The sequence below is a fragment of the Cupriavidus neocaledonicus genome (assembly GCF_000372525.1).
In the GTDB taxonomy this organism is placed as follows: Bacteria; Pseudomonadota; Gammaproteobacteria; order Burkholderiales; family Burkholderiaceae; genus Cupriavidus; species Cupriavidus neocaledonicus.
Genome location: NZ_AQUR01000106.1, coordinates 454140 through 501318, shown reverse-complemented (window position 1 = coordinate 501318; position 47179 = coordinate 454140). Strand labels below are relative to the sequence as shown.

Genomic DNA, 47179 nt, shown 5'->3' with positions numbered 1-47179 from the left:
CTCGGCGTCAACGGCTTCATCGGCCACCACCTGACGCGCCGCATCCTGGAAACCACGCCGTGGCAGGTCTACGGCATGGACATGAACACGGACCGCCTGGGCGACCTCGTCGACCANCCGCGCATGCACTTCTTCGAGGGCGACATCACCATCAACAAGGAGTGGATCGAGTACAACATCCGCAAGTGCGACGTGGTGCTGCCGCTGGTCGCCATCGCCACCCCGGCCACCTACGTGCGCCAGCCGCTGCGCGTGTTCGAGCTGGACTTCGAGGCCAACCTGCCGATCGTGCGCGCCGCGGTCAAGTACGGCAAGCACCTGGTGTTCCCGTCGACCTCCGAGGTCTACGGCATGTGCGGCGACGAGGAATTCGACCCCGACGCCTCGCCGCTGGTCTACGGCCCGATCAACAAGCCGCGCTGGATCTACGCCTGCTCCAAGCAGCTGATGGATCGCGTGATCCACGCCTACGGCATGGAGCAAGGGCTCAACTACACGCTGTTCCGCCCCTTCAACTGGATCGGCGCCGGGCTGGACTCGATCTTCGAATCGAAGGAAGGCTCGTCGCGCGTGGTGACGCAGTTCCTGGGCCATATCGTGCGCGGCGAACCGATCAAGCTGGTCGACGGCGGCGCGCAGCAGCGCGCCTTCGCCGACATCGCCGACGGCATCAGCGCGCTGATGCGCATCATCGAGAATCCCGGCGGCGTGGCCAGCGGCAAGATCTACAACATCGGCAACCCCGGCAATATCCACTCGGTGCGCGAGCTCGCCGAGATGATGCTGAAGATGGCCGCCGACTACCCGGAATACGCGCAGCAAGCGCGCCATACGCAGATCGTCGAGACCTCGTCGGGCGACTTCTACGGCAAGGGCTACCAGGATGTGCAGCACCGCGTGCCTAAGATCGACAACACCATCGAAGAGCTGGGCTGGCGCCCCGAGATCGGCATGGAAGCGGCGCTGCGGCGCATCTTCGAGGCCTACCGGGGCAAGGTGGTCGAGGCCCGCACGCTGGTCGATTCCGGCAACTGAGCGCGCACCCACATGGCACGGATCGCCCTGAAGGTCGATGTCGACACACTGCGCGGCACACGCGAAGGCGTGCCCCGGCTGCTGTCGCTGCTGGCGGCCGCGCACGCCCAGGCCACCTTCCTGTTCAGCCTGGGCCCGGACCACACCGGCTGGGCGCTGCGGCGCGTGTTCCGCCCCGGCTTCCTGCGCAAGGTGTCGCGCACCTCGGTGGTGTCGAACTACGGCCTGCGCACGCTGATGTACGGCGTGCTGCTGCCCGGCCCGGATATCGGCCGCAAGGGCGCCGCCGAAATGCGCGCGGCGCGCGCCGCCGGGCATGAATGCGGCATCCACACCTGGGACCACGTCTACTGGCAGGACAATGTGCGCGAGCGCGATGCCGCCTGGACCCGCGACCAGATGCAGCGCGCCTTCGCACGCTTTCGCGAGATCTTCGGCGAGCCCCCGGCCACGCACGGCGCGGCCGGCTGGCAGATGAACGAGGCCGCGTTCCGCCAGATCGACATCTGGGACATGGCCTACGCGTCCGACGGCCGCGGCAGCGCGCCCTATATCCCCACGATCGCCGGCGTGCCCTGCCGCCACGTGCAGTTGCCGACTACGCTGCCGACGCTGGACGAGCTGATCGGCACCGACGGCCTGACCGAGGACAACGTCCACACCGCCCTGCTGAAGCTGACCGAAGGCACGCGCGACCATGTGTTCACGCTGCATGCCGAACTCGAAGGCGGCAAGCTCGCGCCCGTGTTCGAACGGCTGCTGGCGGGCTGGCGTGCGCAGGGGCACGAACTGGTGTCGATGGGCACGTGGTATCGCGAGCTGGATTGCGCGACGCTGCCGCGCCTGCCGGTGACGTGGGGCGAGATTCCGGGGCGGAGCGGGGAGTTGATCGTGCAGCCGCAGTTGGGCTGACGCATCGCCCCGAATACCGATTGTGTGCTCCCTCTCCCGCTTGCGGGAGAGGGTTGGGGTGAGGGCCGGGCGTACCCACGAAGTTGAGACCTGTGGTATGCCAGTGCCTGCCCTCACCCCCTGCCCCTCTCCCGCAAGGGGGAGAGGGGAGCAAATAGAGCGGGTTTTTATGACTCGGTAGCCTTCCCCCCGCGCCGCGCCCCAACCCGCAGCCCATTGAACACCACCAGCAAGCTCGCCCCCATGTCGGCGAACACTGCCATCCACATCGTCCCCATCCCCAGCACCGTCAGCACCAGGAACACGGCCTTGATGCCCAGCGCCAGCGCGATGTTCTGCCTGAGGATGGTGGCGGTGCGGCGCGACAGCCGCACGAACGCCGGGATCTTGCGCAGGTCGTCGTCCATCAGCGCCACGTCGGCGGTTTCGATGGCGGTGTCGGTGCCGGCGGCGCCCATGGCGAAGCCGACGTCGGCACGCGCCAGCGCCGGGGCATCGTTGATGCCGTCGCCAACCATGCCGATGCGGCCGCCGCGTGCATGGGCCGCGTCGGCCAGCGCGGCGATGGCATCGGCCTTGTCCTGCGGCAGCTGATTGCCACGCGCTTCGTCGATGCCGACCTGCGCCGCGATCGCCTGCGCCGTGTGCGGGTTATCGCCGGACAGCATCAGCGTCTTGACGCCCAGCGCATGCAGCTCGGCGATCGCCTCGCGGCTGGTGTCGCGCACGGTGTCGGCCACCGCGAATAGCGCCAGCGCGGTGGCGGCGCCCTGGTCATTGACCCGCGCCAGCAGCACCACCGTCTTGCCCTCGCGCTCCAGCGCTTCCAGCCGCGCCTCCAGCGCCGGCGAGCACGCGCCCATGTCATGCACCAGGCGGTGGTTGCCGAGCCGGTATTCCACGCCCCGCACCGTGCCGCGCGTGCCGCGCCCCGCCAGCGCCTCGAACGTTTCCACCGGCAGCGTGGCGATGCCGTCGGCCCGCGCCGCTGCGGCCACCGCCCGCGAGACCGGATGGTCGGAGCGCGCCGCCAGGCTGGCGGCGATGGCGCGCGCATGCGGGACCTCGTCGGCCAGCAGCGCGTGGTCGGTCTGCGCAGGCTTGCCGTGCGTGATGGTGCCGGTCTTGTCCAGCGCCACCCAGGCCAGCTCGCGCCCCTGCTCCAGATAGACTCCGCCCTTGACCAGGATGCCGCGCCGCGCGGCCGCGGCCAGCCCGCTGACGATGGTGACCGGGGTGGAGATCACCAGCGCGCACGGGCACGCGATCACCAGCAGCACCAGCGCCTTGTAGATCCAGTCCACCCAGGCGCCGCCCGCCAGCAGCGGCGGCACCACCGCCACCGCCAGCGCGATCGCGAACACCGTGGGTGTGTAGATGCGCGCGAACTGGTCGACAAAGCGCTGCGTGGGTGCGCGGCTGCCCTGCGCGGCCTCCACCGCGTGGATGATGCGCGCCAGCGTCGAGTCGCTGGCGGGCGCGGTCACGGTGTATTCGAGTTCGCCGGACTGGTTGATCGAGCCGGCGTAGAGGGCATCGCCTTCGGCCTTGTCGACCGGCACGCTTTCGCCGGTGATGGGCGCCTGGTCCAGCGCCGACTGCCCGCGCACGACCTTGCCGTCGAGCGCCACGCGCTCGCCCGGGCGCAGCCGCACCAGCGTGCCGACGGCCACGCCGGCGGCCGGCACGGTGTCCCAGCTGCCATCGGCGCGGCGCACCGTGGCAAGCTCCGGCGCCATCGCCATCAGGCCGCGGATGGCATGGCGGGCGCGGTCCAGCGACGCCGCCTCGATGCGCTCGGCCAGCGCGAACAGCACCATGACCATCGCCGCTTCCGGCCACTGGCGCAGCAACAGCGCGCCAGTCACGGCGATGCTCATCAGCGCGTTGATGTTCAGGTTGCCGTTGCGCAGCGCGATCCAGCCCTTGCGGTAGGTAGTAAGCCCGCCCAGCGCGACCGCGGCGACTGCCAGCACCGCCGGCAGCCACGGCAGACCCAGGCCCAGCCACTCCGTGGCCTCGGCCCCCAGCGCGGCGACACCGGCCAGCGCCAGTGGCCACCACGGCTTGCGCGCTGCGGTTTCGGGCAGCACTTGCTGCGCGGCCGCGGCGCTGAGCGGCACCGGCCGCATGCCCAGGCTTTCGATGGCGCGGGCCACCGGCTCCGCCGACGGCAGCGTGTGGTGCACCGTCAGCACCCGCTGGATCAGGTTGAATTCGAGCGCGGCGATGCCGGCCATGCCGCCCAGCTTGTTGCGGATCAGCGTTTCCTCGGTCGGGCAATCCATGGCGTCGATGCGCCAGGTAGCGGTGCGGGCGCCGGCCGGTACCGCGACCGGTGCCGGCGGCATCAGCGCGACGGTCGACGCGCACCCGCCGCCGCAACACGCGGCCGGCGCCGGTGTATGGTCGTGAGCGTGGTCGTGGTCGTGAGCGTGGCCGTGGTGATCGTGATCATGCGCATGGCAGGCGCCATGCGCCCCATCGTGCTGGACGGCGTGATCGTGCGGAAGGGCGTCTTCAGGTGACGTGCGAGCCATGTCTTGTTGTTCGCGCTGGTTTGACCTGATGACATTGAAGACCCTGTAGTGGCTACAGAGTCAAGCGGCATGGCGTTCGTGATGCCGGCCATGCCGCACGGGCTGCTAGTGCTCGCAGTTGACCATCCACGACATGCCGAAGCGGTCCACCAGCATGCCGAAGCCTTCGGCCCAGAAAGTCTTCTGGTACGGCACCACCACCTGGCCGCCTTCGCTCAGGCCCTCGAAGATGCGCCGGCCTTCGTCGCGGCCGACCCCGCCCACCGACAGGCTGAAGCCGCTGAACGCCGGGCGCTCGCCGGGACGGCCGTCGGAGGCCATCACCTGGTTCTCGCCGATCTGCAGATTGGCGTGCATCACCTTGTCTTTCCAGTCGTCGGGCACCGCCATGCCCTGGTCCTGCGGCGCTTCTCTATAGCGCATCGCGAACGTGACCTGCGCACCCAGCACCTTGCCGTAAAAGGCCACCGCCTCGTCGAAGCGGCCGCCGAAATCCAGATAGGGTTGCACCTGCATGTTGCTCTCCTGGTTGTCCATCGGGTTGCATGACATGGGCTGCCGGACGCTCCGCAGCGGCGGCGGCCGGCACGCGCGCCATTATCCGCGCGCGCGGGGCGAGTGCAAGGGCGGCCTCAGGATACGGCGGCGGGTGCGGAAGGCAACGGCAGCGGCACCGGCTCGGCCGGGAACTGTAGCGTGAACACGGTCAGGCCGTCGACGCTGCGCACCGTCACGCTGCCGCCGTGCAGCCGCATGATGGTGTCGACGATGGCCAGGCCCAGCCCGGTCGATGCCGCCGAGTTGCGCCGCGACGGATCGGCGCGGTAGAAGCGGCCGAAGATATGCGGCAGCGTCTCCGGCGGGATCGCCGGCCCCGGGTTGCTGACGCGGATGCTGGTGCCCGTGCCGCTGCCCGTGGCGGTCGGGGCGCGCGCAACGTCGACCCGCACCGTGCTGCCCGCCGGCGCATGGCGCAGCGCGTTGTCGAGCAGGTTGGTCACCGCGCGCCGCAGCAGCGTCTGGTCGGCCTCAACCGGGGCCGAGCCGGAAACCGTCAGCATGACCTCGCGGTCCGCCGCCACGGCTTCGAAGTACTCGGCCATCTTGTCGAGTTCTTCGCGCGCGTCCAGCGTACGCACGTCCAGCGCCACCTGCGCATGGTCGGCGCGCGCCAGGAACAGCATGTTCTCGATCATGCGCGCCAGGCGCTCGTACTCCTCCAGGTTGGACTCGAGCAGCGCCTCATACTCGGCGGTCGTGCGGCTCTGCGCCAGCGTGACCTGGGTCTGGCCGATCAGGTTGCTGATCGGCGTGCGGAAATCATGAGCCAGGTCGGCGGAAAACTCGGACAGCCGCGAGAAGCTGTCCTGCAGCCGCGCCAGCATGTCGTTGAGCGCGGCCGCCAGCTCGCGCAGCTCCGCCGGCGCGCTGCCCACGTCCAGGCGCGTGGCCAGGCGGCTGGTGGTCACCGCGGCGGCATCGGCGGCCATGCGCCGCAGCGGCCGCAGCGCGCGCCGCGCCAGCGCAAAGCCCAGTCCGGCCGCCACCGCGGCGCCGCACAGCGTGGCCCACAGCAGCTGGTGGCGATATTCGCGGATCAGCGCCACGCGATAGCCGGCATCGCGCAGCACCACGATCTCCACGGCCTTGTCCGAGTCGCCCAGCTGGCCGAGCGCGGCAATGCCGCGCGAGGGCACGCCGTTCTTGGGCCGCCAGGTCTGCAGCATGCTTTTCTCGGGCTGCGTGGTGGCCGGCAGCACGCGCAGCGGCGGCACGGTCTCGTTGCGCGGGTTCAGCGTCACCAGCGGCTCGCCCTGGCGCGTGCGCACCACCAGGATCAGGCCCTCGTGGCCCATCGCGATATCGGCAAAGCGGTGGGTATCGGCACGGATCTCGGCCTCGCTGCGTACTTCGCGCAGCAGGTGCCGCACCAGCAGCACCTCGCCCACCAGCTCGCTTTCATCGCGCCCTTCGAGCTGGGCCGACAGCGCGCTCGACAGGTACGCCGCCACGCTGGCCAGGATCGCCGCGGTGGCGAGCCCGTAGGCCAGCGCCAGCCGCGTGGTAAGCGAAGACGGCAGCCGCATCATGCGTCTTGCACCCGCTCATCGCCATCGTCCAGCACGTAGCCCATGCCGCGGCGCGTATGGATCAGCTTGCGCGGGAACGGGTCGTCGACCTTGGCGCGCAGGCGCCGGATCGACACGTCGACTACATTGGTGTTGCTGTCGAAATTGACATCCCACACCTGCGAGGCGATCAGCGAGCGCGACAGCACCTCGCCGCGCCGGCGCGCCAGCAGGTACAAGAGCGCGAACTCCTTCGAGGTCAGGTCGATCTTCTGGCCGGCGCGCACCACGCGGCGGCGGATGGCGTCGATCTGCAGGTCGGCCACTTCGATGAACTCGCTCTCGCGCAGCGGACCGCGGCGCAGGATGGTGCGGATGCGCAGCACCAGCTCGGCAAAGGCAAAGGGCTTGACCATGTAGTCGTCGGCGCCCAGCTCCAGGCCCTTGAGGCGGTCCGACAACTCGTCGCGCGCGGTCAGGAACAGCACCGGCGTGTCGCGCTCGCGGCGCAGTTCGCGCAGTACCTCCCACCCGTCCAGGCCGGGCAGCATCACGTCCAGCACGATCAGGTCATAAGGATGCTCGCGCGCGTGGGCCAGGCCGTCCGCGCCGTCGCGCGCCAGGTCCACCACGAAGCCGGATTCGGTCAGCCCCTTGTGCAGGTAGTCGCCTGCCTTGGGTTCGTCCTCGACAATCAGGATACGCATGATTCAGTCACTTTCGGGCGGCCCAGTGCCGCCATGGCGTAACGCTAGCCGAGGATGGCGGCAAATGGGTAAAGATTGCAGAAATGTCATCGCCATGCCCACGCATTGCCACGGCATGGCCGCGCAAAACACCGGTAGAATGCGCGCTCACCGCCATCGCGCGCGGCTTGCCCGCGCGCATCGTCCCCCATTCTGCCGCTTTCCCTGCGATGAAACGCCTGCCTAGCTCCTGGTTGCTGTCTCTTGCCCTGCTTGCGCTGTCCGCTGCGGGCAGCGCGGCGGCGGACAACCGGATGGGCGGCGCGGTGCATGCGGCTGGCCTGTCGCTGCCGGACCGCCATGTCGCGGTCAAGCTGGCAGCGGAAGCGTCGCTGGACGGCGCCGCCGGCCTGGATTGCGGCGCCAGCGCGGTGCGCGTGATGGCCGAGCCCGCCGGCGACGGCGAGCCGTTGCAGCTGGGCGAGCCGGATGCCCCGCGCGACACTGCCGCCGGCACCGCCCCGCAGCCTGCCGCGGCTGCCAACGTGCTGCGCGAACTGCCTGCCGAGGTGTTCGTGCACCGCGCGCATGTGGCGCCCATGGCCACGCCGGCGGCATTCACCGGCATCCTGCCGATGCTGCCGGTGCTACGGCTGCTGCCCCCGCACTGCTGAGCGCCGCGCCCGGCAGCGCCGCGCCCGGCAGGGATCCACGGGATTTGGCGGGGCCTGGCAGCGACTTAATCGACGCGGAAGAAGTCGATCGACTGCCCGGCGTTGACCGCGCGCTGCAGCCAGTCAGGATACTCGCCCTGCCCGTCCCAGCTCTGGCCCAGGGCATTGCGGTACAGCGGGCGCGCGCCCGCGGGCTTCGGCGCGGTGGCGGTGGCCGCCGACGGCGCAGGTTCGCCGGCGCCCGCCGGTGCCGCCGCAACCTTGTCGAAGCACCCGGCCTCGACCAGGTCGTCGAGGCTCAGGGCATGACGGTCCATTTGCTCGCGGATCCACGCCACCGCAGCGAGTTTGGCTGAATCAGACTCGGACATGACTCTTGTGAGAGGCCCGCTGCATTTCCGCGGGCAATGAAAAACCGGCGATGGAACCACAGGCCGGTCGGACAGCCATGATTCTACAGCCTTTGACCGGCGGCAGCTTCTGCGGCGTGCCGGCGGTGCCGACTAATGCCCGCCGGATGACGGCAATGTCATGTGGCGGTCATGCTCGTGTGGGGGGCCGACACCTAGACTTGCCACATCGCCGCCCATTCCGGACCGGCAACCTCACGGAGAAGCGATCCATGCATGCACTCAGGCAAGTCTTTGTCGCCACCGCTCTTATTGCCGGCGTTGCCGGCGCCGCCCAAGCCGCGCCACGCAGCGTCGATCCGTTCAGCGATGGCGCGCGCAGCGTGACCAGCACGCGCAGCCCGTTCACCGACGGTGCCAACGCCGCCACCGGCACCCGCAGCAGCTTTACCGACGGCGAGCACACCGCGACCGGCGCGCGCAATCCGTTCGGCGACGGTGCCCACAACCCCAACAGCCCGCGCGACAGCTTCAGCGACGGCGCCTGACGGCCGCAGACGACCCTGACGGCTCATTGAAGCGCCGCGCGGCGCGCCCTGTTCAGCGCACCTCGCCGTAGATGCGGCGGGCATCGGCCGCATCGGCGCTCGGCCGGCCCAGCGTCAGCCCGCCCTGCACCGCCTGCGCCACCAGCGCATGGTTGCCGGGCGCAAGGCTGCCGTCGCGCAACAGCAGGTTGTTCTCGAAGCCCACCCGCACATGGCCGCCAAACGCGGCGGCCGCGGTGACGCAGGCATTCTCCTCGCGCCCGAACGCGCAGATGGCCCACGGCAGTGCCTCGCCACCCTCGGCGGCGGCCTGCAGGAACGGCAGCAGGTCGTGCGGCGACGACACCTGTCCCGCCGCGTAGCGTCCCAGCACATACAGCACCGACCACGCGCCCGGCGGCACCATGCCGCGCGCGCGCATTTGCTGCCAGCGTCGCACGTCGGCCGCGTCATACAGGATCACCTGCGTCATCACCCGTTCGCGCGCCAGCCAGTTGAAGAACGCCGCCAGCTCGCTGTCCGCGAGCTGCGGCACCGCGACCTCGCGCAGGCCCACCGAGACCGCTTCGGGGCGCAGCGCGCGCACCATCGCCATCTGCTCGGCAGCCTGGTACACGCCGGCGGCCTCGCTGGTCACCTGCACCAGCAGCGCGTCACCGACCGCCCCCCTGACCGCGGCCAGCGCGTCGCGGTAGGTCTGCACATCGAGCGAATGGCGGCCCTGGGCATCGCGCACGTGCATATGCATCATGGCGGCGCCGGCGTCGAGGCAGGCGCGCGCTTCCGCCGCCAGCGCCGCCGCGGTCAGCGGCACCGCGGGATGGTCGCTGGCGCGCTTGTAGGCGCCGTTGGGCGCCACGGTGACGATCAGTGGCGATTCGGCCAGCGCCGCACGCTGCGGGACAGGCTGGGTGGCGGCCTGGACTGGGGTGTCGGTCATGGCTGGATCTCGGGCAGTTCGGGCGCGATCAGCGCCAGGCCGGCGCGCAGCAGTTGGTCGTAGCGCGCGCGCTCGGCGGCGATGGTTTCGGGCGTCCATGCGTAGAAGCCTTCGCCGCGCTTCATGCCGTGGCGGCCGTCGGCGGCGCGCTCGGACAGGCAGCGCGCGGGATGGTCGTCGTTGCAGAAGGTCGGGTACATGGTGGCGCCGGCCGCCGCATGCACGTCGATGCCGGCATGGTCGCGCTGCAGCACCGGCCCGGCCGCCAGGAAACGGAAGCCGAAACCGAAGCGCACCGCCGCATCGACGTCCTCGGGCGAGGCAATGCCACGGTCGATCAGGCTGAAGGCCTCGCGCGACAGCGCATGCTGCAGCCGGTTGGCGAGGAAGCCGGGCAGGTCCTTGCGCACCTTCACCGGCACCATGCCGCAGCGGCGCATGAACGCGGCCAGCGCGTCGGCATGGCGCTCGTCGCTGGCCTTTCCCAGCACCACCTCGACCAGCGGCACCAGGTGCGCCGGCATGAAGAAGTGCAGGCCCAGCATGCGTTCACGCGTGTCCAGGCCGGCGCCGATCGCGCTGATCGGGAAGCTGGAGCTGTTGCTGGCCAGCAGCGCATGCGGGCGCGCCCGCGCCACCAGTTCCGCGAAGAGCGCCTGCTTCAGCGCCAGCTCCTCGGGAATGCACTCGATCACCAGGCCGACCGAGGACCAGTCCACGGCGTCGAGCGTCGCCGCCACCGCGAGGCGTTCCGCGCCCGCTTCGCGGCCGATCGCCGCGAGGTTGGCGCGCACGCGGCCGGGCAGCGCGCCGGCACGCCCGGCATCGGGTTCGACGACGGTGGTGCGGCACAGCGCGCGGGCCAGCACCACGGCGACATCGGCGCCCATGGTGCCGCCGCCCACCACCACGGCGTGGACGGCACCCGGCCGGCTCAGGATGGATGGCGATGGCGCGGGGGTGGCGTTGGACATGGTTTCTCCTGGCATCCCGCCAGTGTAGAGAACCCGCTTTGATTGAAGAAGTCGATTCTCTGGATAAAATGATCACCAAATCAGATCAATCGCCTTGACGGTCCCGGCCACGGACGCCGCCGAAGCGCCACTTCCATGAACATCAACCTGTCGATGCGCGACATCGAAACCACGCTGGTGCTGGGCCGCACGCTGAACTTCCGCCAGGCCGCCAGCCAGCTGCACCTGTCGCAATCCGCCCTGTCCACCCAGATCCTGCGCATCGAGGAAGCGCTGGGCGTGCGCCTGTTCGACCGCACCACCCGCACCGTGCGCCTGACCGCGGCGGGCCAGGTCTTCATGCAGCAGGCCGCGCTGCTGCAGGCGGCGTTCCGCGGCGCCATCGACGCCGTGACCGGCATCGCCAGCGCCGAGCGCGGCCAGGTCGCGGTGGCCGCGCTGCCCTCCCTGGCGGCGCGGGTGCTGCCGCGGGTGCTGATGGCCTACCACCAGGCCCGCCCGGAAGTGGCGCTGAAGGTGTTCGACACCCTGTCCGGGCCGGCTTTCGACCTGGTCCGCGCCGGCGAGGTGGATTTCGCGCTGACCGCCGCCAACCCGCAACAGGCCGACCTGCAGTACGAGCCGCTGCTGTCGGACCGCTTCGTGCTGCTGATCCCGTCTGCGCATGCGCTGGCGCGCAGCCCCGGACCGCTGCGCTGGGCCGACACCGCCGCCGCGCCGCATGTGTCGATGACCCATCCCAGCAGCGTGCGCCAGTACGCGGAATGGGCCTTCCTGCAGAACCGCATCCGCTTCCAGCCGGTGTTCGAGGCCGAACGCCTGGCCACCATCGCGGCCATGGTCGAATGCGGCTTCGGCGTCGCCGCGCTGCCCGAGATCGCCGCCGGCACGGTGCGCCAGCCCGGCATTGTCGAGCGGCTGCTGACCGCGCCGGTAACCGAGCGCTCGATCGGGCTGGTCACCGCGCGCAACCGCAGCCTGTCGCCGGCGGCGGCCGAACTGGCGGCGGCCGTGCGCGCGCGGCTGGCCAGCCCGCCGCTGCCGGCTGCGGTGCCCGCAGCGGCCCCGGAGGCCCCGGAGGCCCCGGAGGCCCCGGAGGCCGGCGCATGAGCATCATCGTCGATATCCTGATCCTGGCCGGCGCGCTGCTGGCCATCGTCGCCGTGGTGCAGGTGGCCGCGGCACGGCTGGTGCTGCCGGAATCGACGCTGCTGTCGGCCATCGGCATTGCCATCGGCGCGGGCTATGTGGCGATCGACGCCGCCCACCCCGACTTTGCCCGGCACTTCCTGCATCCGCTGATCGACCCGGCCTTGCCGCCCGAGGCCTACCTGTGGATCTTCCTGCCGCCGCTGCTGTTCCACGCCGCGCTGACCGCCGACGTGCGCGGCATGCTGCCGGACGCGGCGCCGGTCCTGCTGCTGGCCGTCGTCGCCGTGGTGGTGGCCACCGGTGTCATCGGCGTGGCCACCGCGGCGGCCAGCGGCATGCCGCTGGCGGTGTGCCTGCTGCTGGGCGCGGTGGTGGCCACCACCGACCCGGCCGCGGTGATCGCGATCTTCCGCGACGTGGGCGCGCCGGCGCGGCTGATCCGGCTGGTGGAAGGCGAAAGCCTGCTCAACGATGCCGCCGCCATCGCCATCGTCGGCGTGCTGGTGGCGATGCTGACCGGGCACGGCGCGCAGGCGACGCTGGCGGCGGGCCTGCGCGAGCTGGCCTGGGCCTTTGTCGGCGGGGTGCTGTGCGGCGCGCTGGCCGGGCGGCTGGTGTCCGACCTGCTGCCGCGGCTGGCCGGCCTGGCCATGGCGGAAAGCGCGCTGACCCTGGCGCTGCCCTACCCGCTCTACCTGCTGGCCGAGCAACTGCTGGGCGTGTCGGGCGTGGTCGCGGTGGTGTGCGCCGGCCTGATGGTCAGCGCGCTGGGCCCCACGCGGCTGGCGCCGCCCAACTGGCGCCACCTGCGCATGATGTGGGAGCAGTTCGCCGGGATTGCCGGCGCGGTGGTGTTCCTGCTCGCCGCGGTGCGCGTGCCGTCGATGCTGGCGGGCGTGACCGGGCATCATGGCTGGCTGCTGCTGGCGCTGGTGCTCGCGGCGCTGGCGGCGCGCCTGGTGACGCTGTTCGGGCTGCTGCCGCTGCTGTCGTGGCTGCGGCTGAGCTCGCCGATCGACGGTGCCTTCAAGCTCGCCATCGCCTGGGGCGGGCTGCGCGGCGCGGTGACCCTGGTGCTGGCGCTGGGTATCGCCGAGAACAGCAACCTGCCCTATGAAACGCGGCATTTTGTCGCCATCCTCGCGACCGGCTTCGTGCTGGTCAGCCTGCTGCTCAACGGCACCACGCTGCGCGCGCTGATCCACCGGCTCGGCCTGGACCAGCTTTCGCCGCAGGAGCGCGCGCTGCAGTTGCAGGCGATCCGCCTCTCCACCGAGGAAGTCGAGGCAATGATGGCGCGCGTGGCCGATTCGTTCGACCTGCCTCCGTCAATCGCGCGCGAGGCGGCGCAGAAGTACCGGCACGGCATCGAGCTGGGCTCGGCGGAATTCGACTTCGACACCGCCCTGTCCGAGCGCGACCGCCTCAGCATCGGCCTGGTTACGCTGGCCACGCGCGAGCGCGAGCTGATTCCGGAATACGGCGACGGCGTGATCTCGGTGGCCAACCTCGACGCGATGATGCGCAACACCGCGCAGATGATCGACGCGGCGCGCGAACAGGGCCGCATCGGCTACAACCGCGCCGCGCGGCATATCCTGGACTATCACCTGGGCTTCAAGGTGGCGCTGTTGCTGCATCGCCGGCTGGGCATCGACCGCCCGCTGGCGCGCGCGCTGGCCGACCGCTTCGAACTGCTGATCTGCCGCCAGACCGTGCTGGACCGGCTGCGCCGCTACAACCGCTCGATGCTGACCCCGGTGTTCGGCGCGCGCATGGCGACCGTGCTCGACGGCGTGCTGGAAGACCGCTCGCGCGCGGCCGCCGAGGGCCTGGCGGACATGCGCGCCAAGTTCGGTGCCTATACCGTGGCGCTGGAGCGGCGCCTGCTGATGCTGTTTGCGTTGCGCAAGGGCCGGCTGTCGCTGGAAGCGATGCGCGAGGAAGCGGTGATTTCCAAGGAAGCGTTCAACCAGATTGCCCGGGTGATCCAGCAGGCGTGGCACGCCAGCCTGGTGCGCCCGCCGCTGCGCGGCGTGACGGAGCCCGCGGGCGGACCCGGCATGGCGCCGGGTCCGCAGCCGCAAGGCGGGGTAACGGCAGGGGTGTCAGGAAGGGTCTTTGGTGCGGGTACGCGAGACGGCCGCCATGATGCCGATGCCGAGCACGATCAGGCAGGCAATGCCGATATAGACCGGCGCCAGCCCGGCCGTCGACAGTCCCCAGGCAATGCCGCCCACCAGGACCAGCAGGCCGATGATATATAGCGCGAATGACATGAGTCGGCTCCTTCGGGGGTGCAACCTGTGTTCAATGTAGGCAGCGTGCGCGGCGCCAGGGATAGGACAAGGACGGATGCTGGCGTAGGCGGGTTCTGACCCGCTTGTGACGCGTCAGGGTCCTGACCGCCCCACGGGCTGTCATGCCCCGGTGCCGGCAGTTCTGTATCTGTCCGGGGCGCCACCCGGCCCGTATACTCGGGGACCGGCGCCCCCGCGCCGCACCGATCCCGAACATCAAACAAGCAACGGAGCAGCAGCATGCGTGTCGCATTCCTCGGACTGGGCGTCATGGGTTTCCATATGGCCGGCCACCTGGCCGCCAAAGGCCACGAGGTCACCGTCTATAACCGCACCGCCGCCAGGGCGCAGGCCTGGGTCGGGCGCTTCGGCGGCAAATCCGCCGCCACGCCCGCGCAGGCGGTGCGCGATGCGCAGGTGGTCTGCTCCTGCGTCGGCAACGACGACGACCTGCGCGCAGTGCTGACCGGGCGCGACGGCGCCTTCTTCGGCGCCCCCAGCGGTTGCATCTTTGTCGACCACACCACCGCCAGCGCCAACGTCGCGCGCGAGCTGTACGCGGCGGCCGGCGAGCGCGGGCTGCACTTTGTCGATGGGCCGGTCTCCGGCGGCGAAGTCGGCGCGGAAAAAGGCATCCTGACCATCATGTGCGGCGGCGACGCCGATGCCTTCGCGCACGCCGAGCCGGTGATCGCCGCCTACGCGCGCGCCGTCACCCGCATCGGCGAATCCGGCGCCGGCCAGCTGGCCAAGATGGTCAACCAGATCAGCATCGCCGGCCTGATCCAGGGCCTGTCCGAGGCCATCGCCTTCGGCGAGCGCGCGGGCCTGGACATGCGCCTGGTGCTGGATGTCATCAGCAAGGGCGCGGCCGGTTCGTGGCAGCTGGAGAACCGCGGCCCCACCATGATCGACAACCAGTTCGACTTCGGCTTCGCGGTGGACTGGATGCGCAAGGACCTGGGCCTGTGCCTGGACGAAGCCCGCCGCAACGGCGCGGCCCTGCCGGTCACGGCACTGGTGGACCAGTTCTACGCCGACCTGCAGCAGATGGGCTGTGGCCGCGCCGACACCTCATCGCTGATCAAGCGGCTGCGCCAGCACAGCGGCAAGGCCTGAGGGCCTCGTACGCGCCACCCCTGCCGTCGTCCGATTCCTACAGGGCAATCGGCGCCTCACGGAAGGGCCGCGCCGCGTCACACGCCTAAAGTGGACGCATGAGGGCCTGGCCGCTTCGATGTCATCCCGAGACCTGTGCGGCGGGCCCGGCAACGAGGCAGGAGACCATCATGTGGAAACTCGCAGGCGCGCTTCTGGTAGGCGCAAGCATGGCACTGGCCGGCTGTACGGCGGCGGGCGCGGTCGCCGGCGGTGTCGCCGGGCATGAACTGACCGACGGCAGCACCGCCGGCACCGTCGGCGGCGCCGTGGTGGGTGGCGTGATCGGCCACGAACTGGGCAAGTGAAGCGCCGCTACAGCGTCATCGTATCCAGGCCGCCGCGTGCGGCCTGTTTTGTTTGCGCTAGCGGTGGCTTGATGGCCGCTGCAGGCGCCGCCACAGCAGCAGGGGCAGCCGCACCACGAATCCGGCCAGCAGCCGCAGGTGCATGCCTGTCAGCAGCAGGTTGTCGCGCAGATAGCGGAAGTGCGAGACGCCGCCTTCGCGCCGGTCGAAGTAGCGCACCGGCGCGTCGAGGTTGAGCGGGCGCACGCCGCGCCAGCACAGCCGCACGGCCACTTCGGGATCGAAATCGAAACGCCGCATCCAGCGGCTGGATTGCATCACCGCACGCAGTGGCGCGATCGGGTAGACGCGAAAGCCGAACAGCGAATCGCCGATGCCGGCCCACAGCGTCTCCACGTCGACCCAGAAATTCGACATGCGCCGCCAGTAGACCCGCTCGCGCGGCGCGCTCGCGTCGAAGCGCGGGCGGCCCAGCACCATCGCGCCGGGGTTGCGCTGCGACGCCGCCATGAACGCGGGGATCAGGTGGGCCGGATGCTGGCCGTCGGAATCCATCACCAGCACATGCGTGTAGCCGGCAGCCGCGGCCCGGTCGATGCCGTGCAGCACCGCGGCGCCCTTGCCCTGGTTGCTCGGCAGCACCAGCACCTGCAGTCCGGGATCGGCGGCGGCCTGCGCCTGCAGCCACTGCGTGCTGCCGTCGGTGCTGCCGTCGACCACCACCCACACCGGGGTCCACGCCGCGCGCGCGCCGCGCAGCACCTCCTGCAGGCGCACGCCGGGGTTATAGCTGGGGATCAGCACCAGGTGGGTCGCCGAAGGCTCGGCGCCGCCTTCCACCAGCGCCGGCGCGGGCGTGGCTTGCTGCGGCATATCGTGGTCCTGTCCGTTCTTGAAGGAAGCGGTGGCGGGCTAGCGCGTGCGGTGTTCCGCCAGATAGGCGGCCAGGCTGCCCAGCGAGGTGAAGATGGTCTTGTTGTCGGGATTGTCCGAGCGCAGCTCGACGCCGTACTTGCGCGATACCAGCAGGGCGATCTCGAGAATATCGATCGAATCCAGCCCGAAGCCTTCTCCATAGAGCGGGGTCGCGGCGGTGATGTCCTCCAGCCGCAGTTCGGCGATGTCGAGTTCGTCGAGGATCAGGCGGGCAAGTTCGGTTTCGAGTTCGGTCATGTTGCTAGATGGCTGGAACGCCGCTGCGCCGCCTCGTGCCGGGCACAAGGATCCCGCTGCGGGTGTCGGGCACCCGAATGCTATCAAACGGGGCATTCCCGGGCCAGTCGAGAGAAGTTTAGTAACAACATCAACGACCTATTGGGGAATCATGATCGCGTCCGGAGGGTCTTTTGGGGTATAAAGCGTTCGCTCCGCATGCCGCTCGCTGCCTTTCCGGCGCGTCGCACGCCAAGCGCCTTACGCAACACACCAAGCTCATACAGATGCCTTCGAGCCAGCCCGTCGACCGCCTTCCCCCGCCCGCCGCCGCCGTGCCCGCGGCGGACGCCGCCGCCCCGTGGTGGCGGCGCCATGCCTGGATCGGCGCGGTGGCAGCCTTCGTGGTCTACGAATCGGCCCTGCATCGCGCGGCGCACCAGCCCGGCGCCGAGGTGGCCGCGCTGTGGCTCGGCGCGGCGCCGTTCCTGCTGATCGGCTTCGTGGCCTGCCGCCGGCTGGCCGGGGGCGTGCCCGCCCTGCTGGCGCTGCTCGCCGCCTGCGCGGCGCTGTGGCTGTGGCGCGCCCCGCTGTCCGGTCATTTCGGCTGGACCTACTACCTGCAGCATGCGGGCGCCAATGCCGCGCTGGGCGCGATGTTCGCGCTCAGCCTGCGCCGCGGCCGCACCCCGCTGTGCACCCAGATCGCCACCGCCATCCACGGCACGCTGTCCGCCGCGCATGCGCGCTATACCGTGCGCGTCACCCAGGCCTGGACGCTGTTCTTCGCGGCGATGGTGGGGGTGTCGACGCTGCTGTTCGTGCTTGCCCCGGTGGCGGCCTGGTCCAGTTTCGCCAACCTGGCCACGCCGCTGCTGATCGGCCTGATGTTCGCGGCCGAGGCCGTGTACCGCCGCATCGTCTTTCCGGGCATGCGCCACCGCGGGCTGCTCGACGCGGTGCACGGCTACCGCGCGCTGATGACGGCCCGTGCGGCCCGGCCCGGCTTGCCGCGCTGACGCGCCGCCCCCCGGCCCCGGCCCCGCGCAACAGGCACAGGCTCCGTCCATGACCACGCTCCCCATCGTTGCCCACGCGACGCCCGACGACATCATCGCCTGGGCGCACGGGCGCCCCGTCACCGTGCGGCAGTTCCTCGCCGATGTGGCCCGCCTGGCAGCGGCCTTGCCCGCCGGCGGCCACGTCTTCAACGCCTGCACCGACCGCTACCGCTTTACCGTCGGCCTGTGCGCGGCGCTGCTGGCAGGCAAGCCGACGCTGCTGCCGCCCTCGCACACGCCCGGGACGGTGCGCCAGTTGCTGGCCTTCGCGCCCGACACCTTCTGCCTGCATGACCAGCCCGACGCGGCCTTCGACATGCCGGCGCTGTACTACCACGATGGCCTGGCCGCCACCGCCCGCACCGCCAACACCGCCACTGACGGCCCGGTCGAGATCCCGCAGGTTCCGGCGGCGCAGGTGATGGCCTACGTGTTCACGTCCGGCTCGACCGGCACGCCGGTGCCGCACCGCAAGACCTGGGGCGCCATGGCCGCCAGCGCGCGCGCCGCGGCGCAACGGCTCGGCCTGCTCGACGGGCGCGCCTGGACGCTGGCCGGCACGGTGCCACCGCAGCATATGTTCGGCCTTGAAGCCACCGTGATGCTGGCGCTGCAGGGCCGCGCGGCGCTGGTGGCCGCGCCGGCGTTCTATCCGGCCGACGTCAGCGCGGCACTGGCCGCGGTGCCGGCACCGCGCGCGCTGGTCAGCTCGCCGGTGCACCTGCGCACGCTGGTGCAATCGGGGCTGGCCATGCCCGCGGCCGACCTGGTGCTGTGCGCCACCGCACCGCTTGGCCGCCAGCTGGCCGCCGCGACCGAGGCGCTGTTCGCCGCGCCGCTGCGCGAAATCTACGGCAGCACGGAGACCGGACAACTGGCCACGCGCCGCACCGCACAGGAAGACACGTGGACGCTGGTGCCCGGGGTGCGGCTGCAGGCCCGCGCCAACGCCGCCGGCGACGATACCGAGACCTGGGCCGAGGGCGGCCATATCGAGCAACCGGTGCCGCTGGGCGACGCCATCGTCCCGCTCGACGCGCAGCGCTTTTTGCTCCATGGGCGCAAGGCCGACCTGCTCAACATCGCCGGCAAGCGGACTTCGCTGGGTTACCTGAATCACCAGCTCACCGCGATTGACGGCGTGCGCGACGGCGCGTTCTTCATGCCGGGCGACGCGCATGAAGGCGACCCCCACGGGCACGTGGTGCGGCTGGTGGCCGTGGTGGTGGCACCTGGCGTGGCGCCGGCCCGCTTGCAGCAGGCGCTGCGCGAACGGATCGACCCGGCCTTCATGCCGCGCCCGCTGTACTTTGCCGAGCGCCTGCCGCGCAATGCCGCGGGCAAGCTGCCGCGCGAGGCGCTGGCCGCGCTGGTGGCAACCCTGTCCGGCACGCAGGACCGCCCTGCCGCGCCGCCGCCAGGCTTTGTCATCGACGCCGGCCACCCTGCCATGGCCGGCCATTTCCCCGGCCACCCGATCGTGCCGGGCGTGGTGCTGCTGGATCATGCCGTGCTGGCGCTCGGGACCGCGCTGGGGCGCCCGCTTGCCATTGCGCAGGCCAGCATGCTCAAGTTCCTGAGCCCGGTGCGCCCGGGCGAGCGCGTGGAGGTGCTGCACCAGGCCGAGGCGGCAACCGGTGGCGCCGAGACCATCCGCTTCACGCTGCGCAGCGCCGGGCGCGAGGTCGCCAGCGGCACGCTGCAGCTACGCGGCGGCGCGGCGCAAGCGGAGGCACTGCCATGCTGAGCTGGCTGTGGCGGCGCCAGGCGCCGCTGGATACGGAATGGTCCAGCCGCGAAGAGCGCGGCAGCATCACGCTGCTGCGCGTCATGACGTGGATCTCGCTGGCGCTGGGCCGGCCTGCCGGGCGCGTGGTGCTGCGCGCCATTGCCGCCTACTTCATGCTGTTCGCGCCGGCGGCGCGCCATGCCTCGCGCGCGTACCTGGACCGCGTGCTCGGCCGCCAGGCCAGCTGGAGCGACGGCTACCGCCATGTGTTCACGTTCGCCTCGACCATCCACGACCGCATCTACCTGCTCAACGGCCGCTTCGACCTGTTCGACATCCGCCTGCATGGCGAGCAGCTGCTCGAAGCCGCGATGGCGCGCGGCCGCGGCGCCATCCTGCTGGGCGCGCACCTGGGCAGCTTCGAGGTGGTGCGCGCGCTGGGCCGGCGCCATCCGGACATGGAGGTCGCGATCACCATGTACGAAGAGAACGCGCACAAGCTCAACGACGTGCTGCAGTCGATCAACCCGGCGATGCGCCAGGACGTGATCGCGCTGGGCCGCTTCGACACCATGCTGCGCGTGCGCGACTACCTCGACCGCGGCTATATGATCGGCATGCTCGCCGACCGCACGCTGTCGCAACGCGCCACCGACCCGGTGCAGCAATGCGGGTTCCTCGGCGCGCCGACCGGTTTCCCCACCGGTCCGCTGCGCATGGCGGCGATGCTGCGCCGGCCGGTGTTCTTCATCACCGGCCTGTACCGCGGCGGCAACCGCTACGACGTCCATTTCGTGCCGCTGGCGGACTTCACCGAAACCGCGCGCGGCCAGCGCGAAACCGCGGTGCAGGCGGCGCTGGCTGACTATGTGCGGCTGCTGGAGCGGTTCTGCCGCAGTGCCCCGTACAACTGGTTCAACTTCTATGACTTCTGGCACGCCGGCCCGCCCCTGTCCGAGCAGCCGCCGCCGGGCAACGAACCCTAACCCGTGAGCCGCCACTGATGCTCTTCTCCGCGCGCCCTTTCCGCTCTCCATTGCCGGCCCTGCTGGCAGGCGCCCTGCTCGCGCTGGCACCGCTGGCGGCCACGGCGGCACCCGCCTCATCCGCCGTGCCGGCCGCCACCGCCGCCTTCGGCGTCGACCAGCTGATGTCCACCCTGGCGCAGCGCAAGTCCGGGCGCGTGCTGTTTACCGAGACCAAGTACCTGGCGCTGCTCGACAAGCCGGTGCAGTCGTCGGGCGAACTGCGCTTCACCGCGCCCGACCACTTGGAAAAGCGCACGCATTCGCCCAAGGCGGAAAACCTGGTGCTGGACGGCGACATGCTGACGGTCGAGCGCGACGGCAAGCGCTACACCATGCCGCTGCAGAACTACCCCGAGATCGCGGCCTTTATCGAGAGCATCCGCGCCACGCTGGCGGGCAACCGCGATGCGCTGGAGCGCTACTACAAGCTCGGCGTCGAGGGCCGTGCCGGCCGCTGGACATTGACGCTGACGCCGGCGGACTCGCGCATGGCCGCGGCCGTCAGCCAGGTGCGCATCGACGGCAGGCAGGATGTGCTGGACCAGGTCGAGATCCGGCAGGCCGACGGTGACCGCTCGGTGATGAAGATCCGGCCGGCCGCGGGCCGATGAGCGCGGCACCGCGCCGCCTGGCGCTGGCGCTGTGGGTGCTGGCACTGCTGGCCTGCGCCGCGGTCGTCAGCCGCACCAGCTTCACCGCCGACCTGTCCGCCTTCCTGCCGCGCCTGCCCAGCGCCGAGCAGCAGTTGCTGGTGAACCAGCTGCGCGACGGGCTGGTATCGCGCCTGATCCTGGTCGGCATCGAGGGCGGCGATGCCGATGGCCGCGCGCGGGTCTCGCGCGCGATGGCGGCGCAACTGCGTGGCGACCGGCGCTTCGCCTCGGTGCAGAACGGCGAGCCGGTCAACCAGGCGGCGGACCGCGAATACGTGTTCGCGCACCGTTACCTGCTCAGCCCCGAGGTCACGCCGGAGCGTTTCAGCGAACAAGGGCTGGCCCGGGCGGTGAATGATTCGTTCGCGCTGCTGGCCTCTTCCGCCGGGCTCTTCACCAAGTCCTTGCTGCCGCGCGATCCCACCGGCGAGGTTGCGGCGATGCTGGCGCAGCTCGACGCCGGCCAGCGCGTGCCGGTCCATGCGGGCGCATGGGCCTCGCGCGACGGCAAGCGCGCGCTGCTGCTGGCGCAGACCGCCAGCGCGGGCTCGGATACCGATGCGCAGGCTGAGGCGATGGCGGCCGTGCAGCAAGCCTTTGCCAGCGCCGCCGGGTCCGGCCCCTACCAGCTGGTGATGACGGGCCCGGGCGTGTTCTCGGTCAAGGCGCGCGACACCATCCGGCACGATGTCGAGCGGCTCTCGACCATCGGCCTGGCCATCATCGTCACGCTGCTGCTGGCGGTGTACCGCTCGGTGCCGCTGCTGGTGCTTGGGCTGGTGCCGGTGCTCAGCGGCGCGCTGGCGGGCATCGCCGCGGTCAGCCTGGGTTTCGGCGGCGCCGTGCATGGGTTGACGCTGGGCTTCGGCACCACGCTGATCGGCGAGGCGGTCGACTATTCCATCTACCTGTTCGTGCAGTCCGCGCAGTACACGCGCAATGGCCGGCGCGACGAGCGCGCCTGGCTGGGCGGCTTCTGGCCGACGGTGCGCCTGGGGGTGCTGACTTCGGTGTGCGGCTTTGCGTCGCTGCTGCTGTCCGGCTTCCCGGGGCTGGCGCAGCTGGGCCTGTATTCGATCGCGGGACTCGCCACCGCCGCGCTGGTCACGCGCTTCGTGCTGCCGCAGCTGGTGCCTGCCACGCTGCAGCTGCGCGACGTCGCCCCGCTCGGCCGCAGGCTGCAATGGCTGGCGGAGCGCGCGCCGCGGCTGCGCTGGCTGGTGCTGCTGCTGGTCGTGGGCGCCTGCGTGGTGCTGCTCCAGCATCGCGGCACGCTGTGGGGCCGGGAACTGCAGGCGCTGAGCCCGGTTTCGGCCAGCGACCAGGCACTCGACACCTCGCTGCGCGAAAACCTGGGCGCACCGGATGTGCGCTACCTGGTGGTGGTGTCGGGGCCGGACCAGGAGTCCGTGCTGCAGGGCGCTGAGCGCGTCGCGCATGAGCTGGAACCGCTGGTGGCGCAGAACTTCATCGGCGGCTACGAGAGCCCGGCACGCTACCTGCCCAGCGCGGCGACCCAGCGCGAGCGCCAGGCCAGCCTGCCGCCCCCCGATGTGCTGGCACAGCGGCTGCATGCCGCCATCGCCGGCCAGCCGGTGCGCGCATCGGTGTTCGCGCCGTTCCTGGCGCAGGCCGAAGCGGCGCGCACCGGCCCCCTGCTGCAACGCGAGAGCCTGCGCGGCACCTCGATGGCACTGGCGCTCGACGCGTTGCTGGTGCAACGCAACGGCCGCTGGAGCGCCACGCTGCCGCTGCGCGCGCCGGTGCATGCCCCGGACCATGCCAGCGCGGCCGACGGCGTCGACAGCGCCGCGGTGCGTGCCGCGATCCAGCGCGCCGGCGTACCCGAGACCCTGTTCGTCGACCTGAAGGGCGAATCGGACCGGCTCTATGCCGGCTACCTGCGCGAAGCCCTGCTGCTGTCGCTGGCCGGACTGCTGGCGATCATCGCCCTGCTGGCGCTGGCGCTGCGCTCGCCGCGGCGGGTGCTGGCGACGGTACTGCCGCTGGCCGCCGCCGCGGTAGTGGTGCTGGGCGGGCTGGCGGCGCTGGGCCAGCCGCTGACTCTGCTGCACCTGGTGGGCCTGCTGCTGCTGGCCGCGGTCGGGTCCAACTACGCGCTATTCTTTAATGGCCCGGCGGCAGACGGCCAGGCGGCCGGCGCTTCGCCGCACACGCTGGTGTCGCTGCTGCTGGCCAACCTGACCACGGTCGCCGCATTCGGGCTGCTGTCGCTGTCGAGCCTGCCGCTGCTGCAGGCCTTCGGCCTGACGGTCGGCCCCGGCGCCGTGCTGGCGCTGTGGTTTTCGGCCATCCTCGCGCCCGCGCCGTCGTGGGCGGCAGCCGGGAAGGCCGGGAGTGCAACATGAAGCCACTATCCGCACCGGGCGTCGCCCTGCCCGAGGGTCCTCCCAGCCGCCCCTGGCGGCCCACCCCGCTGCTCTATGGCGCCGCCGCGGTGCATGTGGGTGCCGTCGGCGCCCTGCTCGCTTACCCGCAGGGCGTGGGCTGGGCCGTGGCCGGCATCGGCGCGAGCCATGCGGCGATGTGCGCGGCCGGCTTGTGGCCGCGCAGCACCTGGCTCGGCCCCAACCTGCTGCGCCTGCCGCCATCGGCCGAGGGCTGCGTGGCGCTGACCTTCGACGATGGCCCCAATCCGGACCTGACGCCGCGCGTCCTCGACCTGCTCGACCAGCACGGCGCCAGCGCGACGTTTTTCTGCATCGGCGAGCGCGCCGCGGCGCATCCCGAACTGGTGCGCGAGATCGTGCGCCGCGGCCATGCCGTGGAGAACCACAGCATGTACCACCGGCTGTACTTCTCGCTGTTCGGACCCGCGCGCATCCAGCGCGACATCGCCGCCGCGCAGCAGGTGCTGACCGAGATCACCGGCCAGGCACCACGCTTTTTCCGCGCCCCGGCGGGGCTGCGCAATCCCTTCCTGGAACCGGTGCTGTGCCGGCTGGGGCTCCAGCTGGCTGCCTGGACCCGGCGCGGCTTCGATACCCGCAGCGGCAACAACGCCGCGCGCGTGGCGCGGCGCCTGGCCGGCCGGCTGGCGGCACGAGACATCCTGCTGCTGCACGACGGCAACCCCGGCCTGGACCCTGCCGGCCGGCCCCACTGCACCACCGTGCTGCCGGACCTGCTGGGCGCGATCGAGCGCGCCGGACTGCGCTGCGTGACGCTGCGCGCCGCGGTGCCGCCGGGCTGAGCCGCCGGGGCTTGTTACAATTGGCGCTGCCTTCAGAGATTCCTTCCATTCGCCTCACCGAAGCTGTGTCCCCGCTCCTGTTCTCGCATTTCACGGCCACCAGCTGCCTCGGCACCGGCCTCGACGCCACGCTGGCGGCGCTGCGCGCGCAGCGCGGCGGCCTGGCGCCGTGCCGCTTCGGCGACGTCGCCCTCGATACCTACGTCGGCGAAGTCGCGGGCGTCGACGCCGTCGCGCTGCCCGCCGCGCTGGCCGAGTTTGACTGCCGCAACAACCGGCTGGCGCAGCTGGCCCTGGCGCAGGACGACTTTGCCGCACGCGTGCGCGAGGCGGCGGCGCGCTACGGCGCCCACCGCATCGGTGTCTTTCTCGGCACCAGCACCGCGGGTGTGCTGCAGACCGAGCTGGGTTACCGTCAGCGCGATCCCGCCAGCGGCGCGCTGCCGCCGGACTTCCACTACGGCGGCACCCACAATCCTTACTCGCTGCCCGCGTTCCTGCGCCGGCAGCTGGGCCTGACCGGGCCGGCGGCGGCGGTGTCGTCGGCGTGCTCGTCCGGGGCCAAGGTGTTCAGCTCGGCACGGCGCATGCTGGAGGCCGGGCTGATCGACGCGGCGGTGGTGGGCGGCGTCGACTCGCTGTGCCACACCACGCTGTACGGCTTCAATGCGCTGGAGTTGCTGTCGCGCCAGCCGTGCCGGCCCTACGACGTAGCGCGCAACGGCATCTCGATCGGCGAAGGCGCGGTGTTCGGCCTGCTCGAACGCGTGACCGGCCCGGTGGCGGACGATGCCATCCTGCTGGCAGGCATCGGCGAATCGAGCGACGCCCACCATATGTCGACGCCACACCCGCAGGGACTGGGCGCGCGCATGGCGATGGCGCAGGCGCTGGCCGGCGCCGGCATCGCGCCGGCGCAGGTCGGCTACGTCAACCTGCACGGCACCGCCACGCGCAGCAACGACGCCGCCGAAGCGCTGGCCATGGCCGCGGTGCTGCCCGGCACGCCGTGCAGCTCGACCAAGGGCGCCACCGGCCATGCGCTGGGCGCGGCCGGCGCGCTCGAGGCGGTGATCTGCGCGCTGGCGCTGCGCCACGGCCTGGTGCCGGCCGGCATCAACACCACGCAGCCAGACCCTTCGCTCGACGTGAACTACCAGCTCGCCAACCAGGACGCCGATTTGCGCTACGCGATGAGCAATGCATTCGGTTTCGGCGGGTCCAACTGCAGCCTGCTGTTCGCGCGCGCGGACGCGGTTTCCCACTGAGCCAGCGCCATGCCGCAGCCTGTCTATATCGAAAGCATCGGCCTGCTCGGCCCCGGCCTGAGCGGCTGGCCGCAGGCCAGTGCCGTGCTCGCCGGGCGCGCGCCATACGCGCACGCGGCCACCGAGCTGCCGCTGCCCGCCGGCCTGCCGCCGGCCGAGCGCCGCCGCACCGGAGCCACCGTCCGTCTCGCGCTGGGCGTCGGCCAGCAGGCGGTGGCGGCCAGCGGCCGCGATGCCGCGCAACTGCCGACGGTCTTTACCTCGTCCAGCAGCGATGGCCATAACTTCCATGCCATCTGCGAAGCACTGGCGCAGCCCGAGCCGCTGATGTCGCCCACGCGCTTCCACAACTCGGTGCATAACGCGACCGCCGGCTACTGGTCGATCGCCGCCGGCGCGATGCGCGCCTCCAACGTGCTGTGCGCGATGGACGGCAGCTTTGGCGCTGGCCTGCTGGAAGGCGCGCTGCAGGCCAGCGCCGATGCCGAGCCCTGCCTGCTGATTGCCTATGACACCGGCTACCCGGAGCCGCTGCACAGCTGCCGGCCGATTCCCGACCCGTTCGGCGTGGCCCTGTTGCTTACGCCGCAACCGGGCGCGCGCTCGCTGGCACGCATCGAGGTGGCACTGACACAGGCGCCGGCCACCGCGATGCCGGACGCCGCACTGGAAGCGCTGCGCAACTCGGCACCGGCCGCGCGCGTGCTGCCGCTGCTGGCCGCCATCGCCCGCGGCGAGACCGGCACGGTAGTACTGGATTATCTGGATACGCTGCGGATCGAAGCCGAAGTCACCAGCCTCGGCAGCCAGGCCCATGCCTGAAGCGATCAGGGACCGCGCATGGATCGCGGCGCGCATTCCGCACCAGGGCAGCATGTGCCTGCTCGACGGCGTGGTGGCATGGGACGGGGCAGCGATCCGCTGCACGGCAACCAGCCACACGCATGCGGAGAATCCGCTGCGTGCGCGGAACCGGCTGGCAGCGGTATGCGGGATCGAATATGCCGCGCAGGCCATGGCCGTGCATGGCGCCCTGCTGGCCGAGGCCGAACAAGACGGCGGCGCGCCGCGGCGCCCGCGCACGGGCTATCTTGCCAGCGTGCGCAAGCTGGTGCTGCAGGTGGAGCGGCTCGACGACATCCCGGCGCCGCTGGAGGTCACGGCGGAGCGCATCAGCGGCGAAGGCGCCACCGTGCTCTACGCCTTTGTCGTCAGCGCCGCGGGGCGCACGCTGCTGTCGGGCCGCGCGGCGGTCATCCTCGATGCCGCCGCGCTGGGCGATAACGCCGGCTGAAGCGCGCGGCCAGCACCCTGGGCTCAGCGCGCCGGCAGGATCTTGCCCGACACCGTACCGAAGCCGACGCGATAGCCGTCGCCCTGGCAGTAGCCGGTCATGATCACGTCGTCGCCGTCCTGCAGGAAGCTGCGCTGGCTGCCATCGGCCAGCGTCAGCGGCTCGGCGCCGTTGCGGGTCAGTTCGAGCAGGCTGCCGTAAGAGTCCGGCGTGGTGCCGCTGATCGTGCCCGAACCCATCAGGTCGCCCACGCGCACGTTGCAGCCCGACACCGTGTGGTGCGCCAGCTGCTGCGCCATGGTCCAGTACATCGCCTTGAAGTTGGTGCGGCAGATGGTGCTGGGCGCCGCTGCGCCGGCGGGCTGCAGCGCGACTTCCAGCGCGATGTCGTAGGCGTTCTTGCCCTGCTGCTGCAGGTAGGGCAGCGGCTCGGGCGATTGCGCGGGATTGTCGCGGCGGAACGGCTCGAGCGCTTCCATGGTGACCACCCACGGCGAGATCGAGGTACCGAAGCCCTTGCTGTTGAACGGCCCCAGCGGCACGTATTCCCATTGCTGGATATCGCGCGCGCTCCAGTCGTTGAGCAGCACCATGCCGAACATATGCGCCGGCGCATCGGCGGTGCTGACCGGCTCGCCCAGGGCGGAGGGCTTGCCGACGATAAAGCCCATCTCCAGCTCGAAATCCAGCTTGCGGCAGGCGCTGAAGACCGGGCGCGCCTCGTTCGGCAGCTTGATCTGGCCGTTGGGGCGATGCAGCGGCGTGCCGCTCACCACCACCGAGCTGGCGCGGCCGTTGTAGCCGATGGGGATTTCCAGCCAGTTCGGCAGCAGCGCATTGTCCGGATCGCGGAACATGCGGCCGACGTTGGTGGCGTGCTCCTTCGACGAATAGAAGTCGGTGTAGCCCGGGATCTCGACCGGCAGGTGCAGCGTCGCCGCCGACATCGGCACCAGCGCCCGGTCGCGCAAGGCGGCGTTGTCGCGCAGGGCGGCGTCCGCACCGGACAGCAGTGCCGTCAGGCGCCGGCGTGTTTCGCTCCAGACCGGCTGGCCCAGCGCGATGAAGCGGTTCAGGCTGGCCGCGGCAAAGGTGCCCCGGGCCGCTTCAGGCAGCAGGCCCGCCTGGTCCAGCGCGGCGAGGTCCAGCACCTGGTCGCCGATGGCGACGCCGACACGGGGCGCCTGGCCTTGGGTGGAGAACACGCCGTAGGGCAGGTTTTGCAGCGAAAAATGGGTGTTGCCGTCGTTGGCGCTGTCGATCCAGCTGGTTTGGGGGGCGGTCATCGGATACTCCGGAAATTTTGGTGGCACTTGTCACATGCGGTGACGCGTCACGCCTGGCGAGCGCCTGCCCTCTCATCCCTCTCCCGCAAGCGGCAAAGGATAGAAGACCGGCGGGCCAGGCGCCCGGGATTAGCGGGTGTTCGGGTCGAAATGCTTCTTCAGCCCCTGCCAGCAGGTGTAGTACTCCTGCTGCAGCGACGCCGACTGCGCGGCATACGGCGTGGGCCGGATCACGCCCGGCGTTTCGAACATGAACGCCATGGTGTTTTCGATGTGGTGCGGCGTCGAGGTGTCGGCAGCGCTGGCCTTCTCGAAGGTCTCCGCATCCGGGCCGTGGCCGCTCATGCAGTTGTGCAGGCTGGCACCGCCGGGTGCGAAGCCTTCGGCCTTGGCGTCATAGACGCCCGAGATCAGGCCCATGAACTCGCTGGCGATATTGCGGTGGAACCAGGGCGGGCGGAACGAGTCCTGCATGGCCAGCCAGCGCGGGCCGAAGATGACGAAGTCGATGGTGTCGACGCCCGGCGTGTCCGACGGCGACTGCAGCACCAGGAAGATCGACGGATCCGGATGGTCGTAGCTGATCGAGCCGATGGTGTTGAAGCGGCGCAGGTCATACTTGTACGGCGCGTAGTTGCCGTGCCAGGCGACCACGTCGAGCGGCGAGTGGCCGATGTCGGCGCGCCACAGGTTGCCCTGGAACTTGGCCACCAGCTCGAAGCTGCCCTCGCGGTCTTCGTAGCTGGCCACCGGCGAGAGGAAGTCACGCGGGTTGGCCAGCCCGTTCGAGCCAATCACGCCCAGGTCGGGCAGCCTGAACAGCGCGCCGTAGTTCTCGCAGATATAGCCGCGGGCCTCGCCGTCGGGCAGCTCCACGCGGAAGCGCACGCCGCGCGGGATCACCACGATCTCGTGCGGCTCGACTGCCAGGCGGCCGAGCTCGGTCACCATCATCAGCCTGCCCTGCTGCGGCACGATCAGCATCTCGCCGTCGGCGTTGTAGAAGAAGCGGTCCTGCATCGAGCGGTTGGCCAGGTACAGGTGGATGCCGCAGCCGGTCATCGCTTCCGGGCCGCCATTGCCGGCCATGGTGACGATGCCGTCGACAAAGTCGGTCGGTACCGACGGCATCGCCGGCGGGCTCCAGCGCATCTGGTTCGGCGACGGCGGCACCTGGTCGAAGCGGCTCAGGAAACGCGACTGTTCGATCAGCGTGAACGGCTTGTGCATTGCCGCCGGGCGGATGCGGTACAGCCACGAGCGGCGGTTGTGCGCGCGCGGCGCCGTGAACGCCGTGCCCGACAACTGCTCGGCATACAGGCCATAGGGTGCGCGCTGAGGCGAGTTCTGGCCCACCGGCAGCGCACCCGGCAGGGCCTCGGTGGCGAATTCGTTGGCGAAGCCCGACATATAGCCGCGCTCGGCAAGCTGGGTATGCGTGAGGTCCATGGTGTTGTTTGCGTCTCCGGGTGGGTCCATCAGCGCAGCGCTGGCCGCACGGCGCTTGAATTACGTATTGTGGAATGAATTTACCATATCGTAATCATCGGAACCGGACGTGTCAAACCGCGGATGCGCGCGTGCAGCACGCGGCGCTCTTGCAGTTGTAGGTGGCGAACCGGGAGGAAGAGTGCCGCTGGCAGGCGCCAGGGCGGAAGTAAAACAGGAAGGCTTGAAAGCGCCGGCTCAGGCAGTCGGGCCTGCGGCGTCATGGCTGTCCGGTGCCAGAAACGGCTCTCGGGACAAAAGCGGCTCGGCGCGCGCCGGAAGGCACGCGCCGCTTGCGGAGGGTGGCCTGGAGGCCCGCCGCCGGACCGGCTCGCACAAGCATGCGACCGGCCAGGCAGAAGGCGGATCAGACCGGTTTGTGGCCCTCGCCGGTGCCGGGGCCGAAACCGCCGCCGGAGGCCGGTGTCGCGGCCGGTGCCGGCGCGCTGCCGGCGGGCTGGCCGGCCATCGAGGCAGCGGTCACGCCGCCGTTGCGGCTGGCAATGAAAGCGTTGACGTCGGCGGCAAGATGCTGCGGCGCCAGCACCACTTCCAAGCCCAGCGCCTCGCAGGCCGCCAGGAAGGTCGACATGCGGGGGTCGGCCTGGCCTGATTCTGCCCGGAGGTAAGCCTCCCGGGAAATGCCCGCCTTGCGGGCGACGTCCTCCTGCTTGAGCTTGCGCGCGCGGCGCAGCGCCCGCAGTTGCCGGAACGGTTCGCTAGCGCCTCTCGGCACGGCTGTACTGTTCATGTCGGTCTCCAGTCACCAGTGAAAAAAAGTGCGCGGACGTGCATTCGAGTATAGAGCACGCAAAGCGTTCCGTATGTAACCGCCGAAACACTTTGTGCAGATTTCTTGCTGGCCCGTCATCTTGCGCCGGCATCTACCGGAAGGCGTCCCTCCAAGCGCCGGACAGAGCACAACGCCTTCGCGCCGCCTAGACAGTAACGGGCCCTCGGAATTTGCGTTGACGTCACATGCATAGCTGTATGACGTTATGGCCTCCCCAGCACAACAAGGCAAGTCGGGGCAACTACCATGCATCCGGTTTCGTTGACAAACCGACCGGTCGTGCTATTCTTCGCTGCATGCAGAAAGGACACCTCACCCGCAAAGCCATCATCGAGCAGGCGCTGGACGCCGCGGCCAAGGTCGGCTTCGAGCAGTTGTCGCTGGCCACGCTGGCGGCGGACACCAATATGTCCAAGAGCGGCCTGTATGCGCACTTCAAGTCCAAGGAGATGCTGCAGCAGGCGGTGCTGGACCTGGCGGTGGAGCGTTTCGGCGAAATCGTGATCCGGCCGGCGATGCGCCAGCCGCGCGGCATGCCGCGGCTGCAGGCGCTGTTCGAAGGCTACCTGGAATGGCTGGGCGGCACGGTGACGCAGGGGCGGTGCCTGTTTACGGCGCTGGGGCAGGAGTATCGCGACCGTCCCGGTTCGATCCGCGACCTGGTGGTGCAGTCGCTGAAGGACTGGCACAGCACCGTCGCGCGGGTGGTAGGGGATGCCATCGACGAAGGCCAGTTCGGCCCGCACGTCGAGCCGCGCCAGTTCGCCTTCGAGCTGTCCGGCATCGGCATGGCGTTTCAGCAGTCGTTCAAGCTGCTGGGGCGGCAGGATGCCGAAGCGATGGCGCGGCACGCCTTTGCGGCGCTGGTCGCGCGCGCCGCGGCAGGCGCGCCGCATCCCGCGGGGACATGACATCGGCGCCGGCGCTATCCCGCCGGCGGGCAGCAAACCGCTCCGGCGGGCTTTTTTTGTACTGAAAAAAGCACGACTGGTCGGTCTTTAAGAAGCGCGAGACGCCTCCGGCCCGACCGGTTCCGATGACGCCGCGCAATCCAGAATCCATTGGAGGTGCAGGTCGTGACGCAAGCAGTCTCTTCTCCTTCCCCGGTTTCCCCTTCTTCCGCCGTTGCCGCGGCGGCAGTGCGCACGCCCGATGCGTTGCCTTTATCCGGCCGCGACGGCACCTGGCAGCGTGTCCTGACGGGCCTGCAGCGCTTGCGCTGGCAAGCCGGCAGCGCGCTGATGCCGTCGGCGACCGCACGCCGGCTCGAGCGCATCTGGTTCTGCCCGCCGCGGGCCGCCGCAACGTCCGCCGCCCGGCACGCGCTGGACGGCGCGCGCGCCGACTGGGCCCTGGTGACCGGCCATGGACCCAGCCGGCGGGTGCGCGTCTACCGCTGGGGCAGCGCCGGGCCGGTGGTGCTGCTCGCCCATGGCTGGGGCGGCCATGCGGGCCAGTGGCATGCGGTGATCGACGGCCTGCTGGCGGCGGGCATGCGGGTCGTCGCCTTCGATGCGCTGTCGCACGGCGCCTCCGATGCCGGCGCACGCGGCGCCGCGCAGACTTCGGTGCTGGAGATGTCGCGCTCGCTGCTGGCGGCGGCGTGGCATGCGGGCCCGGTCCATGCCGTGGTGGCGCATTCGCTCGGCGGCGCGGCGGCGGCGCTGGCGCTGCGCGAAGGCCTGCCGGCACGCGCCGCGGTGCTGCTAGGCGCGCCCGCCGACATGCGCGCGGCCTGTGCCGCGCTGGCGTGGCAGCTCGGCGTGGCGCCGGCCGTGCTGGCCCGCATGCAACGCCACAGCGAACGCTGGCTGGGCATGCCATGGTCGGCCTTCAACGTGCCGGACCTGGGCCGCGCGCGTGCCGTGCCGCCGACGCTGGTGATCCATGACCGCGACGACAAGGAGGTGCTCTGGGAAGACGGCGCGGCCATTGCCGGCGCCTGGCCGGGGGCGCGGCTGGAGACCACCACGGGCCTCGGCCATCGCCGCATCCTGCGCGATCCCGCGGTGATCCAGCGCATCGCTGGGTTCATCCGGCCGCCATCCGCGCCGCACCACGTGCCGGTATCCGCCGGCCTGGCAGTGGCCTGAGCCAGGAGACCATCATGTACCTGGTAAGCAACGACATGACCGCCACCCTGCCCGCCCGCAGCTCGCTGCGGCTGGTCGCCGGGGCAGGCGAGCGGGTGGCGGTGCGCTGCACAGCGGGCGAGCTGTGGCTGATCCGCGATGGCGATCCGAAGGACACGGCGCTGACCGCGAGCGAGTGCTTTACGCTCGCGGACGCCGGCCATGTCGAGCTGTATGCGATCACCGCCGCCTCCCTGCATGTCACCCGCTGCAAGGCCGCGCCGAGCCCGGTCCGCGACGCCTGGCGGCAGCGGCTGTGGCGCTGGCTGGGCCCGCGCAGCCACGGCTATACCGGCGCGGGCCGCTGACGCGAGCCGCTACCCTCTGCCATGCGCCGGCAACCCCTGCCGGCTTGCCGCGCCCGCGCGTTGGCGGCGGGGTGTGGGTCATGGCGGTTAATTGCGCAATTGCCGTTTGCAATCGTCCTCGACCCCGCCGCGCGCCGGCATGGCGCGCCGACGCAGCGTCAGTCAGTGGCGCCAAGCAGCATCTCGCGCAGCCGGAACTTCTGGATCTTGCCGGCGGGCGTGGCCGGCAGCGCATCCCGTACCACCAGTTTTTCGGGAATGTATTGCAGCGCCATCTTCTGCTGCCTGAGCCAGGCGACCATGCCGGCCATGTCGATCGACTGCCCCGGACGCGGCACGACGAAAGCGCAGGCGCGCTCGCCCAGCCGCGCGTCGGGATAGGCCACGATCGCCACCTGCGCCACCGCCGGGTGCCGGTACAGCAGGGTCTCGACTTCCAGCACGGGGATGTTCTCGCCGCCACGGATGATCACGTCCTTGCTGCGGCCGGCGATGCGCAGGTAGCCGTGCGCGTCCAGCCGCGCCAGGTCGCCGGTGTCGAACCAGCCCTCGGCATCGGTATTGTTCAGGTGCGGCCGCTGCAGGTACCCGCCGAAATTCGAACAGGCCCGCACCAGCAGGCGCCCGGTCTGCCCCGCGGGCAGGTCCGCGTCGGCGCCGTCCACCACCCTTAGTTCCACGCCCGGCAGCGGGCAGCCGTCGGTGGTCGACGAGCGCGCCTCGGCATCGTCCGGCAGGGTCGTGGTGACGGCGCCGTTCTCGGACATACCCCATGCCGAGACGATGGTGGCGCCCAGCGCCGAGCGCGCGCGCTCAACCAGCGCGCCCGGGATCGGCGCGCCGGCGCACAGGAAGGTGCGCAGGCTCGGCACCGGCGTGCCGGACTCCGCCACCACGCGGGCCAGGTCGGTCAGGAACGGTGTCGACCCCATGGTGAAGGTCACGCCTTGCTCGCGGATCAGCGCCGCCGCGCGCGCCGGGTCCCAGATATCCTGCAGCACCGCATGCGCGCCCAGCATCACCGGCATCATCAGGCCATACATGAAGCCAGTCTGGTGCGCCATTGGCGAGGCCATCAGCACCACGTCGTCGCCGCTGAGTTGCAGCCGGCCGGCATAGGCGACGATGTTGGAGAACAGTGTGTTGGCGGTATGCATCACGCCCTTGGGCTCGCCGGTGGTGCCGGAGGTATAGATCAGCTGCGTGACATCATCCGGACCCGGGAGGCTGCGCAGCAGGATGGCGGCGGCATCGGCATCGTCTTCCCGGGGCGGGCCGCTCAGCAGCGCCTCGAAGCTGTCGTCGCCCTCGCCGTCGACCACGACGACATGACGCAGCGCGGGCAACGCATCGCGCAAACCCTGCAGCATCTGCGCATGATCGAAGCCGCGGAACGCCTTCGGCACGACCACCACCTTGCTGTGCGCGTGCGCCAGCATGAACGACAGCTCGCGCTCGCGGAAGATCGGCATCACCGGGTTGAGCACCGCGCCCAGCCGCGCGCAGGCCAGGTACAACACGCTCAGGTGCCAGCCGTTGGGCAGCTGGCACGAGACCACGTCGCCGGCAACGATGCCGAGGCGGGAAAGCCCTAGCGCCACGCGATCGGCCATGCGCGCCAGCTCACGCCAGGTGAAGCGCGTCACGTGCTGACGTTCGATGCTGAGCGCCGTCAACGCGGTTGCGTCGGGCCGCTCCTGCACGCATGCGGCAAGATAGTCGTTGATGGTACGGTCCTGCCAGTGCCCGGCGGCAACGCTGGCAGCACGGCGCGGCGCGATCAGTACGGCGTCGAAATCCATGGCGGTCTCCTCGTTGTTGTGTGCTGCCAGTCGCTGCGTCAGGCGCGCGCGTCAGGCCGGCACCGCGTCGCGCCCGGCGCGGGTGCGCGCGATGATGGTCTTCATGATCTGCGCGGTGCCGTCGCCGATCTGGAAGCCGAGCACGTCGCGCAGGCGCTGCTCCATCACGCCGCGGTCGTAGCCGCCGTGCCCGAACGACAGCAGGCACTGGTGCACCGAGTCGTATGCCAGCCTGGGCGCCCACCACTTGCACATCGCGGCTTCGGCGGTATGCGCAAGGCCGCGGTCCTTCAGCCACAGCGTCTGCAGGCACAGCAGCCGCGCGCCTTGCACCTGGGTCTCGAAGTCGGCCAGAGGGTGCGACACGCCCTGGAATGCCGCAAGCGGCCTGCCGAAGGCCTGGCGTTCCGCCACATAGTTCCAGGTCTCGTCCAGCGCGGCCTGGGCCACTGCCAGCACCTGCAGCCCGATCAGCGCGCGCGAGAAATCGAAGCCCTGCATCACCTGCACGAAGCCCTCGCCTTCCCGGCCCAGCAGGTGGCTGGCCGGCACGCGCACGTTCTCGAAGAAGATCGAGCCGCGTCCGATGGCGCGCTGGCCGTGGCAGTCGAAGCGGTTGCGGGTGATGCCCGGCAGGTCCATCGGCACCAGCAGCGCCGACACGCCGCGCGCACCGGCCTCGACCGGGCCGCTGCGCGCAAACACCACCGCGGCATCGGCCTGGTCGGCGGCGGAGATCGAGGTCTTCTCGCCGTTGAGCACGTAAGCGTCGCCGTCGCGCTCCATGCGCAGGCGCAGATTGGCGGCGTCGGAGCCGCCGCGCGGCTCGGTCAGCGCGATCGCCAGCAGCGCCTCGCCGCGCGTCAGGCGCTGCAGCCACGGGCCGGCAATCTCCGGCCGGGCGTGGTGCGCCAGGATCTGCCCGTTCAGCGAAGCCAGCAGGTTGATATACGACAGGCTCAGGTCGGCGCGCGCCACCGCTTCGTGGATCACGCCCGCCGCCAGCGAGCCCATGCCCTGCCCGCCATACGGCTCCGGCAACTCGGGCGCGATAAAGCCCATCTCGCCCATCTCGCGCATCAGCGCGCGGTCGAGCACGCGGGTCCGGTCGCGCTCCAGGCAGCCGGGCGCGACGCGCGCGTCGGCAAAGCGGCGCGCGTGTTCCGCCAGCGCCACCAGGTCTTCGTCAAGGTAGGGATTCATGGTCGTCTCCGCGCGGTCCGGTCGGTTTACTTCGCGTACTTGCGGAAGTCCGGCTTGCGCTTCTCCTGGAACGCGCGCACGCCCTCGCGCGATTCCTCGGTGTCGTAATAGAGCTTGAGCGCGTACATGCCCATGCCGGCGATGCCGCCCTGGTGCGCGGTGTCCATGTTGAAAGAGCGCTTGGCGATGGCGAGCGCGGTGGGGCTCTTTTCCAGGATCTCGTCGCACCACTTCTGCACTTCGGCGTCGAGCTGCGCGTGCGGCACCACGGCGTTGACCAGCCCCATCGCCAGCGCCTCGGCGGCGGAGTAGCGGCGGCACAGGTACCAGATCTCGCGCGCCTTTTTTTCGCCGACCACGCGCGCGAGGAAGGCGGTGCCATAGCCGGGATCGACCGAGCCGACCCTGGGCCCGACCTGCCCGAACACGGCCTGGTCCGAGGCGATGGTGAAATCGCAGATCGTGCACAGCACGTTGCCGCCGCCGATGGCATAGCCCTGCACGCGCGCGATCACCGGCTTGGGCACGTCGCGAATGGCGTTGTGCAGCTCTTCCATCGGCAGGCCGATGGTGCCGCGGCCATCGTACTGGCCTTCGTGCGCGGACTGGTCGCCGCCGGTGCAGAAGGCCTTGTCGCCGGCACCGGCCAGCACGATGGCGCCGATCTCGCGGTCATAGCCGGCGCGGTTGATGGCGTGGATCAGCTCGTCGCAGGTGCGGCCACGGAAGGCATTCATCTTTTCCGGGCGGTCGATGAGGATCCAGGCCGCGCCATTGCGCACTTCATAGCGGATGTCTTCATATTGCATGGTGGTCTCCTTGATGTAGGGGTGACGGCCGGCGCTCAGCCGTTCATGGTCAGGCCGCCCGACACGCTCAGCACCTGGCCGGTGATGAAGGCCGCATCGTCGCCGGCAAAGAACAGCACCGCGCCGGGCAGGTCGTCGGGCTGGCCGATGCGGCCCAGCGGGATCGAGCGGGTAAAGGCTTCGACCAGCTTGTCGGGGTTGCCCGCGCCCTGCTTGTAGTCTTCGAACAGCGCGGTCTCGGTCGGCCCGGGGCACACCACGTTGACGGTGATGCCGTGGCGCGCGTGCTCGCGCGCGATGGTCTTGGAGAACGACACCAGCCCGCCCTTGCACGCGGCATACACGGCCTCGCCGGACGAGCCCACGCGCGCGGCATCGGAGGCGATATTGACGATGCGCCCGCGCTGGCGCGCCACCATGCCGGGCAGCACCGCGTGGTGCAGGTGCAGCGCGCCGGTCAGGTTGATGGCGATCAGCCGCTCCCATTGCGCCGGCTCGGTCTTGAGGAACGGCCGGAACACATCCCAGCCGGCGTTGTTGACCAGCACGTCGACAGGACCCAGCTCCCGCTCCACCGCCGTCACCGCCGCATCGACGCTGGCGCGATCGGTAATGTCGCAGCGAACCGCCCGCGCGCGACCACCGGCATCGCGGATCTGCGCCGCCACGCGTTCGCCGGTTTCCGGGTTCAGGTCGAGCACGCCCACTGCCGCCCCCGCCCTGGCAAAGCGCAAACAGGTTGCGCCGCCGATACCACCACCGCCGCCGGTCACGATGACCGTCTTGCCTTCGAGTCCTTGCACAGCCGTTCTCCTTTCACGGTTCCGGTGCTATCGTGCCGGCGGTATCGCCGCCACTCGCCCGTTAATTAAGTCAATATATTGACGTATACTAGGTGCGACCGGCGCTGCGTGCAAGGCAGCAATCCTTTGGAAATCACTATGGTTAACCCCGATCTGAGCGGCGAACTCCCGACTACCGCGCGCATGGAGCTGGCCAACCGGCTGTTCTTCCGTCTCTACCAATGCGCAAACATGTTGCATAAAACCGGCTCACGCGCCGTGGAAGCGGAAGGATTGACGACACAGCAGTGGGCCGTGCTGGGCGCACTGTCGCGCCCCGAAGCCGCCGATGGCATGAGCGTCGGCGACCTGGCGCGCTACCTGATGGTGAGCCGCCAGAACCTGTCCGGGCTGGTGAGCCGGATGGAACGGGACGGCCACGTCACGCTGGCGCCGGACGGGCGCGACCGCCGCTCCCGGCTGGTGCGGATGAGCGCGCCCGGCCGCGAGGTGTGGCTGCACCAGGCGCAGCCCAAGATCCGGCAGTACTACGAGCAGGCGCTGGACGGCTTCTCCACCAACGACCTGACCCACACGCTGCATTACCTGCTGAAGCTGCTCGACAACATGCGCGCGCTGGATACGCCGGAGGGCGGTGACGACGGGCCGGCAAAGGCACAAGGCGGGCCGCTGTATCAGGATTGATACAAAACGGGCCGCGCCGCGATGGCGTGCATCGCGGCATCTGCCGCTGCGCGGCGCGCCACGCCGGCTGGCGCGCGATATGCGTCGGTGTGGGGTTGCTCAGGCCCCTGGCGCTGCGCCGGGACACCCTGAACCACTGCCCCGGCTTGCTGCGATCGGTCGCGTGCGCGCAGCCGGGACGGCGCTCGATCGATCGTTACCGGAGATCCCGCCATGACCCGCTATATCGTGCTAGCCAGCTTCACCGACCAGGGCATCCGCGCCGTCAAGGACACCACCAAGCGCGCCGCCGCGGTGCGCGAGATGGGCGCGCGCTTCGGGGTGCAGATGAAGGACATCTACTGGACCCTGGGCAAATACGACATCGTGCTGACCGTCGAGGCCCAGGATGACGCCAGCATGACCGCGTTCGGCATGGCGGTCGGCGCGCTGGGCAACGTGCGCACGCAAACGCTGCGAGCCTTCGACATCGACGAGATGCAGGGGATCATCGACAAGATGAGCTGAGCCACCCCGGCGCTGTCCCTGTCATGAACGACGCCCGCCATGGCGCCTGGCGGGCGTTGTCGCTGCTGGCGGGTGCTCTTTTTCCGGATTTCCGACGGCCTTGTCAGACGGCGCCCGATACCTGGGCCCGGGGCACAGCGCTGACACTCATACTGCCAACTTCCGGAGAGCGCCATGCCAGGCAAGAATATCCATGTCGTGCCGACCCATAACGGCTGGGCCGTCGAAGCGGAAGGACGCTCCGGCAACCAGCAGCGATTCACCTCGATGGCGCATGCGATTGCTACCGGCACGGAGAAGGCCCGGCGTGCCAAGGTCGAGCTGCTGATCCATGGCAGGGACCACCAGATCATGGAGCGCAATTCATTCGGCAACGCTGCCGGTGACGCCGACGGGTAATTGCATGGCACCATCGGCACCGTTCCCGAGCGAATCTTCGCGACATCCCGATGCGCAATTTGAAAGGTTTTTACATCCTTCTGGTCGCCGTCACCATTGCGTTCATCTGGATACTGCTGCCCTTCTACAGCGCGATCCTGTGGGGCACCATACTGGCCATCCTGTTTCATCCCATGCAACGCAAGCTGACGGTGCGATTCGGCAACCGGGAAAACCTTGCTGCGCTGACCACGCTGCTGGTCTGCGTGCTGATGGCCATTGTCCCGGTGTTCCTGATGATTGCCACGCTCGCGCAGGAAGCGGCTTTTGCCTACCAGCAGATCCGGACCGGCAAGTGGGACTTCGGGCAATACTTCCAGACCGCCGTGCAGGCCCTGCCGGCTTCCGTCGAGGCCTGGCTGAATGAAATCGGACTGGCCGACGTAGCGGGGTTGCAGGCAAAGCTGACCGAAGGTGCCGCCCGCATCAGCCAGTTCATGGCGGCCCAGGCTGTCGCCATCGGCCAGAACACGCTGCAGTTCGCCGTCGGCCTCGGCGTCATGCTGTACCTCGTGTTTTTCCTGCTGCGTGACGGTGCGGTGATTTCCCATCGCTTGCGCGAGGCGATGCCGCTGAGCGACGCGCACACCCGCCGGCTGGTCGGCCGGTTCACCACCGTGGTCCGCGCCACGGTCAAGGGCAACGTGGTGGTGGCGGTGGTCCAGGGAATACTGGGTGGCCTGGCTTTCCTGCTGCTGGGCATCAACGGGGCATTGCTGTGGGGCACGCTGATGGCGTTCCTGTCCCTGCTGCCGGCGGTTGGCGCTGCGCTGGTCTGGGGCCCCGCGGCGATCTACTTCTTGCTGGCCGGCCCGGTCTGGAAGGGGGTCGCGCTCATCGCCATCGGTACCCTGGTGATCGGCGCGGTGGATAACCTGCTGCGCCCGGTCCTGGTCGGCAAGGACACCAAGTTGCCGGACTGGGTCGTGCTGGTCTCGACCCTGGGCGGCATGTCCGTGTTTGGCATCAACGGCTTTGTGATCGGTCCGCTGATTGCCGCGCTGTTTATGTCGTGCTGGGATATTTCGGTGCTCGAGGATCGCGACGACACCATGTGACCGGGCTCGGTATTTCGCCGGTTTCCCACCTGTTGACCACGCAACCAGCCATGCATCGATAAAATTCCTAGGAACAAGAATTGTTCTCATTTATCATTCGGCCTTTCCTTCGCCCCGGGCCGTCATGCTTTTCCGTCGTCTTGCCATACCCGCCGCTGCCAGTTCCCTGCTGCTGCCTGCCGTTGTCTCCCACGCCGCCGAAGAATTTGCCACACTGCCATCCGTGACGGTCAGCGCCGCCGGTGACGGGCAAACCGACATCGGTTTCGCCACGCGCCGGGCGGCCGGCGTGACCAAGTCGGGCGAAGCGGCGGCCGACGCCGCGCAATCGATCACCGTGATCACGCGCGACCTGCTCGACAGCCAGCAGGCGCAGAACCTCAGCGACGCGCTGCAGAACTCGGCCGGCGTGGTCACCAACACCTATGGCCGGCGCGGCTGGGACGACTTCATCATCCGCGGCCAGCGTGCCTCGGAATCGGTCTTTGCCGACGGACTGCTGGTCGACACCAACAACCGCGTGGCGCAGGAGCTGTTCGGCGTGGAGCGCGTGGAAGTGCTCAAGGGGCCGGCCTCGATACTGTTCGGCGCGGTGCAGCCCGGCGGCCTGGTCAACATGGTCAGCAAGCGCCCGCGCGCGGAACTCTTTGGCGAACTGGGCCTGACCGTGGGCAACTACGGCTTCCGGCAGATGACGGTCGACGCGGGCACGCCGCTGGCCAAGGACAGCAAGGCCGCGTTCCGCCTCAACGCGCTGATGATGAACAGCGACGATCCGACCGACTTTGTCTGGTATCGCAACCGCTGGATCGCGCCGTCGCTGACGCTGGACCTTGGCGCACGCACCGATTTCACCATCCTGGCCAGCCACAACCAGCGCAACTACGTGCGCCAGCAGGGCGTGCCCGTGAATGGCACGCTGGTGCCGAACCGCAATGGCGTGGTGCCGGCCAACCGCTTCATCGGCGAACCGAATGCGCCGTCCTATGACGGCGAGCAGAACCGCATCGGCTACGCGCTGACGCACCGCTTCGACTCCGGCTGGACCCTGAACCAGAACCTGCGCTACCAGGCATCGTCGCTGAGCGGCACGCTGGTATCGGCCGGCACGATGGCGGTCAACAGCCAGTCGATGAACCGCAGCGGCACGCAGCAGAGCTTTTCCGGCAATTCGTTCGGGGTCGACACCAACGTGCAGCGGACCTTCGCGTTCACGGGGCACGCCCACAGCGTGACCTTCGGCATCGACTACCGGCATACCAAGGAAGACCGCCTGCAGAAGACCTGCCGCGTCGCCGCGCTGAACGTCTACAACCCGGCCTACGGCGCCAGCATCAACTGCCCGTCCGCCTATAGCCTGGATGCGACCGATACGCTGGATGCGCTCGGCCTCTACCTGCGCGACCAGGTGCGCGTGGCCGAGCGCTGGACCCTGACCGGCGGCGTGCGCTACGAATCGGCGCGGACCGGCACGACGGACCGGCTGGCGGCGTCGCGCCTCACCAACGACAGCAACGCCGTCACCGGCAGCGCGGGCGTGATGTACGACCTGACCCACTGGGCGCGGCCGTACGCGAGCTTCGCCACGTCGTTCCTGCCCAACGCCGGCACCGATGCCAGCGGCGCCACCTTCAAGCCCGAGAAGGGCCGTCAGTACGAGGTGGGCGTCAAGTTCGACATGCCGGGCAAGACCGGCCTGCTGACGCTGGCCGCGTTCGACCTGACGCGCACCAATGTGCTCGGCAGCGATCCGGTCAATACGGGCTTCAGCATGGCCGTCGGCGAACAGCGCTCGCGCGGGCTGGAACTGGAGCTGACGCAGGATCTCGGCAATGGCCTCAGCGTGTCGGCGGCCTATGCCTATATCGCCAGCGAAGTCACCGAGGACACCACCGCCGCCAACGTCGGCAAGCCGCTGAACAGCGTGCCGCGGCACAGCTTCTCGGTCTGGAGCCAGTATCGCCTGCGCGGCGCGCTGGCCGGCTGGTATGTCGGTGCCGGCGTGCGGGGCGAGAGCGCCAAGCGCGGCTACAGCTTCAACTACACCGTGCCCGGCTATGCCGTCGCCGATCTTGCCGTCGGCTACGTGGCCTCGCACTGGCGCGCGGCATTCAACGTCAAGAACGTGTTCGACAAGATGTACTACGCGGGCGGCCTGAACAACAACGTGCTGCCGGTGGGCAATCCGCGCGTAGCCATGCTCAACGTGACGATGAACTATTGAGGCCGAGGTGGTGTCCCGCCTGCGATGCGAGACACCCCCGCGCCTCGCGGCTAGGCCGAAGCGGGCGCCAGGATCTGCCCGCCGCCATAGCTGGACTGCACCGGCACCGCGCCGCCCGCCGTCATCCTGATCGCGCAATACTTGAACTCGGGAATCTTGCCGAACGGGTCCAGCGCCGCGTTGGTCAGCTTGTTGATCGCCGCCTCGTAGTAGCAGAACGGCACGAACACGGCGCCGCGCGGCGTGCCGGCGTCGGCGCGCGCGTAGAGCGTGACCTCGCCGCGCCGCGACGACAGCGTCACCACGCCGCCCGGCGTGCCGCCGAGCGCATCGAGGTCCAGCGGGTGCACCAGCGCCACCGGATCGGGCTCGAGCGCGTCCAGCACGCCGGCGCGCCGCGTCATGCTGCCGGTATGCCAGTGCTCGAGCTGGCGCCCGGTGATCAGCACCATCGGGTAGTCCGCGTCGGGGCGCTCCGCCGCCGGAATGATGTCCGCCGGCACGAAGCGGCCGCGGCCGCTGGCGGTCGGGAAGCTGTCGGTGAAGATCACCGGCTCGCCCGGATCGCCCTCTTCCTTGCACGGATACGTCACCGCGTGTTCGCGTTCCAGCCGCTCCCAGGTCACGCCACCGATGCTCGGCATCGCCCGCCGCATCTCGTTGAACACGTCCTCGACGCTGTCGTAGCGCCAGTCCAGCCCCAGCTGCGCCGCCATCTGCTGGATGATCCACAGGTCCTGGCGCGCCTGCCCCGGCGGATCCAGCGCCTGCCGGCCCAGCTGCACGGTGCGGTCGGTGTTGGTGAAGGTGCCGGTCTTCTCGGGGAAGGCCGAGGCCGGCAGCACCACGTCGGCCAGGTACGCGGTCTCGGTCAGGAAGATGTCCTGCACCACCAGGTGGTCGAGCGATGCCAGCGCCTCGCGCGCATGCTCGGCGTCGGGATCGGACATCGCCGGGTTCTCGCCCATGATGTACATGCCGCGCACTTCGCCGCGCTCGATGGCCTGCATTACCTCGACCACGGTCAGGCCGGGCTGGCGGTCCAGCGGCATGCCCCACAGCGCCTCGAAGCTGGCGATCGCCAGCGGGTCGTCGACGCGCCGGTAGTCCGGATACATCATCGGGATCAGCCCCGCGTCGGAAGCGCCCTGCACGTTGTTCTGCCCGCGCAGCGGATGCAGGCCGGTGCCGGGCCGGCCGATCTGGCCGGTCATCAGCGCCAGCGCGATCAGGCAGCGCGCGTTGTCGGTGCCGTGCACATGCTGCGACACGCCCATGCCCCACAGGATCATCGAGCTCTTCGCGGTGGCATAGACGCGCGCGACTTCGCGGATGGTTTCGGCGTCGATGCCGCAGATCGGCGCCATCAGCTCGGGGCTGTACGCGGCCACGTTGCGCTGCAGTTCGTCGAAGCCGATGGTGCGGCTGTCGATGAAATCCTGGTCGACCAGGCCCTCGTTGACGATCACGTGCATCATCGCGTTGAGCAGCGCGACGTCGGCATCGGGCTTGAACTGCAGGAAGCGCCAGGCGAAGCGCGCCAGGTCCGAGCGGCGCGGATCGGCCACGATCAGTTTGGTGCCGTTCTTCACGGCGTTCTTGATCCAGCTGGCCGCGACCGGGTGGTTCACGCTCGGGTTGGCGCCGATCACGATCACCACCTCGGCCTTGTCGACGTCCATCACCGGGTTCGACACCGCGCCCGAGCCGATCCCTTCCAGCAGCGCCGCCACCGACGAGGCGTGGCACAGCCGCGTGCAGTGGTCGACGTTGTTGCTGCCGAAGCCGGTGCGCACCAGCTTCTGGAACAGGTAGGCCTCTTCATTGCTGCCCTTGGCCGAGCCAAACCCGGCCAGCGCGCGCTTGCCATGGGTGTCGCGGATCTGCGCGAGCCTGCCGCCGGCCAGCGCCAGCGCCTCTTCCCAGCTGGCTTCGCGGAACACGTCCATCACGTGGTCCGGGTCCATGACGAAATCGCCCTGCTTCGGCACGCCGTCGCGGCGCACCAGCGGCACCGTCAGCCGCTGCGGGTGCTGGACGTAGTCGAAGCCGTAGCGGCCCTTCACGCACAGTCGCTGGTGGTTGGCCGGGCCATCGCGCCCTTCCACGAACAGGATGCGGTTGTCCTTGACGTTGTAGGTCAGCTGGCAACCGACGCCGCAGTACGGGCACACCGATTCCACCTGCTTGTCGGGCACCGCCAGCGCGGCATCGCGCGCGGGCATCAGCGCGCCGGTCGGGCAGGCCTGCACGCATTCGCCGCAGGCGACGCAGGTGGAGGCACCCATCGGGTCGTCCATGTCGAACACGATGCGGGCGTCGTCACCGCGCAGGGCCAGCCCGATCACGTCGTTGACCTGCTCGTCGCGGCAGGCGCGCAGGCAGCGGGTGCACTGGATGCAGGCATCCAGGTTGACCGCGATGGCCGGATGCGACAGGTCCGCCGTCACGCGCGCGCGCGGCGCGAAGCGCGGCTTGCCGACTTCCAGCCGGGCGGCCCATTGGTCGAGCTCGTTGTGGCGCGTGTATTCCGCTTCCGGCATGTCCGACTGCAGCAGCTCCAGCACGGTGCGCTGGGCGCGGCGGGCGCGCTCGGATTCGGTCTGCACCTGCATGCCTGCGGTGGGATAGCGGCAGCAGGACGGCGCCAGCACGCGCTCGCCCTGGATCTCGACCATGCAGGCGCGGCAGTTGCCGGCGGGCTCGAGGCCGTCCTTGTAGCACAGGTGCGGTACGTCGAAGCCTTCGCGCTGCGCCACCTTCAGCAGGCTTTCGCCGGGCTGGGCGCTTACCTCGCGGCCGTTGAGGGTAAAGGTAACGGCTGGCTCGGCGGATTCGACTAGCGCGCGTTCGGCGCGGGTCAGTGCATTCATGTCTGTCTCTCAGGCTCGGGCCGGCATCAGGCCAGTTCGTGCGGGAAATACTTGATCACGCAGTCGACGGGGTTCGGCGCGGCCTGTCCCAGGCCGCAGATCGAGGCATCGCGCATCACCGCGGACAGGTCATCCAGCGCCGCCAGGTCCCACTTCGGCTGGCGGATCAGGTCCAGCGTCTTGGCCGTGCCGGTGCGGCACGGCGTGCATTGTCCGCACGATTCGTACTTGAAGAAGTGCATCAGGTTGCGCGCCGCCTGCGTGGCGCTGTCGTGGTCGGACAGGATCACGATCGCGGCCGAGCCGATAAAGCAGCCGTAGGGCTGCAGCGTGTCGAAGTCGAGCGGGATATTGCCCAACGCCGCCGGCAGGATGCCGCCCGACGCGCCGCCCGGCAGGTAGCCGTAGAACGCATGGCCGTCGAGCATGCCGCCGCAGTATTCGTCGATCAGCTCGCGCACCGTGATCCCGGCCGGCGCCAGATGCACGCCTGGCCGTTTGACCCGGCCCGAGACCGAGAACGAACGCAGGCCCTTGCGCCCGTTGCGGCCTTGCGAGGCAAACCACTCGGCGCCCTTCTCGACGATGTCGCGCACCCAGTACAGGGTTTCGAAGTTGTGCTCCAGGGTGGGCCGGCCGAACAGGCCCACCTGCGCCACATAGGGCGGGCGCAGCCGCGGCATGCCGCGCTTGCCTTCGATCGATTCGATCATCGCCGATTCTTCGCCGCAGATATACGCGCCGGCGCCGCGGCGCAGCTCGATGCGCGGCAGGCCGGCGACCGGCGGGTCCTGCTGCAGCTGCTGCAACGCTTCGGCCAGCAGCGCGCGGCAGCCGGCATACTCGTCGCGCAAATAGATGTAGATGGCCGCCACGTCGACCACGTGCGCCGCGATCAGCATGCCCTCGAGGAAGCGGTGCGGATCGCGTTCCAGGTAGACGCGGTCCTTGAAGGTGCCGGGCTCGCCCTCGTCGATATTGACCGCCATCAGCCGCGGCGCGGCTTCGCCGCGCACGATGCGCCATTTGCGCCCGGTCGGGAAGCCCGCGCCGCCCAGGCCGCGCAGGCCGGAATCCTCCATCGTGGCCAGCACCGCGGCCGGGTCGACGCCGCCGCCGGCCAGGCCCTTCAGCAGGGCATAGCCGCCGTCGCGCCGGTAAGCGTCGTAGTCGATATGGGGCTCGGGCGCATGGCGCACCGCCCTGGCCCGCACGGCGGTGCCGATTGCCTCGGCGGTTGCCTGGTCGACCGGGTTCTGCCCGACCAGCGCGGCCGGCGCCTTCTCGCAGCGGCCGATGCAGGGCGCGGCGATCACGCGCACCTCGGTGCCGAGCAGCGCCGGCAGCTTGTCGATCAGCGCCTGCGCACCGGCCAGCTCGCAGGCAATGCCTTCGCATACGCGCACGGTCAGCGCGGGCGGGGGCGCGATCTGGCCGTCGGCGTCCTCGCGCACCACGTCAAAGTGGTGGTAGAAGGTGGCGACCTCGTAGACCTCGGTCATCGACAGGCGCAGCTCGCTCGCCAGCGCCACCAGGTGCGGCATGGCCAGCTGGCCATAGCGGTCGTTGATGCAGTGCAGGTGCTCGATCAGCAGGTCGCGCCGGCGGGGCATGTCGCCCAGCGCCACGCGCACTTCGGCCAGCGCGGCCGCGTCGACCTGCCGGCCCTTGGGCTGGCGGCGCTTGCGCTGCCGGCTGAGGCCCGTCGCCTCGAGGGGAATGACAA

General features: G+C 70.0%; 42 protein-coding genes and 1 pseudogene (1 of these 43 running past the window's edge). 25 read left to right on the top strand and 18 right to left on the bottom strand.

Annotation, left to right across the window (positions count from 1 at the left end):
• Together A3AG_RS32110 and A3AG_RS0128160 are read left to right on the top strand one after the other, a co-directional pair.
• On the top strand, positions 1-1035 hold a 1035-nt coding region (locus A3AG_RS32110), incomplete at its 5' end, for a bifunctional UDP-4-keto-pentose/UDP-xylose synthase (RefSeq protein ID WP_018008633.1).
• A 12-nt stretch (positions 1036-1047) separates the two neighbouring features.
• Positions 1048-1947: a polysaccharide deacetylase family protein gene (locus A3AG_RS0128160; protein WP_018008632.1), complete on the top strand. Its 900-nt coding sequence runs from the start codon at positions 1048-1050 to the stop codon at positions 1945-1947.
• 167 nt (positions 1948-2114) lie between these two features.
• On the opposite strand, the gene A3AG_RS0128155 is transcribed toward A3AG_RS0128160, so the two are convergent.
• The 4 genes from A3AG_RS0128155 to A3AG_RS0128140 form a co-directional block, all read right to left on the bottom strand.
• Positions 2115-4298, bottom strand: a complete 2184-nt coding sequence (locus tag A3AG_RS0128155) for a heavy metal translocating P-type ATPase (RefSeq protein ID WP_306437438.1) — start codon at positions 4296-4298, stop codon at positions 2115-2117.
• 294 nt (positions 4299-4592) lie between these two features.
• A complete protein-coding gene (locus tag A3AG_RS0128150) occupies positions 4593-5003 on the bottom strand; it encodes a VOC family protein (protein WP_026164528.1) in 411 nt (136 codons plus the stop codon).
• A gap of 116 nt (positions 5004-5119) precedes the next feature.
• Positions 5120-6577 (bottom strand): heavy metal sensor histidine kinase, encoded by a 1458-nt coding sequence (locus A3AG_RS0128145; RefSeq protein WP_018008629.1) that lies wholly within the window; start codon positions 6575-6577, stop codon positions 5120-5122.
• Positions 6574-7263, bottom strand: coding sequence for a heavy metal response regulator transcription factor (locus tag A3AG_RS0128140; RefSeq protein ID WP_018008628.1), 690 nt, complete (start codon positions 7261-7263; stop codon positions 6574-6576). Before A3AG_RS0128140 ends, A3AG_RS0128145 begins: the two co-directional genes overlap by 4 nt.
• A 209-nt stretch (positions 7264-7472) precedes the next feature.
• Here A3AG_RS0128140 and A3AG_RS0128135 point away from each other — a divergent pair, with 209 nt between their 5' ends.
• Complete coding sequence (locus A3AG_RS0128135) at positions 7473-7916, top strand: hypothetical protein (RefSeq protein WP_035849761.1); 444 nt, start codon at positions 7473-7475, stop codon at positions 7914-7916.
• 65 nt (positions 7917-7981) lie between these two features.
• On the opposite strand, the gene A3AG_RS0128130 is transcribed toward A3AG_RS0128135, so the two are convergent.
• On the bottom strand, positions 7982-8287 hold the full coding sequence (locus A3AG_RS0128130) for an H-NS family nucleoid-associated regulatory protein (protein WP_026164527.1): 306 nt from the start codon (positions 8285-8287) through the stop codon (positions 7982-7984).
• Positions 8288-8538: 251 nt separating this feature from the next.
• Between A3AG_RS0128130 and A3AG_RS0128125 the strand changes: the two genes are divergently transcribed.
• Positions 8539-8814, top strand: a complete 276-nt coding sequence (locus tag A3AG_RS0128125; RefSeq protein WP_018008625.1) for a hypothetical protein — start codon at positions 8539-8541, stop codon at positions 8812-8814.
• A 52-nt stretch (positions 8815-8866) separates the two neighbouring features.
• Here A3AG_RS0128125 and A3AG_RS0128120 read toward each other — a convergent pair whose 3' ends face one another.
• Complete coding sequence (locus A3AG_RS0128120; RefSeq protein ID WP_018008624.1) at positions 8867-9754, bottom strand: beta-keto acid cleavage family enzyme; 888 nt, start codon at positions 9752-9754, stop codon at positions 8867-8869.
• Positions 9751-10728: a 3-hydroxyacyl-CoA dehydrogenase family protein gene (locus A3AG_RS0128115; RefSeq protein ID WP_018008623.1), complete on the bottom strand. Its 978-nt coding sequence runs from the start codon at positions 10726-10728 to the stop codon at positions 9751-9753. Before A3AG_RS0128115 ends, A3AG_RS0128120 begins: the two co-directional genes overlap by 4 nt.
• A gap of 135 nt (positions 10729-10863) precedes the next feature.
• Here A3AG_RS0128115 and A3AG_RS0128110 point away from each other — a divergent pair, with 135 nt between their 5' ends.
• From A3AG_RS0128110 to A3AG_RS0128095, 4 genes and pseudogenes are all read left to right on the top strand, one after another.
• Positions 10864-11838, top strand: coding sequence for a LysR family transcriptional regulator (locus tag A3AG_RS0128110; protein ID WP_018008622.1), 975 nt, complete (start codon positions 10864-10866; stop codon positions 11836-11838).
• Complete coding sequence (locus A3AG_RS0128105) at positions 11835-14147, top strand: cation:proton antiporter (protein ID WP_018008621.1); 2313 nt, start codon at positions 11835-11837, stop codon at positions 14145-14147. Before A3AG_RS0128110 ends, A3AG_RS0128105 begins: the two co-directional genes overlap by 4 nt.
• Before the next feature lie 267 nt (positions 14148-14414).
• Positions 14415-15299: pseudogene (locus A3AG_RS0128100) on the top strand (NAD(P)-dependent oxidoreductase); the annotation flags it as partial.
• 170 nt (positions 15300-15469) lie between these two features.
• The gene (locus A3AG_RS0128095) at positions 15470-15646 is read left to right on the top strand and encodes a glycine zipper 2TM domain-containing protein (protein ID WP_018008619.1); all 177 of its coding nucleotides are present in this window, start codon (positions 15470-15472) and stop codon (positions 15644-15646) included.
• A gap of 57 nt (positions 15647-15703) precedes the next feature.
• On the opposite strand, the gene A3AG_RS0128090 is transcribed toward A3AG_RS0128095, so the two are convergent.
• The gene (locus tag A3AG_RS0128090; RefSeq protein WP_018008618.1) at positions 15704-16519 is read right to left on the bottom strand and encodes a glycosyltransferase family 2 protein; all 816 of its coding nucleotides are present in this window, start codon (positions 16517-16519) and stop codon (positions 15704-15706) included.
• Between the two features lie 39 nt (positions 16520-16558).
• Complete coding sequence (locus A3AG_RS0128085) at positions 16559-16819, bottom strand: phosphopantetheine-binding protein (protein ID WP_018008617.1); 261 nt, start codon at positions 16817-16819, stop codon at positions 16559-16561.
• A gap of 266 nt (positions 16820-17085) precedes the next feature.
• Between A3AG_RS0128085 and A3AG_RS0128080 the strand changes: the two genes are divergently transcribed.
• The 9 genes from A3AG_RS0128080 to A3AG_RS0128040 all read left to right on the top strand — a co-directional run bounded on the left by A3AG_RS0128080 (position 17086) and on the right by A3AG_RS0128040 (position 27045).
• The gene (locus A3AG_RS0128080; RefSeq protein WP_018008616.1) at positions 17086-17817 is read left to right on the top strand and encodes a COG4648 family protein; all 732 of its coding nucleotides are present in this window, start codon (positions 17086-17088) and stop codon (positions 17815-17817) included.
• Between the two features lie 49 nt (positions 17818-17866).
• On the top strand, positions 17867-19606 hold the full coding sequence (locus A3AG_RS0128075) for an AMP-binding protein (RefSeq protein ID WP_018008615.1): 1740 nt from the start codon (positions 17867-17869) through the stop codon (positions 19604-19606).
• Complete coding sequence (locus tag A3AG_RS0128070) at positions 19600-20574, top strand: LpxL/LpxP family acyltransferase (protein ID WP_018008614.1); 975 nt, start codon at positions 19600-19602, stop codon at positions 20572-20574. Before A3AG_RS0128075 ends, A3AG_RS0128070 begins: the two co-directional genes overlap by 7 nt.
• 17 nt (positions 20575-20591) lie before the next feature.
• Positions 20592-21227: a LolA-related protein gene (locus tag A3AG_RS0128065; RefSeq protein WP_018008613.1), complete on the top strand. Its 636-nt coding sequence runs from the start codon at positions 20592-20594 to the stop codon at positions 21225-21227.
• Positions 21224-23638: an MMPL family transporter gene (locus A3AG_RS0128060; RefSeq protein WP_018008612.1), complete on the top strand. Its 2415-nt coding sequence runs from the start codon at positions 21224-21226 to the stop codon at positions 23636-23638. The genes A3AG_RS0128065 and A3AG_RS0128060 overlap by 4 nt, the downstream gene beginning before the upstream one ends.
• A complete protein-coding gene (locus A3AG_RS0128055) occupies positions 23635-24483 on the top strand; it encodes a polysaccharide deacetylase family protein (protein ID WP_018008611.1) in 849 nt (282 codons plus the stop codon). Before A3AG_RS0128060 ends, A3AG_RS0128055 begins: the two co-directional genes overlap by 4 nt.
• A gap of 65 nt (positions 24484-24548) precedes the next feature.
• Positions 24549-25751: a beta-ketoacyl-[acyl-carrier-protein] synthase family protein gene (locus A3AG_RS0128050; protein WP_018008610.1), complete on the top strand. Its 1203-nt coding sequence runs from the start codon at positions 24549-24551 to the stop codon at positions 25749-25751.
• 9 nt (positions 25752-25760) lie between these two features.
• Positions 25761-26573 (top strand): beta-ketoacyl synthase chain length factor, encoded by an 813-nt coding sequence (locus tag A3AG_RS0128045; protein WP_018008609.1) that lies wholly within the window; start codon positions 25761-25763, stop codon positions 26571-26573.
• On the top strand, positions 26566-27045 hold the full coding sequence (locus tag A3AG_RS0128040; protein WP_018008608.1) for a hotdog family protein: 480 nt from the start codon (positions 26566-26568) through the stop codon (positions 27043-27045). Before A3AG_RS0128045 ends, A3AG_RS0128040 begins: the two co-directional genes overlap by 8 nt.
• Before the next feature lie 23 nt (positions 27046-27068).
• Here A3AG_RS0128040 and fahA read toward each other — a convergent pair whose 3' ends face one another.
• The 3 genes from fahA to A3AG_RS33635 all read right to left on the bottom strand — a co-directional run bounded on the left by fahA (position 27069) and on the right by A3AG_RS33635 (position 30570).
• Positions 27069-28331: a fumarylacetoacetase gene (gene fahA, locus A3AG_RS0128035; RefSeq protein WP_018008607.1), complete on the bottom strand. Its 1263-nt coding sequence runs from the start codon at positions 28329-28331 to the stop codon at positions 27069-27071.
• Positions 28332-28460: 129 nt separating this feature from the next.
• Positions 28461-29780 (bottom strand): homogentisate 1,2-dioxygenase, encoded by a 1320-nt coding sequence (gene hmgA / locus A3AG_RS0128030; protein ID WP_026164524.1) that lies wholly within the window; start codon positions 29778-29780, stop codon positions 28461-28463.
• A 406-nt stretch (positions 29781-30186) separates the two neighbouring features.
• Entirely contained in the window at positions 30187-30570 is a 384-nt protein-coding gene (locus A3AG_RS33635; RefSeq protein WP_018008605.1) for a helix-turn-helix domain-containing protein, read from the bottom strand.
• Positions 30571-30908: 338 nt separating this feature from the next.
• Here A3AG_RS33635 and A3AG_RS0128020 point away from each other — a divergent pair, with 338 nt between their 5' ends.
• From A3AG_RS0128020 to A3AG_RS0128010, 3 genes are all read left to right on the top strand, one after another.
• Positions 30909-31523: a TetR/AcrR family transcriptional regulator gene (locus A3AG_RS0128020; RefSeq protein ID WP_035849756.1), complete on the top strand. Its 615-nt coding sequence runs from the start codon at positions 30909-30911 to the stop codon at positions 31521-31523.
• Between the two features lie 165 nt (positions 31524-31688).
• Positions 31689-32705: an alpha/beta fold hydrolase gene (locus tag A3AG_RS0128015; protein WP_035849834.1), complete on the top strand. Its 1017-nt coding sequence runs from the start codon at positions 31689-31691 to the stop codon at positions 32703-32705.
• A 14-nt stretch (positions 32706-32719) separates the two neighbouring features.
• Positions 32720-33052, top strand: coding sequence for a DUF2917 domain-containing protein (locus A3AG_RS0128010; protein ID WP_018008602.1), 333 nt, complete (start codon positions 32720-32722; stop codon positions 33050-33052).
• A gap of 158 nt (positions 33053-33210) precedes the next feature.
• On the opposite strand, the gene aliA is transcribed toward A3AG_RS0128010, so the two are convergent.
• From aliA to badH, 4 genes are read right to left on the bottom strand one after another with little or no spacing between them, the layout of a single operon-like run.
• Complete coding sequence (gene aliA, locus A3AG_RS0128005) at positions 33211-34854, bottom strand: cyclohexanecarboxylate-CoA ligase (RefSeq protein WP_018008601.1); 1644 nt, start codon at positions 34852-34854, stop codon at positions 33211-33213.
• Between the two features lie 51 nt (positions 34855-34905).
• The gene (gene aliB, locus A3AG_RS0128000) at positions 34906-36057 is read right to left on the bottom strand and encodes a cyclohexanecarboxyl-CoA dehydrogenase (RefSeq protein ID WP_018008600.1); all 1152 of its coding nucleotides are present in this window, start codon (positions 36055-36057) and stop codon (positions 34906-34908) included.
• 26 nt (positions 36058-36083) lie between these two features.
• Positions 36084-36866 (bottom strand): 2-ketocyclohexanecarboxyl-CoA hydrolase, encoded by a 783-nt coding sequence (badI, locus tag A3AG_RS0127995; protein WP_018008599.1) that lies wholly within the window; start codon positions 36864-36866, stop codon positions 36084-36086.
• A 35-nt stretch (positions 36867-36901) separates the two neighbouring features.
• Entirely contained in the window at positions 36902-37669 is a 768-nt protein-coding gene (badH, locus tag A3AG_RS0127990) for a 2-hydroxycyclohexanecarboxyl-CoA dehydrogenase (RefSeq protein ID WP_018008598.1), read from the bottom strand.
• A 138-nt stretch (positions 37670-37807) separates the two neighbouring features.
• Here badH and A3AG_RS0127985 point away from each other — a divergent pair, with 138 nt between their 5' ends.
• The 5 genes from A3AG_RS0127985 to A3AG_RS0127965 all read left to right on the top strand — a co-directional run bounded on the left by A3AG_RS0127985 (position 37808) and on the right by A3AG_RS0127965 (position 42580).
• Entirely contained in the window at positions 37808-38353 is a 546-nt protein-coding gene (locus A3AG_RS0127985) for a MarR family winged helix-turn-helix transcriptional regulator (RefSeq protein WP_018008597.1), read from the top strand.
• Positions 38354-38566: 213 nt separating this feature from the next.
• Positions 38567-38860: a GYD domain-containing protein gene (locus A3AG_RS0127980; RefSeq protein WP_018008596.1), complete on the top strand. Its 294-nt coding sequence runs from the start codon at positions 38567-38569 to the stop codon at positions 38858-38860.
• Positions 38861-39034: 174 nt separating this feature from the next.
• Positions 39035-39259, top strand: coding sequence for a DUF2188 domain-containing protein (locus A3AG_RS0127975; RefSeq protein ID WP_018008595.1), 225 nt, complete (start codon positions 39035-39037; stop codon positions 39257-39259).
• Positions 39260-39309: 50 nt separating this feature from the next.
• A complete protein-coding gene (locus tag A3AG_RS0127970; protein WP_018008594.1) occupies positions 39310-40356 on the top strand; it encodes an AI-2E family transporter in 1047 nt (348 codons plus the stop codon).
• Between the two features lie 124 nt (positions 40357-40480).
• Positions 40481-42580, top strand: coding sequence for a TonB-dependent siderophore receptor (locus A3AG_RS0127965; RefSeq protein WP_018008593.1), 2100 nt, complete (start codon positions 40481-40483; stop codon positions 42578-42580).
• A 50-nt stretch (positions 42581-42630) separates the two neighbouring features.
• On the opposite strand, the gene fdhF is transcribed toward A3AG_RS0127965, so the two are convergent.
• Together fdhF and A3AG_RS0127955 are read right to left on the bottom strand one after the other, a co-directional pair.
• Positions 42631-45453 (bottom strand): formate dehydrogenase subunit alpha, encoded by a 2823-nt coding sequence (gene fdhF / locus A3AG_RS0127960; RefSeq protein ID WP_018008592.1) that lies wholly within the window; start codon positions 45451-45453, stop codon positions 42631-42633.
• A 26-nt stretch (positions 45454-45479) separates the two neighbouring features.
• Positions 45480-47179 carry the 3' portion of an NADH-ubiquinone oxidoreductase-F iron-sulfur binding region domain-containing protein gene (locus A3AG_RS0127955; RefSeq protein WP_018008591.1) on the bottom strand. The gene runs 10 nt beyond the window's last position, so 1700 of the gene's 1710 nt are visible here — the last part of the coding sequence; its start codon lies beyond the right edge, outside the window — the gene reads right to left on this strand; its stop codon occupies positions 45480-45482.

Coding starts and splice junctions, on each gene's coding strand:
- A3AG_RS33635 (WP_018008605.1), bottom strand. CDS start 30,570: ATGAACAGTACAGCCGTGCCGAGAGGCGCTAGCGAACCGTTCCGGCAA.
- A3AG_RS0127975 (WP_018008595.1), top strand. CDS start 39,035: ATGCCAGGCAAGAATATCCATGTCGTGCCGACCCATAACGGCTGGGCC.
- A3AG_RS0128055 (WP_018008611.1), top strand. CDS start 23,635: ATGAAGCCACTATCCGCACCGGGCGTCGCCCTGCCCGAGGGTCCTCCC.
- A3AG_RS0128010 (WP_018008602.1), top strand. CDS start 32,720: ATGTACCTGGTAAGCAACGACATGACCGCCACCCTGCCCGCCCGCAGC.
- A3AG_RS0127985 (WP_018008597.1), top strand. CDS start 37,808: ATGGTTAACCCCGATCTGAGCGGCGAACTCCCGACTACCGCGCGCATG.
- A3AG_RS0128110 (WP_018008622.1), top strand. CDS start 10,864: ATGAACATCAACCTGTCGATGCGCGACATCGAAACCACGCTGGTGCTG.
- A3AG_RS0128160 (WP_018008632.1), top strand. CDS start 1,048: ATGGCACGGATCGCCCTGAAGGTCGATGTCGACACACTGCGCGGCACA.
- A3AG_RS0128120 (WP_018008624.1), bottom strand. CDS start 9,754: ATGACCGACACCCCAGTCCAGGCCGCCACCCAGCCTGTCCCGCAGCGT.
- badI (WP_018008599.1), bottom strand. CDS start 36,866: ATGCAATATGAAGACATCCGCTATGAAGTGCGCAATGGCGCGGCCTGG.
- A3AG_RS0128130 (WP_026164527.1), bottom strand. CDS start 8,287: ATGTCCGAGTCTGATTCAGCCAAACTCGCTGCGGTGGCGTGGATCCGC.
- fahA (WP_018008607.1), bottom strand. CDS start 28,331: ATGACCGCCCCCCAAACCAGCTGGATCGACAGCGCCAACGACGGCAAC.
- A3AG_RS0128155 (WP_306437438.1), bottom strand. CDS start 4,298: ATGCCGCCGGCACCGGTCGCGGTACCGGCCGGCGCCCGCACCGCTACC.
- A3AG_RS0127970 (WP_018008594.1), top strand. CDS start 39,310: ATGCGCAATTTGAAAGGTTTTTACATCCTTCTGGTCGCCGTCACCATT.
- A3AG_RS0128115 (WP_018008623.1), bottom strand. CDS start 10,728: ATGTCCAACGCCACCCCCGCGCCATCGCCATCCATCCTGAGCCGGCCG.
- A3AG_RS0128095 (WP_018008619.1), top strand. CDS start 15,470: ATGTGGAAACTCGCAGGCGCGCTTCTGGTAGGCGCAAGCATGGCACTG.
- A3AG_RS0128145 (WP_018008629.1), bottom strand. CDS start 6,577: ATGATGCGGCTGCCGTCTTCGCTTACCACGCGGCTGGCGCTGGCCTAC.
- aliA (WP_018008601.1), bottom strand. CDS start 34,854: ATGGATTTCGACGCCGTACTGATCGCGCCGCGCCGTGCTGCCAGCGTT.
- A3AG_RS0127980 (WP_018008596.1), top strand. CDS start 38,567: ATGACCCGCTATATCGTGCTAGCCAGCTTCACCGACCAGGGCATCCGC.
- A3AG_RS0128150 (WP_026164528.1), bottom strand. CDS start 5,003: ATGCAGGTGCAACCCTATCTGGATTTCGGCGGCCGCTTCGACGAGGCG.
- A3AG_RS0128040 (WP_018008608.1), top strand. CDS start 26,566: ATGCCTGAAGCGATCAGGGACCGCGCATGGATCGCGGCGCGCATTCCG.
- A3AG_RS0128090 (WP_018008618.1), bottom strand. CDS start 16,519: ATGCCGCAGCAAGCCACGCCCGCGCCGGCGCTGGTGGAAGGCGGCGCC.
- A3AG_RS0127965 (WP_018008593.1), top strand. CDS start 40,481: ATGCTTTTCCGTCGTCTTGCCATACCCGCCGCTGCCAGTTCCCTGCTG.
- A3AG_RS0128070 (WP_018008614.1), top strand. CDS start 19,600: ATGCTGAGCTGGCTGTGGCGGCGCCAGGCGCCGCTGGATACGGAATGG.
- A3AG_RS0128125 (WP_018008625.1), top strand. CDS start 8,539: ATGCATGCACTCAGGCAAGTCTTTGTCGCCACCGCTCTTATTGCCGGC.
- A3AG_RS0128065 (WP_018008613.1), top strand. CDS start 20,592: ATGCTCTTCTCCGCGCGCCCTTTCCGCTCTCCATTGCCGGCCCTGCTG.
- A3AG_RS0128085 (WP_018008617.1), bottom strand. CDS start 16,819: ATGACCGAACTCGAAACCGAACTTGCCCGCCTGATCCTCGACGAACTC.
- aliB (WP_018008600.1), bottom strand. CDS start 36,057: ATGAATCCCTACCTTGACGAAGACCTGGTGGCGCTGGCGGAACACGCG.
- A3AG_RS0128045 (WP_018008609.1), top strand. CDS start 25,761: ATGCCGCAGCCTGTCTATATCGAAAGCATCGGCCTGCTCGGCCCCGGC.
- A3AG_RS0128080 (WP_018008616.1), top strand. CDS start 17,086: ATGCCTTCGAGCCAGCCCGTCGACCGCCTTCCCCCGCCCGCCGCCGCC.
- A3AG_RS0128075 (WP_018008615.1), top strand. CDS start 17,867: ATGACCACGCTCCCCATCGTTGCCCACGCGACGCCCGACGACATCATC.
- A3AG_RS0128140 (WP_018008628.1), bottom strand. CDS start 7,263: ATGCGTATCCTGATTGTCGAGGACGAACCCAAGGCAGGCGACTACCTG.
- hmgA (WP_026164524.1), bottom strand. CDS start 29,780: ATGGACCTCACGCATACCCAGCTTGCCGAGCGCGGCTATATGTCGGGC.
- A3AG_RS0128020 (WP_035849756.1), top strand. CDS start 30,909: ATGCAGAAAGGACACCTCACCCGCAAAGCCATCATCGAGCAGGCGCTG.
- A3AG_RS0128060 (WP_018008612.1), top strand. CDS start 21,224: ATGAGCGCGGCACCGCGCCGCCTGGCGCTGGCGCTGTGGGTGCTGGCA.
- A3AG_RS0128105 (WP_018008621.1), top strand. CDS start 11,835: ATGAGCATCATCGTCGATATCCTGATCCTGGCCGGCGCGCTGCTGGCC.
- A3AG_RS0128135 (WP_035849761.1), top strand. CDS start 7,473: ATGAAACGCCTGCCTAGCTCCTGGTTGCTGTCTCTTGCCCTGCTTGCG.
- fdhF (WP_018008592.1), bottom strand. CDS start 45,453: ATGAATGCACTGACCCGCGCCGAACGCGCGCTAGTCGAATCCGCCGAG.